57 protein-coding genes (2 of these 57 cut by a window edge) are annotated in these 55,168 nt (G+C 66.4%); 22 read left to right on the top strand and 35 right to left on the bottom strand.

Annotated elements, in window-relative coordinates; translation table 11 throughout:
• Positions 1-15: the 3' portion of a universal stress protein gene (locus tag ACR65K_RS12155; protein ID WP_142029470.1), read on the top strand. It extends 414 nt beyond the left edge of the window; 15 of the gene's 429 nt are visible here — the last part of the coding sequence; its start codon lies off the left edge, out of view; it ends in the stop codon at positions 13-15.
• A gap of 179 nt (positions 16-194) precedes the next feature.
• Positions 195-530, top strand: a complete 336-nt coding sequence (locus tag ACR65K_RS12150) for a hypothetical protein (RefSeq protein ID WP_082566808.1) — start codon at positions 195-197, stop codon at positions 528-530.
• A gap of 27 nt (positions 531-557) precedes the next feature.
• On the opposite strand, the gene ACR65K_RS12145 is transcribed toward ACR65K_RS12150, so the two are convergent.
• From ACR65K_RS12145 to ACR65K_RS12125, 5 genes are all read right to left on the bottom strand, one after another.
• Entirely contained in the window at positions 558-1,190 is a 633-nt protein-coding gene (locus ACR65K_RS12145) for a phosphatase PAP2 family protein (protein ID WP_440153087.1), read from the bottom strand.
• A gap of 14 nt (positions 1,191-1,204) precedes the next feature.
• The gene (locus tag ACR65K_RS12140) at positions 1,205-2,692 is read right to left on the bottom strand and encodes a 2-oxo acid dehydrogenase subunit E2 (RefSeq protein ID WP_440153035.1); all 1,488 of its coding nucleotides are present in this window, start codon (positions 2,690-2,692) and stop codon (positions 1,205-1,207) included.
• Between the two features lie 7 nt (positions 2,693-2,699).
• The gene (locus ACR65K_RS12135; RefSeq protein WP_440153034.1) at positions 2,700-3,680 is read right to left on the bottom strand and encodes an alpha-ketoacid dehydrogenase subunit beta; all 981 of its coding nucleotides are present in this window, start codon (positions 3,678-3,680) and stop codon (positions 2,700-2,702) included.
• Entirely contained in the window at positions 3,680-4,912 is a 1,233-nt protein-coding gene (pdhA, locus tag ACR65K_RS12130; protein WP_440153033.1) for a pyruvate dehydrogenase (acetyl-transferring) E1 component subunit alpha, read from the bottom strand. The genes ACR65K_RS12135 and pdhA overlap by 1 nt, the downstream gene beginning before the upstream one ends.
• A 150-nt stretch (positions 4,913-5,062) precedes the next feature.
• Entirely contained in the window at positions 5,063-6,181 is a 1,119-nt protein-coding gene (locus tag ACR65K_RS12125) for a histidinol-phosphate transaminase (RefSeq protein ID WP_440153032.1), read from the bottom strand.
• Positions 6,182-6,287: 106 nt separating this feature from the next.
• Here ACR65K_RS12125 and ACR65K_RS12120 point away from each other — a divergent pair, with 106 nt between their 5' ends.
• Both ACR65K_RS12120 and ACR65K_RS12115 read left to right on the top strand, forming a co-directional pair.
• Positions 6,288-6,713 carry a phage holin family protein gene (locus ACR65K_RS12120; RefSeq protein WP_056335712.1) on the top strand — a complete coding sequence of 142 codons (426 nt, stop codon included), beginning with the start codon at positions 6,288-6,290 and terminating at the stop codon, positions 6,711-6,713.
• Positions 6,714-6,907: 194 nt separating this feature from the next.
• Positions 6,908-7,819 (top strand): glycoside hydrolase family 25 domain-containing protein, encoded by a 912-nt coding sequence (locus tag ACR65K_RS12115; protein ID WP_440153031.1) that lies wholly within the window; start codon positions 6,908-6,910, stop codon positions 7,817-7,819.
• 60 nt (positions 7,820-7,879) lie between these two features.
• On the opposite strand, the gene ACR65K_RS12110 is transcribed toward ACR65K_RS12115, so the two are convergent.
• Together ACR65K_RS12110 and ACR65K_RS12105 are read right to left on the bottom strand one after the other, a co-directional pair.
• Entirely contained in the window at positions 7,880-9,226 is a 1,347-nt protein-coding gene (locus ACR65K_RS12110; RefSeq protein WP_440153029.1) for a hypothetical protein, read from the bottom strand.
• On the bottom strand, positions 9,226-9,528 hold the full coding sequence (locus ACR65K_RS12105) for a hypothetical protein (RefSeq protein WP_440153027.1): 303 nt from the start codon (positions 9,526-9,528) through the stop codon (positions 9,226-9,228). The genes ACR65K_RS12110 and ACR65K_RS12105 overlap by 1 nt, the downstream gene beginning before the upstream one ends.
• A gap of 166 nt (positions 9,529-9,694) precedes the next feature.
• Between ACR65K_RS12105 and purB the strand changes: the two genes are divergently transcribed.
• Positions 9,695-11,137, top strand: a complete 1,443-nt coding sequence (purB, locus tag ACR65K_RS12100) for an adenylosuccinate lyase (protein WP_440153026.1) — start codon at positions 9,695-9,697, stop codon at positions 11,135-11,137.
• A 130-nt stretch (positions 11,138-11,267) separates the two neighbouring features.
• Positions 11,268-11,945, top strand: coding sequence for a histidine phosphatase family protein (locus tag ACR65K_RS12095; RefSeq protein ID WP_440153025.1), 678 nt, complete (start codon positions 11,268-11,270; stop codon positions 11,943-11,945).
• Here ACR65K_RS12095 and ACR65K_RS12090 read toward each other — a convergent pair.
• The 3 genes from ACR65K_RS12090 to ACR65K_RS12080 all read right to left on the bottom strand — a co-directional run bounded on the left by ACR65K_RS12090 (position 11,942) and on the right by ACR65K_RS12080 (position 13,828).
• Positions 11,942-12,925: a serine/threonine-protein kinase gene (locus ACR65K_RS12090; RefSeq protein ID WP_440153024.1), complete on the bottom strand. Its 984-nt coding sequence runs from the start codon at positions 12,923-12,925 to the stop codon at positions 11,942-11,944. The two genes, ACR65K_RS12095 and ACR65K_RS12090, sit on opposite strands and share 4 nt — an antisense overlap.
• Positions 12,922-13,242 (bottom strand): hypothetical protein, encoded by a 321-nt coding sequence (locus ACR65K_RS12085; protein WP_235565190.1) that lies wholly within the window; start codon positions 13,240-13,242, stop codon positions 12,922-12,924. Before ACR65K_RS12085 ends, ACR65K_RS12090 begins: the two co-directional genes overlap by 4 nt.
• A gap of 70 nt (positions 13,243-13,312) precedes the next feature.
• Positions 13,313-13,828: a MarR family winged helix-turn-helix transcriptional regulator gene (locus ACR65K_RS12080; RefSeq protein WP_440153022.1), complete on the bottom strand. Its 516-nt coding sequence runs from the start codon at positions 13,826-13,828 to the stop codon at positions 13,313-13,315.
• A 157-nt stretch (positions 13,829-13,985) separates the two neighbouring features.
• On the opposite strand from ACR65K_RS12080, the gene ACR65K_RS12075 reads away from it, so the two are divergent.
• The 5 genes from ACR65K_RS12075 to ACR65K_RS12055 all read left to right on the top strand — a co-directional run bounded on the left by ACR65K_RS12075 (position 13,986) and on the right by ACR65K_RS12055 (position 19,192).
• Complete coding sequence (locus ACR65K_RS12075; protein WP_056335735.1) at positions 13,986-14,489, top strand: GNAT family N-acetyltransferase; 504 nt, start codon at positions 13,986-13,988, stop codon at positions 14,487-14,489.
• Positions 14,490-14,579: 90 nt separating this feature from the next.
• Positions 14,580-15,014 carry an acyl-CoA thioesterase gene (locus tag ACR65K_RS12070; protein ID WP_082566804.1) on the top strand — a complete coding sequence of 145 codons (435 nt, stop codon included), beginning with the start codon at positions 14,580-14,582 and terminating at the stop codon, positions 15,012-15,014.
• 168 nt (positions 15,015-15,182) lie between these two features.
• On the top strand, positions 15,183-16,259 hold the full coding sequence (locus ACR65K_RS12065; protein WP_056335738.1) for an extracellular solute-binding protein: 1,077 nt from the start codon (positions 15,183-15,185) through the stop codon (positions 16,257-16,259).
• Positions 16,260-16,307: 48 nt separating this feature from the next.
• Positions 16,308-17,372 (top strand): ABC transporter ATP-binding protein, encoded by a 1,065-nt coding sequence (locus ACR65K_RS12060; RefSeq protein WP_440153021.1) that lies wholly within the window; start codon positions 16,308-16,310, stop codon positions 17,370-17,372.
• Complete coding sequence (locus ACR65K_RS12055) at positions 17,369-19,192, top strand: ABC transporter permease (RefSeq protein ID WP_440153019.1); 1,824 nt, start codon at positions 17,369-17,371, stop codon at positions 19,190-19,192. The genes ACR65K_RS12060 and ACR65K_RS12055 overlap by 4 nt, the downstream gene beginning before the upstream one ends.
• Here the strand turns inward: ACR65K_RS12055 and ACR65K_RS12050 are convergent, their stop codons facing one another.
• From ACR65K_RS12050 to ACR65K_RS12035, 4 genes are all read right to left on the bottom strand, one after another.
• Entirely contained in the window at positions 19,193-20,248 is a 1,056-nt protein-coding gene (locus tag ACR65K_RS12050) for an FAD-dependent monooxygenase (RefSeq protein WP_440153018.1), read from the bottom strand.
• 60 nt (positions 20,249-20,308) lie between these two features.
• Entirely contained in the window at positions 20,309-21,496 is a 1,188-nt protein-coding gene (locus ACR65K_RS12045; RefSeq protein ID WP_440153016.1) for a 4-hydroxybenzoate 3-monooxygenase, read from the bottom strand.
• Between the two features lie 147 nt (positions 21,497-21,643).
• Complete coding sequence (locus ACR65K_RS12040) at positions 21,644-22,387, bottom strand: IclR family transcriptional regulator (protein ID WP_440153015.1); 744 nt, start codon at positions 22,385-22,387, stop codon at positions 21,644-21,646.
• Between the two features lie 72 nt (positions 22,388-22,459).
• Positions 22,460-23,542: an FUSC family protein gene (locus tag ACR65K_RS12035; RefSeq protein WP_440153013.1), complete on the bottom strand. Its 1,083-nt coding sequence runs from the start codon at positions 23,540-23,542 to the stop codon at positions 22,460-22,462.
• A gap of 161 nt (positions 23,543-23,703) precedes the next feature.
• Between ACR65K_RS12035 and ACR65K_RS12030 the strand changes: the two genes are divergently transcribed.
• On the top strand, positions 23,704-24,546 hold the full coding sequence (locus ACR65K_RS12030; protein ID WP_440153012.1) for an ACT domain-containing protein: 843 nt from the start codon (positions 23,704-23,706) through the stop codon (positions 24,544-24,546).
• Here the strand turns inward: ACR65K_RS12030 and ACR65K_RS12025 are convergent.
• Positions 24,506-25,039: an HPP family protein gene (locus tag ACR65K_RS12025; protein ID WP_440153011.1), complete on the bottom strand. Its 534-nt coding sequence runs from the start codon at positions 25,037-25,039 to the stop codon at positions 24,506-24,508. The genes ACR65K_RS12030 and ACR65K_RS12025 overlap by 41 nt on opposite strands.
• A 322-nt stretch (positions 25,040-25,361) precedes the next feature.
• Here ACR65K_RS12025 and ACR65K_RS12020 point away from each other — a divergent pair, with 322 nt between their 5' ends.
• The 5 genes from ACR65K_RS12020 (at position 25,362) to ACR65K_RS12000 (ending at position 30,459) form a co-directional block, all read left to right on the top strand.
• Positions 25,362-26,720 (top strand): MFS transporter, encoded by a 1,359-nt coding sequence (locus tag ACR65K_RS12020; protein WP_056335758.1) that lies wholly within the window; start codon positions 25,362-25,364, stop codon positions 26,718-26,720.
• A 78-nt stretch (positions 26,721-26,798) separates the two neighbouring features.
• Complete coding sequence (locus ACR65K_RS12015; RefSeq protein WP_056335762.1) at positions 26,799-27,482, top strand: GntR family transcriptional regulator; 684 nt, start codon at positions 26,799-26,801, stop codon at positions 27,480-27,482.
• Positions 27,479-28,267 carry an aspartate/glutamate racemase family protein gene (locus ACR65K_RS12010; protein WP_440153008.1) on the top strand — a complete coding sequence of 263 codons (789 nt, stop codon included), beginning with the start codon at positions 27,479-27,481 and terminating at the stop codon, positions 28,265-28,267. Before ACR65K_RS12015 ends, ACR65K_RS12010 begins: the two co-directional genes overlap by 4 nt.
• A gap of 30 nt (positions 28,268-28,297) precedes the next feature.
• Positions 28,298-29,725, top strand: a complete 1,428-nt coding sequence (locus tag ACR65K_RS12005) for an amidohydrolase family protein (RefSeq protein WP_440153006.1) — start codon at positions 28,298-28,300, stop codon at positions 29,723-29,725.
• An 8-nt stretch (positions 29,726-29,733) separates the two neighbouring features.
• The gene (locus ACR65K_RS12000) at positions 29,734-30,459 is read left to right on the top strand and encodes a maleate cis-trans isomerase family protein (protein ID WP_440153004.1); all 726 of its coding nucleotides are present in this window, start codon (positions 29,734-29,736) and stop codon (positions 30,457-30,459) included.
• 6 nt (positions 30,460-30,465) lie between these two features.
• Here ACR65K_RS12000 and ACR65K_RS11995 read toward each other — a convergent pair whose 3' ends face one another.
• The 16 genes from ACR65K_RS11995 to ACR65K_RS11920 all read right to left on the bottom strand — a co-directional run bounded on the left by ACR65K_RS11995 (position 30,466) and on the right by ACR65K_RS11920 (position 46,064).
• On the bottom strand, positions 30,466-31,386 hold the full coding sequence (locus ACR65K_RS11995; RefSeq protein WP_440153003.1) for a diacylglycerol/lipid kinase family protein: 921 nt from the start codon (positions 31,384-31,386) through the stop codon (positions 30,466-30,468).
• 72 nt (positions 31,387-31,458) lie between these two features.
• Positions 31,459-32,832, bottom strand: a complete 1,374-nt coding sequence (locus ACR65K_RS11990; RefSeq protein ID WP_056335772.1) for an NAD(P)(+) transhydrogenase (Re/Si-specific) subunit beta — start codon at positions 32,830-32,832, stop codon at positions 31,459-31,461.
• Positions 32,829-33,149, bottom strand: a complete 321-nt coding sequence (locus ACR65K_RS11985) for an NAD(P) transhydrogenase subunit alpha part 2 (RefSeq protein ID WP_056335774.1) — start codon at positions 33,147-33,149, stop codon at positions 32,829-32,831. The genes ACR65K_RS11990 and ACR65K_RS11985 overlap by 4 nt, the downstream gene beginning before the upstream one ends.
• Positions 33,149-34,357 carry a Re/Si-specific NAD(P)(+) transhydrogenase subunit alpha gene (locus tag ACR65K_RS11980; protein WP_440153002.1) on the bottom strand — a complete coding sequence of 403 codons (1,209 nt, stop codon included), beginning with the start codon at positions 34,355-34,357 and terminating at the stop codon, positions 33,149-33,151. The genes ACR65K_RS11985 and ACR65K_RS11980 overlap by 1 nt, the downstream gene beginning before the upstream one ends.
• 222 nt (positions 34,358-34,579) lie before the next feature.
• Positions 34,580-35,392, bottom strand: a complete 813-nt coding sequence (locus ACR65K_RS11975; protein WP_440153000.1) for an IclR family transcriptional regulator domain-containing protein — start codon at positions 35,390-35,392, stop codon at positions 34,580-34,582.
• 31 nt (positions 35,393-35,423) lie between these two features.
• Entirely contained in the window at positions 35,424-36,092 is a 669-nt protein-coding gene (locus ACR65K_RS11970; RefSeq protein WP_440152999.1) for a 3-oxoacid CoA-transferase subunit B, read from the bottom strand.
• 1 nt (position 36,093) lies between these two features.
• Positions 36,094-36,795, bottom strand: a complete 702-nt coding sequence (locus tag ACR65K_RS11965; protein WP_440152998.1) for a 3-oxoacid CoA-transferase subunit A — start codon at positions 36,793-36,795, stop codon at positions 36,094-36,096.
• The gene (locus ACR65K_RS11960) at positions 36,795-37,994 is read right to left on the bottom strand and encodes a thiolase family protein (protein ID WP_440152996.1); all 1,200 of its coding nucleotides are present in this window, start codon (positions 37,992-37,994) and stop codon (positions 36,795-36,797) included. The genes ACR65K_RS11965 and ACR65K_RS11960 overlap by 1 nt, the downstream gene beginning before the upstream one ends.
• 87 nt (positions 37,995-38,081) lie before the next feature.
• On the bottom strand, positions 38,082-38,528 hold the full coding sequence (gene pcaC / locus ACR65K_RS11955; RefSeq protein ID WP_440152994.1) for a 4-carboxymuconolactone decarboxylase: 447 nt from the start codon (positions 38,526-38,528) through the stop codon (positions 38,082-38,084).
• Positions 38,525-39,343, bottom strand: a complete 819-nt coding sequence (locus ACR65K_RS11950) for an alpha/beta fold hydrolase (RefSeq protein WP_440152993.1) — start codon at positions 39,341-39,343, stop codon at positions 38,525-38,527. The genes pcaC and ACR65K_RS11950 overlap by 4 nt, the downstream gene beginning before the upstream one ends.
• A complete protein-coding gene (locus ACR65K_RS11945) occupies positions 39,336-40,811 on the bottom strand; it encodes a lyase family protein (RefSeq protein WP_440152991.1) in 1,476 nt (491 codons plus the stop codon). The genes ACR65K_RS11950 and ACR65K_RS11945 overlap by 8 nt, the downstream gene beginning before the upstream one ends.
• Entirely contained in the window at positions 40,808-41,365 is a 558-nt protein-coding gene (gene pcaG / locus ACR65K_RS11940; RefSeq protein ID WP_440152990.1) for a protocatechuate 3,4-dioxygenase subunit alpha, read from the bottom strand. The genes ACR65K_RS11945 and pcaG overlap by 4 nt, the downstream gene beginning before the upstream one ends.
• Before the next feature lie 5 nt (positions 41,366-41,370).
• The gene (pcaH, locus tag ACR65K_RS11935; RefSeq protein ID WP_440152989.1) at positions 41,371-42,243 is read right to left on the bottom strand and encodes a protocatechuate 3,4-dioxygenase subunit beta; all 873 of its coding nucleotides are present in this window, start codon (positions 42,241-42,243) and stop codon (positions 41,371-41,373) included.
• A 52-nt stretch (positions 42,244-42,295) separates the two neighbouring features.
• Positions 42,296-44,164 carry a bifunctional sugar phosphate isomerase/epimerase/4-hydroxyphenylpyruvate dioxygenase family protein gene (locus ACR65K_RS11930; protein WP_440152988.1) on the bottom strand — a complete coding sequence of 623 codons (1,869 nt, stop codon included), beginning with the start codon at positions 44,162-44,164 and terminating at the stop codon, positions 42,296-42,298.
• Positions 44,164-45,045 carry a shikimate dehydrogenase gene (locus ACR65K_RS11925; protein WP_440152987.1) on the bottom strand — a complete coding sequence of 294 codons (882 nt, stop codon included), beginning with the start codon at positions 45,043-45,045 and terminating at the stop codon, positions 44,164-44,166. Before ACR65K_RS11925 ends, ACR65K_RS11930 begins: the two co-directional genes overlap by 1 nt.
• A 152-nt stretch (positions 45,046-45,197) precedes the next feature.
• Entirely contained in the window at positions 45,198-46,064 is an 867-nt protein-coding gene (locus ACR65K_RS11920) for an IclR family transcriptional regulator (RefSeq protein ID WP_440152985.1), read from the bottom strand.
• 235 nt (positions 46,065-46,299) lie between these two features.
• On the opposite strand from ACR65K_RS11920, the gene ACR65K_RS11915 reads away from it, so the two are divergent.
• Positions 46,300-47,619, top strand: coding sequence for an MFS transporter (locus ACR65K_RS11915; protein WP_056335816.1), 1,320 nt, complete (start codon positions 46,300-46,302; stop codon positions 47,617-47,619).
• Between the two features lie 163 nt (positions 47,620-47,782).
• Here ACR65K_RS11915 and ACR65K_RS11910 read toward each other — a convergent pair whose 3' ends face one another.
• Both ACR65K_RS11910 and ACR65K_RS11905 read right to left on the bottom strand, forming a co-directional pair.
• On the bottom strand, positions 47,783-48,871 hold the full coding sequence (locus ACR65K_RS11910; RefSeq protein WP_440152983.1) for an ATP-dependent DNA ligase: 1,089 nt from the start codon (positions 48,869-48,871) through the stop codon (positions 47,783-47,785).
• A 62-nt stretch (positions 48,872-48,933) separates the two neighbouring features.
• On the bottom strand, positions 48,934-49,857 hold the full coding sequence (locus ACR65K_RS11905) for an AEC family transporter (protein ID WP_440152981.1): 924 nt from the start codon (positions 49,855-49,857) through the stop codon (positions 48,934-48,936).
• 160 nt (positions 49,858-50,017) lie between these two features.
• On the opposite strand from ACR65K_RS11905, the gene ACR65K_RS11900 reads away from it, so the two are divergent.
• From ACR65K_RS11900 to ACR65K_RS11885, 4 genes are all read left to right on the top strand, one after another.
• Positions 50,018-51,046, top strand: coding sequence for a TIGR03885 family FMN-dependent LLM class oxidoreductase (locus ACR65K_RS11900; RefSeq protein WP_440152980.1), 1,029 nt, complete (start codon positions 50,018-50,020; stop codon positions 51,044-51,046).
• A complete protein-coding gene (locus ACR65K_RS11895; protein WP_440152978.1) occupies positions 51,043-52,737 on the top strand; it encodes an alpha-amylase family protein in 1,695 nt (564 codons plus the stop codon). The genes ACR65K_RS11900 and ACR65K_RS11895 overlap by 4 nt, the downstream gene beginning before the upstream one ends.
• A gap of 38 nt (positions 52,738-52,775) precedes the next feature.
• Positions 52,776-54,002 carry a pyridoxal phosphate-dependent aminotransferase gene (locus ACR65K_RS11890; RefSeq protein ID WP_440152977.1) on the top strand — a complete coding sequence of 409 codons (1,227 nt, stop codon included), beginning with the start codon at positions 52,776-52,778 and terminating at the stop codon, positions 54,000-54,002.
• A 137-nt stretch (positions 54,003-54,139) separates the two neighbouring features.
• Complete coding sequence (locus ACR65K_RS11885) at positions 54,140-54,376, top strand: hypothetical protein (RefSeq protein ID WP_018762891.1); 237 nt, start codon at positions 54,140-54,142, stop codon at positions 54,374-54,376.
• 73 nt (positions 54,377-54,449) lie between these two features.
• On the opposite strand, the gene ACR65K_RS11880 is transcribed toward ACR65K_RS11885, so the two are convergent.
• On the bottom strand, positions 54,450-54,770 hold the full coding sequence (locus ACR65K_RS11880; protein WP_440152975.1) for a MoaD/ThiS family protein: 321 nt from the start codon (positions 54,768-54,770) through the stop codon (positions 54,450-54,452).
• Positions 54,730-55,168: the final stretch of a WD40/YVTN/BNR-like repeat-containing protein gene (locus ACR65K_RS11875; protein WP_440152974.1), read on the bottom strand. Its footprint extends 671 nt past the window's final position; 439 of the gene's 1,110 nt are visible here — the last part of the coding sequence; the start codon falls outside the window, past its right edge; the stop codon is at positions 54,730-54,732. The genes ACR65K_RS11880 and ACR65K_RS11875 overlap by 41 nt, the downstream gene beginning before the upstream one ends.

Here is a 55,168-nt window from a genome sequence, read left to right as displayed (position 1 = left end):
TACGACGCCGACTAATCCCTCAGGACTGGCCGCCGGCGTAACGGCGGACACGCCCCGTGGTGGCGGATATCGCTGCGGGGGGTGTCCGTTCTCACCGCCATTTCACCGTTTCGGCTGCTGGCGCAAAGATAAAATTGGAGGAGGCCCCCAAAGGCGTGGACACTGACGAATCCACCCCCAGCGAAGGGCTCCCCTTGATCACCTTGCAGCGCCGCCAGCTCGTTGGCCACGACATCCTCCTGGCCCGCCACGGCAACCACATCTCCTCCATGCGGGTGGACCGCAGCAACGGCAGGGTTGTTGCACTCCTCGATGACGGCACCCTGGACAGCGCCCCCAACCTGATCGCGCCGGGGCTTGAGCTTCCCCAGACCGTGCGGAGCGTCCTGCGCGAGGACTGGAAGCTCCTAGGCGCCTGGGCCGGAATGGCGGCCCTGATGGGCGGCCTGATGACCGCAGCCGCTGTGGTTTTGGGGACCACTGCTGATCCTGCCCTGCTCGAGGCACTCACCGCCTACTCCGCGTACTAGGACGGGCGCCTCCCGGCACGGGTGCGTTCAGGCCACCAGCAAGCCCTGCAGCAGCCACCAGATGCCGGCCATCACCATCCCGCCAAAGAGCGAGCCGGCCACCACCTGCGCCGGCGTATGAGCCCGCAGGACCACACGTGACCAGCTGACCGCGGGAACCAGGAGCAGCAGCGGAGCCCAGGCGGGGCCGAGCATCAGCACCAATACGACGGCGGCGCAGGACATGGCAGCGGCATGGCCGCTCATTTTCCAGAACGGGCTGACGGCCGCCAGGACGGCAACTCCGCCCACCACCGCCAGGACCATTGCGGTCACACTCCGGGGCGCGTCCACGGCGTTCAGCACCAGCAAACCCACAGCAATGCAGCCCAGCGCCATCAGGAGCACAGGGGCGCGCTGCTTCCGGTCGCTCACGTGGTGGTCGGTGACCTTTCCCAGCCGGACCAGCACCAGCAACACCAGGAGTGGAACCACACATACAAAGAGGGCCGCCAGGGCACCGTAACCGATGGTTTCGGGGAATCCGGCCTCCGGCAGGGGGCTGACCAGCAGTTGGATGCTGACCACCACCGGCGGCTGGAAGACCTCCGTCAGCCACTTGGCGGCGTGGTTCCTGACCCGGATGGAGCCGCTGCTTACCGTCACTTCCTTGTCCAAGATCTGGCCCAAAGGCCCTAGTCCAGGAGGAGCGCGGGCTCTTCCAGGATGGCCGCGACGTCGGCCATGAACCGGGCCGACAGATCACCATCCACCACGCGGTGGTCGAAGGATCCTCCCAGCGTGGTGATCCAGCGGGGAATTACCTCACCGTCCAGGACCCAGGGCTTTTGCTTGATGGTTCCGAAGGCGACGATGGCCACCTCGCCCGGGTTGATGATGGGCGTGCCGGTGTCGATGCCCAGGGCGCCGATGTTGGTGATGGTGAGCGTGCCGCCCTGCATCTCGGCCGGCTGGGTCTTCCCGGCCCTGGCAGTGGTGGCCAGGTTGTTCAGCGCCAGGGCCAGCTCCTTCAGGGACAGGTCCTGGGCGTTCTTGATGTTGGGGACCATCAGTCCGCGCGGGGTTGCAGCGGCAATGCCCAGGTTCATGAAGTGCTTGACATGGATTTCAGCGGTGTCGGAGTCCTCGTTGTCCACCCATGAGGCATTCACGCTGGGGTTCCGGGCGGCCGCCCAGATGACGGCCTTGGCGAGGATGAGGAGCGGCGAGACCTTGATCCCCTCAAAGTCCCGGGAGGCCTTGAGCCGCTTGACGAATTCCATGGTGCGGCTGGCATCGACGTCCACGAAGATGCTGACATGCGGCGCGGCGAAGGCGGATTCCACCATCGCCTTTGCCGTGGCCTTGCGGACGCCCTTGACCGGGATGCGCTCCAAGCGCTGGTCCTGCGGCTTACCGGCCTTGCCCCAGAATCCGTCCGCCTTGTCCAGTTCGGCGTCGCGCTGCGCCTGGTAGCTGACCAGGTCCTCGCGCGTCACCTCGCCCCGTGAACCGGTGGCAACAACATCCGCGAGGTCGATGCCAAGGTCCCGGGCGATCTTGCGCACCGGCGGCTTGGCCAGCACCCGGTTGACCAAGCCCGTAATGGTGCCGCCAAAGGTGGGGCGGTTGTCGACGGCGGCGGGTTCGGTGGCGGTCACAGCAGCGGGCGTGTGCGGCTGGACGGGCTCGACCTGCGGGGCGTTGACGGTCACGGCGGCGGCCGGCGTGGTCTTCCGCGGGCGCCGCTTGACGGCATCGGCTTTGGGGCCGGAACCCACCAGCGGACCGGCGGCCGGGGCACTTCCGCCCGTGCCGCCATCGGCTGCTGTGTCCTCTGCCGCGTCCTCCGGAAGCTTGCCGTACAGCGGCTGCACCGGCGTCTCATGTTCAGCGGGCGTCTCCGGCGCCCGGACGTCTGCCGGCGTCGGATCGCCGGAGACATCGTCGCTGACGCTGATGATGGCGGTGCCGACGTCCACGGTCACCCCTTCGTCCACCAGCAGCTCGCTGACCGTCCCGGCAAACGGAGACGGCAGTTCCACAATGGACTTGGCGGTTTCAATCTCGCAAAGGACGTCATTGATGGCGACGGCGTCGCCCGGCTTGACCTTCCAGGAGACGATTTCCGCCTCGGTGAGGCCCTCGCCGACATCAGGCAGATTGAACTTGTTCAGGGTCATGGTGTCCTCAGTAGGAGAGGGCGCGGTCCAGCGCCTCCAGGATGCGGTCGATGTCCGGAAGGTAGTCTTCCTCCACCTTGGCAACGGGATAGGGCATGTGGAATCCGCCGACGCGGATCACCGGGGCCTCGAGCGAGTGGAACGCACGTTCACTGATGCGCGCGGCGATTTCACCGCCGATTCCACCGAACGTCGGTGCCTCATGCGCCACGATCAACCGGCCGGTCTTTTGAACGGACGCGGTGACGGTATCGAAGTCAATGGGGGAAATGGAGCGAAGGTCGATGACTTCCACGCTCCTGCCGTCCTCGGCCGCGGCGTTTGCGGCGGCAAGCGCCACGGGAACCAGGGGGCCGTAGGCAACCACGGTGGCATCGGTGCCTTCACGCAGCACGTGGGCCTTGAAGGGGTCTTCCGACGGGCCCGGCGCCTGGACGTCAACCTCGCCCTTGAGCCAGTAGCGGCGCTTGGGCTCGAAGATGATCACCGGGTCCTGGCACTCCACGGCCTGCTGGATCATCCAGTAGGCGTCGTGCGGGTTGGAGGGGGTGATGATGCGCAGGCCTGCCGTATGGGCGAACAATGCTTCGGGGGATTCGGAGTGGTGCTCCACGGAGCCGATGCCGCCGCCGTACGGGATGCGGATGACCACGGGAACCGTGAGGTTGCCGTGGCTGCGGGCGTGCATCTTGGCCAGCTGCGTGGTGATCTGGTTAAAGCCGGGGAAGACGAACCCGTCGAACTGGATCTCGCAGACCGGGCTGTACCCGCGCAGGGCAAGGCCAATGGCGGTGCCGATGATGCCGGATTCGGCCAGCGGCGTGTCCACCACCCGGTCCGGACCGAACTCGCCGATCAGGCCGTCCGTCACCCGGTAGACGCCGCCCAGGGGGCCAATGTCCTCGCCCATCAGCAGGGATTTGGGGTTGGCGGCCAGGGTGGCCCGGAGGCCTTCGTTAATGGCCTTGGCGATGGTCATGGTGGTCATCAGTGGCCTGCCTTTGCTGCCTGCCCGGCGGACTCTTCCTCGCCGGCGAATCCTGCACTGTACTCCTCGAACCACGCCAGCTCCTCGGCCACCAGCGGGTGCGCCTGGGCATAGACGTTGGCGAAGGCCTGCCGGATGTCCGGGTCTTCAAGGTCATGGGCGGTGCGCCGGACATACGCGGCCAGCTCATCGCCGTCGGCTTTGACCTTCGCGAAGAAGGCATCGTCCGCAAGATCCTGGGCACGCAGGTACTTCTCGAGCCGTGTTAGCGGATCCTTGGCCCGCCAGGCGTCTTCCTCGGTTGACGGGCGGTACTTGGTGGGGTCGTCGGCGGTGGTGTGGGCGCCCACGCGGTAGGTGAACGCCTCGATGAGGACGGGACCGTTGCCCTGGCGCGCGTGCTCCAGCGCCCACTCGGTGACTGCGTGCACGGCGATGACGTCATTGCCGTCCACACGGATCCCGGGGAAACCGTAGCCCTTGGCGCGGTTCGAGAGCGGCACCCGGGTCTGGACGTTGGTGGGTACCGAAATGGCCCAGTGGTTGTTCTGGCAGAAGAACACCACCGGCGCCTTGTAGGAGGAGGCAAACACCATGGACTCGTGCACATCGCCCTCGGAGCTGGCGCCGTCGCCGAAGTAGGCGATGACTGCAGCATCGGGCTGCTCTTTGGCCCCATCCGTTGCTGCGGCGAGCTTCTGGTCGCGCTGGATCCCCATGGCGTAACCCACCGCGTGCAGGGTCTGGGCAGCCAGGACCAAGGTGTAGAGGTGGAAGTTGGTGTCCTTGGGGTTCCAGCCGCCGTTGGAGACTCCCCGGAACTGGCGCAGGAGTTCGGCCAGGTCCACGTTGCGGGTCAGCGCGACACCGTGCTCGCGGTAGGTGGGGAAGATGTAGTCCTGCGGCTGGCTGGCCCTGCCCGAGCCGATCTGCGCTGCTTCCTGGCCGGTCAACGGTACCCACAGTGCCAGTTGGCCCTGGCGCTGAAGGGCGGTGGCTTCAACGTCGAACCGGCGGATCGCGGCCATGTCCGCGTACAGACCGCGCAGGTCCTCCTGGGTCAGTTTGTCCGCGTAGGCGCTGAAGACCGGATCGGCGCCCAGCTTCCCGTCCGGGCCGAGCAGTTGCACCATCTGGGCCGCGGGCTCGCCCATGACGGCCTCAGCATCGGCTTCCCGCTGGTCGTCTACCGCTGTTCCGTCGAACTCGGTGGAAGGCAGATGAGTGCCCATACCGTCTCCTTGCTTGCCGCATCCGGATGCAATGCAAATGTCGCTGGGATATATGCCTCATAAGGAATACATTCCCTTCACGGCATATACATTGGCTTACTGATCCTAACTTTATCTTCGGTAGGTAGCGGGAGGGCTACTTGTTAAGTGCTAGGAAGTTGCCGGTGCCTTTGTATAGTCGGCACACAACTGGAGGAACCGGGTGTTGGCCTCCGGTTCCCCGATGCTTACCCGCACACCCTCCCCGGGGAATGCCCGCACGGAGAGCGCGCGGGTACCTGCCAGCTCTGCGAAAGCGGCACTTTCGGCACCAAGGGCAAGCCATACGAAGTTGCCCTGGGCATCCGGAATATTCCATCCAAGCTCACGAAGACCCGCTGTTACCCGCGCCCGTTCATCCACCAGTTTTTGTACCCTTTCCACAACCTGGGGGTAATTCGCAAGGGAAACAATTGCGGCTTTTTCGGCTATTTGGGAGACGGCGAACGGGGTTGCGGCCACCCTGAGGTACTGGGTCAATTCCGGATGGGAGACGCTGTAGCCCACGCGCAGGCCGGCCAGGCCGTGTGCTTTGGAAAAGGTACGGAGCACTACTACGTTCGGGTATTTGCGGTAGAGGTCGATCCCGTCGACGGCGTCGGCGGCCCTGACAAACTCCTGGTAGGCCTCATCGATAACCACCACGACGTCGGTCGGCACGGACCGGATGAAAGCTTCGGTTTCAGCCGCGGCAAGGGCCGGCCCGGTGGGGTTGTTGGGCGTGCAGAGCAATATGACCTTGGTGCGGGCGGTCACGGCGGCCGCCATCGCCTCCAGGTCATGCCGCCCGTCCGCGGTCACAGGAATGCGAACGCTTTCGGCACCCGCAAGGCCCACGCTGATGGGGTACGCCTCAAAGGAGCGCCAGGCATAGATGACTTCGTCTGCCTTGCCGTCCTCGTTCTGGCCGGCAAAGGTGGCCAGGATCTGGTTCAAGGCGCCCAGGCTTCCGGCGCCGGCGACGATGTCTTCGGCGGGCACGCCAAGGAATTCTGCGAGGGCGGCCCGCAGTTTGCTGCTCAGCGGGTCCGGGTACCTGTTGAAGTCCGACTGGTTGGCGATCGCCTCGAGAACGGCCGGAATCGGCGGCAGCGGGTTTTCGTTCGATGACAGCTTGTAGCTGGCCAGTCCGCTGACGGCGGCCGGCGGCTTTCCTGCGGCATAGCGGGGCAGCCGGTCCAATACCGGGCGGGGTGCGATGCCGCCGGCCCTGGTCTTAGATGAAGTCATGGCTTCTAGCCTACTTCCAGGGTCCCAGGGAGATCAGGGAGCAAACCCCGTGAAATTGGGGCATGCTGCCAGCCGCACACCAGTACCCATGTGGAAGCATGGTGCCATGGGTTCACTTCTGCTCCGTGTCATCGTCAATGCCGCAGCTCTTTGGGTGGCCAGCTGGATCCTGCCGGGAATGGACATCTCAAGCACGGCGGCTTCGGATGCTGTGGCCAGGACCGGGATTTCGCAGGACACCGACACCATTGGGATCGTCCTGGCCTACCTCTTCATCGGCCTCATCTTTGGTGTGGTGAACGCCCTCGTGCGGCCACTGGTCAGGCTCCTGGCACTTCCCATCACCATCCTGACCCTCGGCCTGTTCGCCATCGTGATCAACGCCGCCATGCTGTACCTGACTGCCTGGATCAGCAGTTACACGCCCGTGCACCTCACCATCGATTCCTTCTTCTGGACCGCTGTCCTTGCGGCGATCGTCATCTCCCTGGTCTCACTGGTAGCGGGCTTGCTGCCGGGCGGCAGACGCTGACTCCCCAGCCCGCTTGGTTTCCGTAAGTAGGCAGGCGGCCGGAAACAGGTACCCACAGGTGGCATCCCTGTAGGCAACTCGCAAAACTTCAGTACCCGCCACCCATGACCCCCACGGTGCGGACCTCTTAGGCTGCCAATCGGGCCCCTCCGGAGGCCTGCTTGCTGCCAGTTCCGAAACACGGGGGCCCACGAATGAAGCCCATAATAATCCTGCTTGCCGCCTGCCTGCTTTTGGTTTGGCAGCCCGGTCCGGCACAGGCGGACGCCGAAACAGGGCCGGCACTGCAGGGCGCCGCCGCGCTTGGCAATGACATTTCGTGGCCCCAGTGCGGCGTCGACCTCCCGGCACCCCCGGCGTTCGCGGTGGTGGGTGTCAACGGCGGCAGGCCGGACACGGTCAACCCCTGCCTGGCGGGCCAACTGGGATGGGCGGACCAAACGTCAGAGGCAGCCGGAGGAACGCCTGCGGCTGTATACGTGAACACCGCGGCAACAGGACCTGTGGATTCACTGTGGTGGCCGGCAGGCAACACGTACCGCGGTATGGACATCAATAATCCCTACGGGATGTGTGATGGCAGTGAAACCCCTGCGTGCGCCTACGTTCACGGATACGCCATGGCCTCTAACGACGTGGAGATCCTGAAGGAGTCGGGCGACGCCGTGATGCGGCGCATGTGGTGGCTGGACGTGGAAACCGGCAACAGCTGGCTGTGGGACAAGGCCGTCAATGCTGCCGAACTGGAGGGCATGACCGCGTACCTGGAGAGCACCGGCGTGGAGGTGGGGATCTACTCCACCGGCTATCAATTCGGCGAAATCGTGGGCGAGGTGGGTCCAGGCAGCAACCTCTACCGGCTGCGAAACTGGCTGGCCGGCGCGGAATCCACATCATCTGCCCGGGAATACTGCGCAGCTTCCCCCCTCACGTCCGGCGGCAGCGTCACGCTGACCCAGTTCACTGACGGCGACCTCGACTACAACTACCGGTGCCCCGCCGCCGCCCCGGCACCGGCTCCCCACCCGGAGCCGCAGCCGGCTCCGCAACCCGAGAAGACGCGCAGCAGAGCGTACGCGGAATTGCACGCCGCCCAGATCTCTTAAACCCTGCTGACCTTAATGGCGGCAGGTTCCGCCTGGCACCCGCTCCTGGCTGGCACATTCCTATCTGGCGCCCGGCTGCGGCCGGCCCGAAAAGGGGTCCCTGCGTTCCCGGGGAAGGGCAGGCGGTGGCGGCTTGGTCAGGGAAAACCGGGTGGCTGTGGCAACGCCGCCCGCGCCCAGGACCCCGCCCAGCACGGCGGTGGACTGCATCAGGGAAGGGTCCTTGCTGCCCGCCACCAAGCGGGCTGCCTCCTGGTACCCGCCGAGATTGTGGCCCGGTCCCAGTCCGGCCTTTTCTCCACCGCGCACATAGAGGTCGTTGGTCACTGTCACGGTGACCTGGTTCCGGGCGTCCCGGTTGGCCACACCGTCGCTGCCTGGGACCCAGTCCGTGCGGTGTTCCAGGTGGAGGGTGCTGACGTCGGGGGGAGGGGTGATGCGTGAAATGGGCGATCCGGCAGTCAGGACGTACTTCACGTCGTACTCCTTCAGGAACTCCCGGTCTGCCGCCAGGTTCATGGCGTGGATGCCGCCCTGGCTGTAACCCACTGCCACCACGTCCGCTCCCGGCTGGGCACCGGCCGCCCGGAGCGCCTGGAGGACACCGGCATTCACCTGCCGGGAGCTGCTGCCCAGGGCATCGGCAATCCCGGCAAGATCGAAAGGATTGGTGCCTTCGTCTTCGTTATGCACCTGGGTTCCCGGTACTACCACCACATATGCCTTCGCACCTCTGTTGTCCACCTCGATGACTTCGATGTAGCCACTGCCGCGCTCCTCGACCAGCCTGACCCGTTCAAGCAGGCCGGCAGGAGTGGAGTCCAGGTCGATGGGCACCCGTTCTTCCTGCTTTGCCGTAACCGCTCCCGGACGCAGCGCGGGGTTGATTCCCTCAACCAAAGACTTCAGCAGCGGCAGGTTGGTGACTGCATTCGCCACCAGCATCTCCATGGCATCTCCATTGAGGAATCCTGTCCGCCAAAAGTCCACATGCTTCTGGAGTTCAACATCCGGATCCGACAGGCCCAGCATCCACTGCGTGTGGGCGGCCGATTCGGCGATGTCGTAGTCCCGCCTGCAGCTCCGCACCTGGCTGCTGATCCGGTGCAGCTCCAGCCGGACCCGGAGGACCGCGTCCCGCGCCTCCCCCACGGCAATGAGCGCGGCAGTCCCCGTGGTTCGGGGCTGGTTTTGGTACGAACCAAGGTCCTGCCACGTCCCGGAGAGTTCCGCCTCGATCGCGGCAAGGCGGCCGGCGAGGCTATCGAGCTTTCCGGCCCCCACATCCAGTTCCTCCAATTGGACGGTGATGCCACCCACGCCACCGGAAATTGTCAGGATGCCGTCCGGGGGCGGGGGTGAGACGTGGATGGGTCCTCCTGAGCCAGCGGGTGTTGAATCGGCCATCAGAAGCGGTTGCCAGGCGAACAATCGGCGGTCAACGCTGCCCGCGCGTGGGCGGCCACTGCGGCAGTGGCTTCCTGCAGCCGGTCCAGTGCCCTCCGGACCGCCACCGCCTGCAGGCTTACCGAATCGCGGTACGCCTGCCCGGCGGGCGATTCCCAGTTCGCCAATTGAATCTCGTGAAATCCTGCAAGTACCTCTTCCGTCCTGTCAGAGCATTGGGCCACCCTTCGGCCGAGCTCCTGGACTTCAAGGCTGACGCCCAGCCCGTGGCCCCATATTCCGTCCGTCAGATCGTTCCCCATGCCAGCTTCCTGTCGCCGCCTCCCGGGCACATGATTCGCCCTAACCTTGCTGATTCCAACGCTAGGGAGGCCCCCTTCCCGGGGTAAGCACCTCCGCCCGCTATGTGGATAAGTAACGTGGATATCCGGCTAAAGCCGCCGCGGCAGTTCATGAAAGAATCAGCACATGCCTGAAACCGCCGCCACAGCTGATACCCGTACGCCCTCAGGACGCCTGGCCCTCGCCGCGTCCCCGGAAAAAATCGCGCTCGGCCCGCTGGACGGCCGCTACCAGTCCGCCGTCGCGCCCCTCGTTGACTACCTGTCCGAGGCAGCCCTCAACCGCGACCGCGTGGCCGTGGAAGTCGAATGGCTTATCCACCTGACCAGCAACAACGTCCTTCCGGGCGCCGGTCCCCTGAGCCGGGAGCAGCAGGACCAGCTCCGCGCCATCGTCACCGAATTCGACGCCGCTTCCGTGGCCGAACTCGCAGAGATCGAGGCCGTCACAGTCCACGATGTCAAAGCCGTGGAGTACTACATCGGCCGCCGCCTGTCTACGATCGGCATCGAAAACCTGACCGCCATGGTGCACTTCGGCTGCACCTCAGAGGACATCAACAACCTGTCCTACGCGCTCGGGATCAAGGGAGCGGTGGAGGACGTGTGGCTGCCCGCAGCCCGCGCCCTGGTAGGACAGATCGGCAAAATGGCGGAAGACAACCGCGCCGTCCCCATGCTGTCCCGGACCCACGGGCAGCCGGCCACCCCCACCACGCTGGGCAAGGAGCTGGCCGTCGTCGCGCACCGGCTTACCCGCCAGCTGGACCGTATCGCCAAGACGGAGTACCTGGGCAAAATCAACGGTGCCACCGGCACGTACGCCGCCCATGTGGCCTCCGTACCGGGTGCCGACTGGCAGCAGGTGTCCAGGACGTTCGTGGAGGCACTGGGACTGACGTGGAACCCGTTGACCACGCAGATCGAGAGCCACGACTGGCAGGCAGAACTGTATGCCGACGTGGCGCGTTTCAACCGCATCCTCCACAACGTCTGCACGGACATCTGGAGCTACATCTCCATTGGTTACTTCGCGCAGATCCCTGTTGCCGGCGCCACGGGTTCGTCCACGATGCCGCACAAGGTCAACCCCATCCGCTTCGAAAACGCAGAAGCGAACCTGGAGATCTCCAACGGAGTGCTGGACACCCTGGGCGCAACACTGGTCACCTCCCGCTGGCAGCGCGACCTCACAGACTCCTCCAGCCAGCGCAACATCGGGGTGGCGTTCGGCCACTCGCTGCTCGCCATTTCCAACGTGGCCAAGGGCCTGGAGCGCCTGGACGTCGCTGAGGACGTGCTCGCGGCGGACCTCGACACCAACTGGGAAGTCCTGGGCGAGGCAATCCAGATGGTCATGCGTGCCGAGGCAATTGCCGGCGTCGAAAACATGGAGAACCCCTACGAGCGGCTCAAGGACCTTACGCGCGGCCAGCGCGTGGACGCTGCCCGCATGCAGGAATTCGTGCAGAGCCTTGGCCTGTCTGCCGACGCCGAGGCACGCCTCCTGGCCCTCACGCCCGGCAAGTACACGGGCATCGCTGACCAGTTGGTGGACCACCTGAAGTAAGCCCGCAGGAGGGCAGGAACGTACGACGGCGGCGCCGGGCTCACGAAGAGCCCGGCGCCTTTCTGCGCCCCCACCGGGAAAGCTCTTTCCGCCGTACCTCGGCAACCTTCCGGGGTGCGAAACTTGAATCATGAAGTTGCTCCTGATCCGCCACGGCGAAACCCCCGGCAACGTGCTGGGCCAGTTGGATACCGACCACCCTGGTCCCGGACTGACCGAACTGGGCGAACGCCAGGCGGAGGCCATGGCGCGCTCCCTTGCCAACGAACGCATCAACGCCCTCTATGCCTCCACGCTGATCAGGACCCAGATCACCGCTGCACCGCTGGCGCGGCTGCACACCCTTGATATCGAGGTACTGGACGGGCTGCACGAAATTGAGGCGGGGTCGCTGGAGAAACTTACCGACCACGAATCCCACAAGCGGTATATGGGGACGGTGATCTCCTGGGCCGCCGGAGACCTGGACCTGCGGATGCCTGCAGGACCGGACGGCCATGCCTTCTTCGAACGGTTTGACGCCGCCATCGCCGAGGTGGCGGAGCGGGCCGAAAGGCAACAGCATGACACGGTTGCCGTGGTCAGCCATGGTGCCGCCATCCGAACCTGGGCCGGACTCCGGGCGGACGGTGCCGACCACGAATTCGCCGCCCGCCACGTCCTGGCCAACACCGGGATCGTGGCCTTGGAGGGCGACCTGCGTGCGGGCTGGAACCTGATCCACTGGGACGGGAGCCCGGTGGGCGGCCTTGCCCTGGCAGACCCCACCGCTGAGGACCCTACGGGGCGGGACGTGTCCGCGCCCTAAACACGCTGGCGGTGGCGCCGGGGGGAAAATAAGCCCATTGCCCTGCACGGGACTGCGTCCGGCTGAACCGGCCGGGGGCCGTAGCTGCGCTGGCTGGCCTGGCTGCTTACTGCGGGCATTGGCACCACGGGAATCAGCCGCGCGGCCAAAGCCGCGGCGCCTGCCGCCGTCGGCCGTTCCGCGGGGTCCATGGCGGTGAGGGCACGCAGCAGGACAGCCCATTCACCGAGCTGGTCCGGAACGTCCGGGGACCGAAGGGTCCGCGCCACGAGGGATTCGATGGCGGTGCCCGGAAACGCCTTGGAGCCGGTGAGAAGCTCCAGCAGGACCAGCCCCATGGAGTACACATCCCAGGAGGGCTCCACCGGACCGCCGGATGCCTGCTCAGGGCTCATGTAATGCACGGTGCCGGAGGAAATTCCGGGCTCGGGCGCAGACCCCGCCGCGGCGGCGATGCCAAAATCAATGATCCTGACGGGACTTCTGCGCAGGCCGCTCAGCATCAGGTTGGCCGGCTTGATGTCACGGTGAACAAGTCCGTTGGAGTGGACGTGCGCCAGCGCAGCGAAAAAATTCCGCGCCCACAGCGCAACATCGGCCGGACCGGGGTTCTGTACCCGGATGGTTTCGGCCAGGCTCGTGCCAAAAGCCAGTTCCTCCACCAGAAAGGGGCGCCCGGAATAAGGCCCGCCCTCAGGCATGACGCCCTGGGCAAGAAGCCGCGCAATGGAGGGGTGGTTGAGCCTGGCCAGCATGTCGGCCTCATTGCGGAGCCGCTGGTGCTGCTTCCGGCCATTGGCTGAGGCGATCTTTACTGCGGCATCAGGACCGCCCTCCAGGTCAACCGCGCGAAATACCTCGGCAGCAGCCCCACGGCCCAAGCGTTCCCTGAGCTGGTAGCGCCCGGCAATACGACCGCCGGCCCCGGGTTTCATCGAGTCAAGCGGCAGTGCCGGCGCTGCTGTCGCCGCGATGCTCATGCGGAAAGGGCGACGGAGGCGCGCGGTGCGCTGACATCGGCGGCAGGCCAGGCGTCCAGCTGGAATCCGCAGGCGCAGCGCCATACTGGCGGAAGCTCAACGCTTCCCGTATCGGTTGGCCCGAACGTGTAGCTGGCGCCTTCCCATCCCACGGCCGGCGTCACCAAATGCATGGCGGCCCCGCAGTGAACCGCCGGCTCTCCCTGCGGCGCAATGGTGCCGTCCAGGGGAAACTGCAGCAGCCCGCCCGTCACGTACGTCACGGCAGCGCCGGGACTGGGCGGTGAAACTTCGGTGAAAGTAACCAACACACTCACGACTCCGTTGGGAAGCAACTTCGGGAAAAATCGTAAGCTTACATATAACTAGTTGATCTAGCTAGTCCACCTAGTGAATTTTATTGTTTCCGGCTTCAGGAGCTTGAAGGGCGTCGGTCATCCGCTGGAGGAAATCCACCACCACGCGCGCCTCGTCCGCTGTCAGGCCTTCGGCCACCTGCATCATCCGGCGATGCATTGCACCAAGCGTCTCCCGGACTTCCTTGTCCGATTCACCCGTGGGAATGACGACGACGGAACGGCGGTCGGTGGGGTGTGGCTCGCGCCGGACGTGTCCGCTGGCAACCAGACGGTCGATCAGGGAGGTAGTGGAAGCGCTAGTAATATTGAGGAACTGGCTCAGGTCCTTGGGGACAACCTGCTTGCCGGAGGCCTGGACACGCAGCAGGTACCGGAGTGCAAGAATGTCGGTCTCCCCCATGCCCATGGAGTCCCTGGTGGAGCGGCGGATTTCCGTCTCGGCTGCCCGATAGTCCCGCAGCGACTTCAATACCGCAGCACTATAGTCCAGCTGCCCGTCGGGTCCGTACCAGTAACCGGATCCCTCGTTGCCCATAGAAACCATGTACCTACTTTAGACCAACTGGTAACTAGGCTGCCGAGCAACCTTGAGAATGCCTTCCTGGTTGACGTTATCCAGGTGCTAACCGCCAGGAAACACCTCCGTAACTCCTCCCGCCTAGCCTTATCAGGCATACCCCCTCCGGCGAATCGAGGCAGATATGCAGACCAACCCAAGGCTGAACATCCGGCAGGTCTCCTGGTCCCACCCTGTTGGTGCCGACCTTCGCCGCGCCCAGCAGGCCGAACTTGACGCCCGCTTTGGCCGGCCTGACCACGAACCCGGCCAGCCGCCGTCGGGCGCCGACTGCGCTGTCTTCCTGGTGGCATACGACAAGGGCTCCGGTCAGCCCGTGGGCTGCGGGGGACTGCGGCTCCTCGATTCATCAACAGCCGAAATCAAGCGTCTCTACGTACTGCCCTATACCCGCGGGTCCGGCGTGGCCAGCTCCATCCTGGCAGCCCTGGAAGCAGAGGCACACAAGCAGGGGATCACCCGCATCAAGGCGGAGGCAGGGTCCGCCCAGCCGGACGGCCGGAACTTCTACCAGAACTCGGGGTTCGAGGCCATCCCGAACTTTGGCCCTTACGTCGGAGTGGAACACTCCTACTGCTACGCCAAGAGCATCAATGCCCGCAGCGCAGCGCAAACCGCCATGGCTTAGCACCGGACCCTGGCATTGCACGTTCCGCATGCCGTCACCTGGCACCGTCACACTGGGAGTGCGCGCAGCCGCGTCAGCTAATCTCAGCCTATGGAAACAGCGGACATCACCTTCCGGACCCGCAAGTGGGTCCGCCCCGAGGACCTCAACGCCAACGGGACGCTCTTTGGCGGCAGCCTGCTGAAGTGGATAGACGAAGAAGCCGCCATCTACGCCATCCTTCAGCTGGGAAACGGCCGTGCCGTCACCAAGTACATCTCGGAGATCAACTTCGTCAGCTCGGCAGTCCAGGGCGACCTCATCGAGATGGGCCTCACGGCCACCCGGTTCGGGCGGACCTCGCTGACCATGCGCGCGGAAGTCCGCAACATGATCACCCGGCAAAGTATCCTCACCATCGAGGAGATCGTGTTCGTGAACCTGAACCAGGACGGCAAGCCCGAACCGCACGGCTACACGGAAATTACCTACGACCGGGACCGGATCCCCACCCATCACCTGACAGGGACAGTCGCCAAGGACTAACGTTCGCCCCTGGTTCACACCCAGGGCCCCCACCGTTTCCCTGGCTGGACCAATGTGGGCAGCCGGGCTGTTTATCGAATCGATAGCTATAACAGCCCGGTTTTTGTCATGCCCGGCTATAGGCTGTGCGGACATGCTCCGATTCCAGTCCAGAAATGAGTCCTGATCGTGCGTAAATTGCAGACTTTGGTTGCCGCCGCCGTCGCCGTCACCCTCCTCGCCGGATGTGGTGGCGGTTCTACTCCACCAACGTCAACGGGGGAAGCAACCGGCGCTCCGGCAGGTGGGTCCGGGGACACTTTGGTTGTCTATACCAACTCCAACGGAGAGGGCCGGGGCGACTGGCTGGCCGGCAAGGCGGCCGAGGCCGGGTTCAAGATTGAGATCGTGGGGGCCGGCGGCGCCGATGCCACCAACAAACTCATTGCCGAGAAGAACAATCCCATTGCGGACGTGGCGTTCGGCCTGAACAACATGTACTTCTCTCAAATCAAGAACGAGGGAGCATTAGAGGCCTACCAGCCTGCCTGGGCCGGAGACGTGGACAAGGGACTTGCCGACGGGGAGACGTACTGGCCCCTGGTGAAGCAGGCCATCCTCCTCGGCTACAACTCTGACAAGTTCACCAAAGAAGCAGCACCGAAGGACTGGACCGACCTGTGGACCAAGGACGAGTTCAAGGACCGTTATGAAAGGGTCACGGGCCTGGGAACCGCCACAGCCCAGTTGGTCTTTGCCGGCATCCTCTCCCGGTACCGGGACGACTCCGGTGATTTGGGTATCTCGGATGACGGATGGAAGCAGGTTGAGCAGTACTTCAAGAACGGCAGTCCCGCCGTTGCGAAAACTGACCTGTTTGCCCGCATCGCGTCCGGCGAAGTGGACATGGGCCAGATGCCGTCCTCGATCATCGCGGAGCGCGAAAAGTCCTTCAAGGTGAACGTCGACACGGTCATCCCTACCGTTGGCGTCCCGCTGGCGGTGGAGCAGATCGCACTGGTGAAGGGCACCAAGAAGAAGGAGCAGGCGCAGAAATTCATCGACTGGTTCGGCAGCGCCGAGGTTCAGGGCGAGTTCGCCCAAAAGTTCAATTCCATGCCCGTCAACAAGGCGGCCCAGGCAAAAGCAAACCCTGACGTGGTGGGCTTCTTCGCCGACCTTAAGCAGCAGGATATCGACTGGGGCTTCGTCCAGAAGAACATGGGTGCCTGGGTGGAGAAGATCGAGCTCGAATACATGACGTAGCCTGCCCTGCCAGCCCGCCGTTTCCGCGTTCCATCAGACAGGTATGCCATGATCCGCTTGGAAAACATTGAAGTTACCTTTGGCGGTTTCACCGCCATTCCGCACCTGGACCTGCATGTCCGCCCCGGCGAGTTCTTCACCCTCCTGGGACCCTCCGGTTGCGGAAAGACGACGGCGCTGCGCACCCTGGCCGGCTTCATCCAGCCGTCCAGGGGTACGGTCCGTGTCGACGGCAAGGATGTGACCCGCCTTCCCAGCGATAAGCGGCAGGTGGGCATGGTGTTCCAGAACTATGCCCTGTTCCCGAGCATGAGTGTCTGGGAAAACATCGCCTTCGGACTCCGGGTCCGGAAGGAAAAACCGGCAGACAGCGACCGTCTTGTGCGGGACATCGCACGGCGTGTGGAACTCAGCGATGAACAGCTGGCGAAGAACGTGGCGGAGCTGTCCGGCGGCCAGCAGCAGCGGGTTGCCGTTGCGCGGGCCCTGGTGCTGCGGCCAAAAATCCTGCTGCTGGACGAGCCGCTGTCCAATCTTGACGCCAAGCTCCGCCACCAGCTGCGCCAGCAGCTCAAGGACCTGCAAAGCGAGTTCGGCATCACTACCGTCTACGTCACCCATGACCAGGACGAGGCACTTGCCATGAGCGACCGCGTCGCGGTCTTCAACAAGGGCGTCATAGAGCAAGTGGGGACGCCGCAGGAAATATACGACCATGCGGCCACTGAATTTGTCTGCAATTTCATCGGCGACAGCTCCGCGCTTACACCTGACTTTATCTCGGAGGTCAACAGGCTCTCAGGCGCCGCTCTCAGCGCCGATGCCAAATCGTACCTTCGTGTGGAAAAGGCCTCGCTTGACCGGCCCGCCGGCGGGGGCACCGCCGTCGGGCTTCCCGCCACCGTTGTTTCCCGCACCTATCACGGCCTGCACAGCCGGTATGTGGTCCACAGCCACGGCACGGACATCCGTCTCCTGGTCAGGGAAGACGGAAGCAGTCACCCTGACTCCGGCACGGAAACAATCGTCTACGTCCAGCCTGAGCACATCCTCCAATACCATCCAGGAAGTGGAGTCGCACTGCGCCAGGACCAGGCGGTTGCCCTGCCATGAGCACCAACACCACAGCGCGCAGCATGGGCCGGTCACCTTTCGTCCTGGTGGTGGGCGTTGTCCTCACCTGGTTCATTGCCGCGTTCCTGGTATGGCCCAACGTCAACATCCTGATTGCCACTTTCTTTCCTGACGGGAGCTTTTCGGGCCGGGCCGCGGAGAAACTGTTTTCCTCGCAGCGGGCCATGAAGGCATTGGGCAACAGCTTCCTCCTGGCCGTGGCGCTGTCCATCACCGTCAATCTGGTGGGCGTCTTCATTGTCCTGGTCACCCACTATTTCCGGATCAGGGGCTCGCGCATCCTCTTCCTGGGCTACGCCTCCACCTTCATCTACGGCGGCATAGTGTTGGCCGCCGGGTACAAATTCATTTACGGGGACAAGGGCATAGTCACCACACTGCTGATCAAGCTGATCCCCGGAATGGACCCGGCGTGGTTCTCCGGGTTTTTCGCCGTCCTGGTAGTCATGACCTTTGCCACCACCACCAACCACATGCTGTTCGTCGCGAACGCGCTCAAGGGCATCGACTACCAGACCGTCGAGGCCGCACGGAATCTTGGCGCTTCCACCTGGACCATCCTGCGGCGCATCGTCCTCCCCATGCTCAAGCCCACGCTGTTCGCCGTCACCATCCTGTCGTTCCTCACCGGCTTGGGCGCCTTGAGTGCCCCGCAGGTGCTGGGCGGCCGCGACTTCCAGACCATTACGCCGATGATCCTGACCTTCACCAACAGCCCCACCTCCAGGGACCTCGCGGCGCTGCTGGCGGTTATCCTGGGCGTAGCCACCATGCTGATGCTCGCCGTCATGTCCCGGCTGGAGAAGGGTGGCACCTACTTCTCGGTGTCCAAGGTGTCCTCAGAGCTGCAGAAGCAGGACATCACCAACCCCGCAGCCAATGTGGCCGTACATGCCGTGGCATATCTCCTGTTTGCCATTTACACGCTCCCTGTGGCTTTGATCGTGCTGTACTCGTTCGCCGACGGCGCGGCCATCCAAACGGGACAGCTCTCGCTGGCCAACCTGACGCTGGACAACTACGTCCGCGTCCTCACCCAGCAGTCCGGGCTCCGTCCCTTTATTGTCAGTGTTGTGTACAGCGCCCTGGCCGCCGTCATCGCCGTGGGCGGCCTGCTCTTCGTGGCCCGGCTGCTGCAGAAATACAAAAACTGGGTGGGCTCGGCCTTCGAGTACCTGCTGCACATCCCGTGGATCCTGCCGTCCGCGCTGCTGGCCCTGGGCCTGATTGTCAGCTACGACCACCCGAACCCCCTGGTGGGCGGAGCCGTACTCACCGGAACAACGGTGATCCTGCTCATCGCCTTCGTCACCGTGAAGATTCCATTCACCCTCCGGATGCTTAAAGCGTCCTTTGCCTCCGTGAATTCTTCGCTGGAGGAGGCTGCTGCCATCATGGGCGCCAAGACGCTGTACGTCTTTCGGCGAATCCTCCTGCCGCTGGTGCTCCCGGCCGCAGCAGCCATCACTGCCCTGAACTTCAACAGCCTCCTGGACGACTACGACACCGCCATCTTCCTGGCCCATCCGCTGGTACAGCCGCTGGGCCTGGTGATCAAGGCCAACACCGACGGCGCAGAAGGCACTGAGGGTATTGCGAACACGTTCGTTTACACCGTGCTCCTGATGATCATCACCGGCGTGACGATGTACCTGGTCTACGGCAGGTCAGGCCGGCGCAGGGCCAGAAAGCAGCTGCCCATGGAGTCTCCCGGCCCGCAGGCCTCCGGCCCGGTACTTCCCGGGACCCAGGCCCCGGGCGAGGACGACGCCACACGCCCGGCCGCTGCCGTCCGCTGACTACCTTCCCGCACCGCTGGCGACGCCGGCGCGTTCGTTCCGCCGCCGGGCCAGGTTAAGCAGGCCGTCACGCAGCGGCTGGGCGCGTTCCGCTAGGGCCACCCGCATCATTGCCGCCGACGCCAGGCTAAGGGCACGGGTCCGCAGCCGCCTTTGCCGGTTGTAGGCGGCGAGCGCCTTGTCCTGTGGCAGGCTGTTCAACAGATCCGCAAGGGTGACGGCATCCACCAGTGATTCACAGGCTCCCCGGCCGAGGTTGGGCGTCATGGCGTGGGCGGCATCGCCCACCAACACGGCGGTGCCGCGGACGTAGGAGCGCAACGGCGGGGTGGTCCAGATCCGCTGGGCCAGGGAAAGTTCGGGAACGGCGGCCGCGAGCACCTGCCGGATGGCGGGAGCGTGGCCCGCAAAACGCAGCCGGGCCTGGTCCAGGGCCTGCGCGACATCGATCCCTGTGGGACCAAGATCGGAACGCCAGCTCGCATACCAGTTGGTCCCGCCCGGTGAGGCGGCGATGCCAAACAGGTCCCCCCGCCCCCAGTACTCCCCCACCTCCTCGGGATTGACCGGTGCAGGGATAGTGCCACGGACTGCAATGCACGACTGGACACGGGCATTCGTGCCGGCACCCCAGACCTCACGGCGGACCATGCTGTGCACGCCATCGGCTCCAACCACCAGGCCATGATCGTCCGGCAGCGCCTGCAGGTGCACAGCGACTCGGCGGACAGCAGCAGGGACGGCCGAATCAAGAAGCCTCAGGAGGTCCACCCGCGACATTCCGAACAGCTCGCCCCCGTTGACCGTGGCCCACGGTTCACCTGCTGCATTGCGGATGGATCCGCTGCCAAGGACAGGGCTGACCGCCCGGGCCTGGCCAAGGATCCCCACCCGCGCCAGCGCTCTCTGGGCGTTCGGCCACATCGCGAGCACGGTGCCGACCATGGGCAATTCCGGCCGCTTTTCGTACACCGTCACCTCGAAGCGGTCCGGCTCCAGGCAGGCCGCCAAGGCCAGTCCGGCGATGCCGCCGCCAACGATCGAGACCGTTTCCATGGACATCATGTTATGCCTCACCCATAGGGCAGTGGACGCAGTCCGGCGGCTGCTGGGTCCTTAGGCGCCTGCGGGCCAGCCCGTGTAGGCCTCGGCGAGGTAGGCCATGCCGTGGCGGGATGAGACCACTGAATTGAGTTCGCCGAGCTGGCGGGCGCGGGAGAAGTCGTCCGCGCCGGCAGGGGTATGCAGCATGGTGGTCATCCAGTAGGAGAACTGCTGCGCCTTCCACACCCGGTCCAGGGCGCGGTCGCTGTAAGTCTCCAACAGCCGGTCGGAGCCGGCGTTGTAGTGGCTGTCCAGCCCCTCGAAGAGGACCTTGACGTCGTTGATGGCCAGGTTCAGGCCCTTGGCACCGGTGGGCGGCACGGTGTGTGCGGCGTCGCCGGCCAGGAAGAGGTTGCCGTGCCGCATGGGCGTGTGGACGAAGCTGCGGAAGGGAAGCACCATCTTCTCGATGACCGGCCCTTCATTAAGTTCAAAGCCATTGCCGTTGACCCGGCTGCGGAACTCGGCCCAGATCCTGTCGTCATCCCACTCCGCCACGTTTTCCTTGGGATCGCACTGGAAATACATCCGCTGCACAGTCTCGGTGCGCTGGCTGATCAGGGCGAAGCCGTTGGCGGAGTTGGCGTAGATCAGCTCGTCGGAGCTGCGCGGCGCTTCGGCCAGGATGCCGAACCAGGCGAAGGGGTATTCGTGGAAGTACCACTTGCGGAGGGCCTCGGGGATCTGGAACCGGCAGTGGCTGCGCGATCCGTCTGCGCCCACCAGGAAGTCTGCCTGGATCTCGAACTCAACGCCCTCGGAATCGGTGAACCAGACCTTCGGCCTGCCTTCCAGGTCATGGACGGAGGTGTCGCTGACGCTGTAGCGGACATCGCCGCCGTCGTCCTTCCTCCGTGCTGCGAGATCCAGGAAGACGTCCGTCTGCGGGTACAGCCACACGGACTCCCCCACAAGGTCCTTGAAGTCGATGCGGTGGCTCTCGCCGTTGAACCGCAGTTCGATGCCGTCATGCCGGTCCCCGTCGCGCAGCACCCGGTCCGAGACGCCGCTGTCCACCAGCAGATTGACGGTGCCGTGCTCCAGGATTCCGGCGCGGACGGTGTGGGAGATTTCCTGGTGGCTGCGGACCTCGACCACCGTGGATTCGATGCCTGCCTTCGCCAGGAGATGGGAGAGCATCAGCCCCGCCGGGCCGCCTCCCATGATGGCCACCTGGGTGGTGATGACTTTTCGTGCCATGGCTGCGTCTCGCTTCGTTGCGGGGCCCGGGAAGGGGCCGGAATGGTTGCCTGGCTTCAGTGTGCGGGAAGAAGGGTGACGGGCGTTACAGCACTTCCGTTGAACGGAAGCAGAAGCAGGGGCCGGGACTGCCCAACAGCGGATCAGTCAGGCCCCGGCCAAACCCCTGGCAATGCCGCGGGCGGCCGTTTGCAGTGCCGGCACCAGGGCCTGCAGGCGCATCTCCTGCAGGGGCACCACCACACCCAGTGAGGCCACAGCGCGCTGCCTGCGGTCCAGCACGGGCACCGCAATCCCCCAGGTATCCGGATCCACCACGCCCTTCAGCTGCGCGAAGCCCTGGTGGGAGGTTTCGGCCAGCAGCCCCCGGATGTCCGCCGCAACCAGCTTCCCGTCGGGGTCGGCGAACTGGCCCAGGTACTCCTGCTGCAGCGCTTTGTCCTGGTGGGCCATGAGCGCCAGTCCGGCGGACGAGATATGGATGGGCATCCGGCCCGCCACCTGGGCCCGGTTGGCCACCGAGCCCCGGCGGGACAGTCGCTCCACGAAGAGCGCTTCCCAGCCGTCCAGCACCGCGAGGTTCACATTCTGGTTCAGGACCTGCTGGATGTCCTCCATGAAGGGCATGGCCGCCTGCCGTAGCGCCAACGCCGGGGAGGCGCGGTTCACCAGTTCCCATAACCGGAGTCCGGGCCGGACCATGCCGCCGGGAGCGGTTTCCAGCAGCCCGTGGCCGGCGAGCTGCTGCACCAGCCGGTGGGTGGTGGTCAGCGGAATGCCCGCCCGGTCAGCCAGGTCGGACAACCGGAGGGCACCGACGTCCTGGGGGAAGGCGGAGATCACGCGCACGATCCGGTCCACCACCGAATCCCCCGAGCTTGAGTTCGCCACCGCCGTATCCCTTCCGTTCAATGGGACGTCCAGCGTACCCCCACGGCCGGAAACCTGGGGCGGATCAGGCGGTCAGGCCGCCGTCGTCCGCTGCTGGATACCGCGCCGCTGCCTGAGGCGGCGCCACGCACTGGGAGCCAGCACCACCGCGATGCCGACGGCGGCGCCGATCACCGTCTCGATGATGCGGTCCCGCAGCAGGATGGAGGGTGAGGCGGGAACCACCAGCAGTGTTGAGACCAGCGCGAGGGGTGTTACGAAGACCTGGGCCAGCAGGTACTGGCGGATGATGAACATCTCGGCGCCGAACTGGCACAGCGCCATCACCAGCACCGTCTGCCACGGCTGCAGCCCCACCAGCAGTACGGCTGCCAGGACCAGAAGGCCCAGGACTGTGCCGATGATCCTTTGGATGCCCCGGCGTACCCGGTGCCGCGTGGTATGGCCCACCAGCGGCACCACGGCAGCCACCATGGCCCAGTAGTTGTGCCCGAACCCCAGGAGCTCCCCGGCCCAGGTGGCCAGCGCGCCGGCAAGGCCGGCAGCCACCAGGTAGCCGAGCCCCTCAAGCCAGGCCGCGCGCTTCTCCGCGGGCGTGCGCCGGATCCGCGGAAGCGTGGTCCAGGGCGTGCGGTGGCTGGGAAGGATCCGGGACGAGAAGCCCACCAGCAGGGCGAACCCCGTGGTGAGGACGGCCACCAGCATGCCCTGCCAGAGCGGCGGCTGGTTGGGAATGGAGGCGATGGCGGCGAAGGCGAAGATATGGAACAGCGAGCCCGCCGGGCGCAGCCGAAGCCAGGAAATGGCAACGGAACAGGCTCCGGCCACCAGCGTGGTGGCCAGGACCAGCAGCCAGGTGTGGGTGGCGGCGTCCAGGTCCCAGGCGGGACCCATCCGGGCCGCGAGCGCCGCGAGGAGCATGACGAGCAGCATGAGCAGCCCGGCCCGCAGCTGCAGCACAAACCGGACCGCGTGGGGTTCGCCGCGGCCGTAGATCCCCGTGAAGGCGCCGAAGGACGCGAAGATTGCCAGGTCCAGCCTGCCGAGCAGCGCCAGCGTGATCAGGGGGACGAAGACGCCCACGGCGCACCTCAAGGCGGGGTGGTGGTCCTTGTTGCCGGGGCCAATGCTGAACATTTCGGCAAACATCTTCACGGGCAGCGCCTTCCTGGGGTTCCTGGGTGGATTCTCACGGGCGGCCGCGCTGACGTTCCTGGTAAATCCTACGGCGCTGGTCCCGGAAGTCCCCCGTCGCGTTCCCCTGAATGGAATGAGGAGGCAATGCGGCGGAAACAGCACCGGACGATGCTGGTGTCATGAAGCGCCCTGAACACAACACGCCAGCTGCCGAACTGCGCTGCGAGGTCTGCGGCCTGATGCCGGAACCGCCCAAGGCGCGTTTGACCCTGGCCAACGTCGCAGTAATGCTGCCCATCGAGTTGCTGGTCCACGCCCTGGTGGTGGAGACCCACCTCCCCTATGTGGCGAAAGTCCTGGTGCTGACCCTGACCGCCACAGTCCTGGTGATCTGGGTAGCCGAGCCCTCAGCGGCCCGGATGCTGCTGCGCTGGCTGCACGCCCCTGCCCTCCGGCAGCGGCGTCAGCTGGCGTCGGCCCCGTCCCTCTGGCGCGCGCGCACGCTGCTCCGGGACCAGCCGGGGTCGCTGCAGCGGATCACGGCGGCGCTGGCCCGGCTGGACACCAACATCCTGAGCATCCACGTCCACCCGGTCCCGGACGGGGTCCTGGATGAGTTTGTCCTCTCGGTCCCCGGGGAGGTGGGCGAGCACGAGCTGCTGGCGGCATTGCTCGACGGCGGCGGCAGCAGTCCGCACGTCTGGCCGACCACCGCCCTCGCCATGGCTGACGGGCAGACCAGGCCGCTCAGCCTGGGAGCGAGGATCGCTGCGGCCCCGGACGAACTGCCCCTGGCGGTGGCCGAGCTTTTGCACGCACGGATCGTGCCGCCGTCGGACGCCGGCTTAAAAATGCCCGACGACGGGACGCACCTTAAGATCCCCACCGCCTGGCATGGTCCCATCACCTTCGCCCGGCCGGGAGAACCCTTCACACCGGCCGAGTCCGCACGGGCCCATCGGCTGGCGGAACTGGCCGAGATCATGTCCTACCGGCCGGCCGGGTCCCCAACAGCGCGTTGAGCCCCCACCCCACAACGGTAACCAGGACGATGGCGCCGGCCATGGAAACCAGCTGCACCGGGGCGGACAGGATGCCAAGGCTGACAATCAGCGTGGTGGCGCCCGCAGGAGGGTGCGGCAGGCCCAGCCCGGTCAGGACAAGGGTGGTCAGCCCAACCGACAACACTCCGCTGAGGACATGCAGCGGAGTCAGTCCGCCCACCGCCGCGGAGGGCTGGTCCTGCAGGCCCAACACATACAGGCAGAGCGCCCCTGCGGCCAGCCCCACGCCGTGGCCAACCAAGGTGTTGATGGGCCTTGATGCCTTCTGTTCGGGCGATTCGAAGAACAGCATCACTGTGGGCCCGAGGCTTGGGAACAACCAGGGAAGGTGGAACAGGAGGCCTGCCAGGCCGCTGACGGCGAGGACCAAGATAGCCAGGACTCCGGCGTAGATGGCAGCGCCCAGCTTGTCCCAGCGTTGCTTTGCGCGGTCCAGAACTGCGGTTTTCATGGCGATTCCTCTCTGCGGGGCGACTGGCGGACGGCTGGCATCCCTGCCGCCCCCATTCGGACCCGTACCCCACGCCCGGCGGTCACAATCCGTCAGCAGGGCCGCAGCAGCGTCCGGGATGCAAAAACCCTTGACAGTGGCCGGAGTCACTTCTACCGTTGTTTTTGGGATCCCAAATTGGGATCCCAAAAGCTCACTTCCCGCTCTACGCTCCGGATCGTCCAGCGGAACTTCTTTCCCGTCGGCAGGCCAACGCCCTGCCAGGTAAGCACTCCACATGATTTGCATCCCCATCCGTAAACTTCCCCGTGAAGGAGAAGCTGTGTCCATCCCAAACACTGAAACAACGTCCACGTCCGACGAGGCCGCTGCCCGCACTGCCGAAAAGCCCGGAAAGGACGGCACGCAACGGCGCACCGCCGTCCGCTGGAAAATGTTCCTGCTCCTGCTCGTCCTGGTTGCCGTCAACTACATCGACCGCGGCTCCATTTCGGTCGCACTGCCCATCATCCAAAAGGAATTCAATCTCGCCCCGGAGCTTGTGGGCCTGCTGCTTTCCGCCTTCTTCTGGACCTACGCCCTCATGCAGATCCCCGTGGGCCTGCTCATCGACAAGTTCGGTCCCCGCAAGGTGATGACCGCCTCCTGCGTCGGCTGGGGCGCGGCAACTGCCGCGTCAGGGATGGCCGGAGGCTTCCTGAGCATGTTCATCGCTCGCCTCGGCATCGGCGTGACCGAAGCAGGTGTCATGCCGGCCGGCGGCAAGCTCAACGCCATCTGGATGCACAAGTCGGAGCGCGGCCGCGGAGCCACCATCCTGGACGCCGGCGCCCCGCTGGGTGCAGGCCTTGGCGGCATCCTCATCGCCGGCCTCATCGCCGCAACGGGCAGTTGGCGCAGTTCGTTCGTGATCGCCGGCGCCGCAACAGTCCTGATGGGCCTGGCCGTCTGGTGGTACGTCCGCGACAACCCGCGGCAGCATCGCGGTGTCAATGCCGCCGAAGCCGATTACATCGAAGCGTCGCACGCTGCCGAGGATGCCGAAGCCCAGCTCGACGGCAGCCAGGGCAAGCGCGCGCTGCTCCCCTACCTTAAGTTCCGCTCCTTCTGGGCGATGTGCTTCGGCTGGCTCGGCTTCAATGGAGTGTTCTATGGCCTGCTGACCTGGGGCCCGCTCTACCTCGCCCAGGCCAAGGGCTTCGACTTGAAGACCATCGGCTGGTCCACCTTCGTCATCTTCGGTGCCGGCTTCGTGGGTGAAATCCTGGGCGGCACCATTGCTGACAAGTGGCGTGCGTCCGGCGCCTCAGCCAACCGGGTGATGCGCACCCTCCTGGGCATCTCCAGCGCCGTGGTGATCGGCGGCCTGGTGGGCGTCACCGTGGTCCCGGACCCCACCACCGCGGTGGTCCTGCTCTCCCTCGTCATGTTCTTCCTGCGCTGGGTCGGCCTGTTCTGGAGCATCCCGTCCATCCTCGGCGGCCGCACCAACGCAGGCGTGCTGGGCGGTGCCATGAACTTCAGCGGCAACATCTCCGGGTTCGTCACTCCAATCGCCGTCGGCCTGATCGTGGGTGCCACCGGCTCCTACACGTGGGCGCTGCTGTACTTCGTGGGTTCGGCGGTGATCATGGGCGCATCAGTCCTCACCCTGAACTACAACAAGCGGCTTCCTGTCTAAGCTGACCCTCGCAGGGAAACTTGCAAACAATGCCCCGCAGCCGGGAGCAGTGCCGTACAAAAATCCGAATGGAGCACCATGCTGACCGCCGAAGAGACCCAGGACAAGGACCGCCCCCTCCGCGAAACCGTCCGGGACACCCTCCGCACCAGGATTTTTGAAGGACACTACGCTCCCGGCACGCGGCTGGTGGAGCGCGACCTGGCAGCCGAATTCTCCGTCTCCCGGCTGCCGGTCCGCGAGGCCCTGCGCATGCTCCGCCAGGAAGGCCTCATCAGCGACCGAGGCGCACGCGGGGCTGAAGTGAGCAGCCTCAGCCCCAAGGACGTGGAGGACCTCTTCGACGTCCGCCAGTCCCTGGAAGTCCTGGCCTGCCGGCTCGCCGCCAAGCGGGCCACCAAAGCGGACCTCGCCTACCTCAAGGGGCTGCTGGACAACGCGGAAGCCTTCCTGGCCAAGGGAGCGGTCATGGAGGCACACCGCTCCAACAGCGAGTTCCACGACGCCATCACGGCCATCGCGGACAACAACTTCCTCAAATCCGCCCTGGAACCCCTTCAGGGCCGGATGCACTGGCTGTTCCGGCACGTCAGCGACCTGCCCGAACTCATCCGCGAACACCGCGACCTGTACGCCGCCATTGCCAGCGGCGATCCGGACAAGGCAGCCGCCCAGTCCGCATCACACATTGGAAAGTACCGGGACCAGTTCCCCGAGGACTTCCAGAAGACCGAACCAGAATTCCACCGGAAGAGAAAATGAAACTCCTGGTCATCAACCCCAACATCAGCGCGGATGTCACGGCGCTGATTGAATCCGAGGCGCTCCGATCCGCCTCCCCCGGCACCGAACTGTTGGTCCGGACGGCCGGCCACGGCGTGGAATACATCGAGACCCGCTTCGAATCGCTGATCGCCGCCGGTGCTGTAGCCGAGATCATCGCCGAACACACCCGCCCCGGCGCAGCCCGGGTGGATGCCGTGGTGGTGGCCGCCTTCGGCGACCCCGGCATGCCGGCCCTGAAGGAACTGGCGGACGTGCCGGTCATCGGGATCACCGAGGCAGCACTGTGCGCAGCCGCACTGCAGGGCCACCGTTTCTCCATCATTGCCATCTCGGACCGGATCAAGCCCTGGTACCGGGAATGCGTGGAGCAGTTCGGCCTCGCCGGGCGGCTGGCCTCCATCCGTTCCATCAACGATTCCCTGAACAGCATCGCCTCCGTGCAACAGGACTTTCGGGAAACCCTGCTGGCACTCAGCCGGCAGGCCGTCGCTGAGGACGGCGCCGACGTCGTCATCCTTGCCGGCGCGCCGCTGGCCGGCCTTGCCCGGGAACTCAAGGGACAGATTCCCGTCCCTGTAGTGGACGGCATCTCCGCTGGCGTCCGCATGGCCGAAGCCGTCGCCGCACTCCAGTCCGGTCCGCACCGGGCCGGCGCCTTCGCCCCGCCCCCGGCAAAGGACCGCAAGGGCCTGTCAGGCAACCTGGACTCGGCCCTCGCCGCCCGCCAGGAGCATGCCGGCACTCCCACGCCCACCGCCTAGCCACAGCCCACCGACTTCAGGAGGACACCGATGTCCCGCCAGCCTCAACTCGTTATTGCCAACGCCACCGTGGTGAACAGCCACGGCCGCCAGGAAGCGCACATCGTGGTGCAGGACGGGCGCATTGCCCGACTCCTCGACGCCGCGCTGCCCGTCCCCGCGGCGGACCACACCATCGACGCCACGGGCAAGCTCGTAATCCCCGGCGGCGTGGACGGACACTGCCACGTCGCCCAGGTGACCGGGCGCTTCCGCACCCTGGACGACTACCGGACCACCTCCACCGCAGCCCTGTGGGGCGGGACCACCACCATCATCGATTTCGGCATTCCCCGCGACGCCCAGGAAACCCCGCTCGCCGCCGCCCTGCACAAAAAGGAACTCGCCACCCAATCCCGCTGCGATGTTGCCCTCCACGGTTCCGTGGTCAGCTGGGACGAAACAGTGCCCTGGCAGCTTGGGCAGCTTGCAGCGGAAGGCATCAGGTCGGTGAAGATGTACACCACCAACCGCGGCACCACCATGGCCGACGGCGACACCATCCTTAAGGTCATGCGGGAAATGGTGCGGCTGGACGGGTTGACCTACATCCATGCCGAGCACGATCCGATCATTGCCGACTGCACGGGGCAGCACGCCCAGGATGGCCGGATCGGCATCGAACACCTGCACCGGACCCGGCCGGAGCTGGCAGAGGAGATCTCGGTCAAGGAAACCCTGGCCATGGCCGAGTACACGGGCGCCCCGGTCTACTTCGTCCACCAGTCCACGCCCGGCGCCGTGGACCTGGTGAGCGAGGCCCGGGACCGCGGGCTGGAGGCGTACTCGGAAACCTGCCCGCATTATGTAATGCTGGACGACTCCGTCTACGGCTCGAAATTCCCCGAATGGTTCGCCTGCTGCCCGCCCATGCGCAGCGCCGAAACCGTGGCCGCCCTCAAGGATCGGCTGGTGGCCGGAGCCATCCACACCATGTCCTCCGACCATTCCTGCTACGACCTGTCCCAGAAACGCGAGCGCACCGGCGACGTGCGCGCCATGCCCCACGGCCTGCCCGGCGTGGAGACGCGGATGCCGGTCACGTTCACGGCCATGACGTCCGCCGGGGCAACCGTGGAGCAGTTCGTGGAGGCCTTCGCCGCGGCGCCTGCACGCATCAACGCCGTGCCCGGCAAGGGCCGCATCGCCGAGGGGTTCGACGCCGACCTGGTGGTTTTCGACCCCGCCGAGGAACGCACGGTGGACGGCTCAGCCCTGCACATGGGAACGGACTTCTCGCCCTTCGACGGGAAGGCACTCACGGGCTGGCCCGCCGTCGTTGTGTCCAACGGGCGGGTGGTCCTGGACGCCGACGGCTTCCACGACCCCGGCGCCGTGGGCCGCTTTATAACCCGCAACGGCTTCCGGGAGCACCAGTCCGCTGCCCCCGAAGCCTCCCAGCTCACCGCCGCCCTCTAGGAGCCACCATGCCCGCAACCACACGCCCACGCAGGATCGGCATGATCGTGCCGTCCTCCAACACCTGCCTGGAACCCCAGACCTACCGCATCCTGGGCAGCCGCACCGATGTCACCGTGCACTTCACCCGGATTCCCGTCACCCGCATCGCCCTGGACGATTCCTCCGACCGCCAGTTCGACCCCGCAGTCATGCAGGAGGCAGCCGGGCTGCTGGCGACGGCGGATGTGGACGTGATTGCCTGGAACGGCACCTCTGGCTCGTGGCTGGGCTCGGCGCACGACCGGGAGCTGGCGGCCGGCATCACCGGCGCCACCGGCATCCCCGCCACCACCTCCACGCTCGCGTACCTTGAGGCCTTCCGGACCTTCGGTACGGAGCGGATCGGCTTGTTCACGCCGTACACGGAGGACGTGAACCACCGGGTCATCGCGTCCTACGAGCGCGAGGGCATCAAGACCGTGGACCACCGGGCGCTGGGCCTCAGCGACAACGAGTCCTTCGCCCGGGTCACCGACGATGAAATGCGTCCCGGCTCCCGGGAGCTCGCTGCCGCGGCCCCCGACGCCCTGGTCTACCTGTGCACCAACCTTTACGGGGCCAACATCACCGCAGAGATCGAGGACGCCACGGGCGTTCCGGTGCTGGACTCCGTGGCCGTCACCCTCTGGCACGCCCTGAAACTGGCAGGCGCACCGCTGCTTGAGCCCCGGTGGGGGCGGCTGCTGGCGTAGCCGGCCTTACATCCGCAGGGTCAGGGCACCGGGCTCCATGGTCATGAGCACGTGCTTGCCCTCGCCGTCATGGTCCCCGTCCAGCTGGTAATCGTCCTTGTGTTCCAGCGTGATCTCCACGGTCTTGCCCTGGAAGTACTCCACGGCAGTGTCCTTGCCGCGGCCCTTGCCGATCATTCCCGCCACCACCGAGAGCCAGCCCAGCTTTCCGTGATGGGGCGCCAGGACCGCGATATCCAGCAGGCCGTCGTCCACTTTGGCATCAGGGAAAATCTCAAGGCCGCCCTGGACCTTGCCGCAGTTGCCCACCATCACGCTGCGGACCCCGCGGTGGACAGCCCTCTTGCCGTCAATCACCACGGTTGCCTTCACTGGTTTTCCGGGCAGGTTCCGGATCCCGGCGTCCACGTAGGCCAACCAGCCCACCTTGTGCTTCAGTTCCTGGTTGGTGTCCGCCATGATCGTGGCGTCATAGCCCATGCCGGCCATCACCAGGAACATTTGGTCCTTGTCCGGATCGCTGCGGCGGGCGCGGACCACGTCGATCTTCCTTTCCGTGCCCACCAGGGCACCGGACAGGGCGCCGTCATAGTCGGTGACGTCGATGCCCAGGTTGCGCGCCAGGAGGTTGCCCGTTCCCAGCGGCAGCAAACCCATGGGAATGTCCCCGCCGGCCAGGACCTCGGCGACACACCGTACTGTCCCGTCGCCGCCGGCTGCGATCACCAGGTCGGCGCCCTGGGCCAGGGCTTCCTTCGCCTGCCCCACGCCGGGATCCTCCTCCGTGGTCTCGAACCAGAGGGTTTCGCCCCAGCCGTTCTCCTCGCAGTGCTTGGCCATGAGCTCCCGCACGTCGATGTCCACCGTCTTTGCGGGGTTGATGACGACGGCGGCACGTTTGGGGGAAGGGGAATGGTGGTCAGTCATGGCGTCCTCTGGTGGCGGATGGAAAGCAAGCTTCTGAAAGAAGAGTAACCCGCGCCTGGTGCCTTTCCGTGCCTACAGCGCCTTGACCGCACCCAGCACCTGGGCCAGGGAGTCCTTGGCGTCGCCGAATAGCAGGGACGTCTGCGGCTGGTACAGCAGGTCGTTCTCGATGCCGGCGAACCCCGGGCGCATGGATCGCTTGAGGAACACCACCTGCCGCGCCTCCGCCACCTCCAGGATAGGCATCCCGTAAATTGGCGAGCCGGACGAGGTCTTGGCTGCCGGGTTCACCACATCGTTGGCGCCCACCACCAGGGCCACGTCCGTGGTCTTGAACTCCGGGTTGATCTCGCCCATCTCCTTCAGCGACTCGTATGGAACGTTGGCCTCGGCCAGGAGCACGTTCATGTGGCCCGGCATGCGGCCGGCCACCGGATGGATGGCGAAATCCACCTCGATGCCGCGGGCTTCCAGGGCCAGGGCCAGTTCGGCCGCCGTGTGCTGGCCCTGGGCCACGGCCAGGCCGTAGCCGGGGACGATGATCACCCGCTGGGCGTACCCCAAAAGAACAGCCACGTCCTCCGCCGACGACGAACGGACGGGACGCTCGCTGACGGCCGTTGACCCCGCCGTCGAACCTCCCCTGAAGGCCCCGAACAGGATGCCCGCCACGCTCCGGCCCATGGCGGCGGCCATGGCCCGGGTGAGGATGGTGCCCGAGGCCCCCACCAGGGTTCCTGCCACCACGAGCAGGACGTTGCCCAGCACCAGGCCGGACGCCGCGACAGCCAGGCCGGTGAAGGCGTTCAGCAGCGAGATGACGATGGGAACGTCTGCGCCGCCCACCGGCAGCACCAGCAGGACACCGGCGGCAAGGCCCAGGAGCAGCAACAGGACCGCAAGGGGCAGCGAACCGGTGACCACCACGGCCACGCCGGCGGCCACTGCGGCGAGCAGGACCACGGACATCACCACCGGCAGGCCCGGGAACACCACCGGCCGGGTGGTCATCAGTTCCTGCAGCTTGGCGAACGTGATGCCTGAACCCGCAAAGGAGACGGCACCCACCAGGAGCGTGAACACGATGGCCACCCGGACCCAGGGATCGTCCGAATGGGCCAGTTCCAGGAGGGCCACCAGTGCGGCCGCGCCGCCGCCCACCCCGTTGAACAGTGCCACCAGCTGCGGCATCTGCGTCATCTTCACGCGCCGGGCCACCGGTGCCGCCACCGCGCTGCCCACGGCGATGGCGCCCACAATCCAGGGAATGTTCTCCAGCCGGGCGGACAGGAACACGGTGGCGACGGCGATCAGCGCCCCGAGTGCGCCCACCAGGTTTCCCCGCCGGGCCGTCCGGGGGGAGCTGAGGCCGCGCAGGGCCAGGATGAAGCAGACCGCCGCGGCGAGGTAGAGCAGGGAGGTCCAGACGGGGTCGAGGAGGCTCATTTGCTGCCCGCCTTGGGTCCAGTGACGGTCCGGGCTGCGTCCTTCTTGGCGTGGAACATATGCAGCATCCGGTCCGTCACCACGAACCCGCCCACGAGGTTGGCGGTGGCAAGGACGACGGCGAGCAGCGCCACCGCCAGGACCCACGGGTCTGCTGCCTGGCCGGCCACAATGATGGCGCCGACCAGGATGATGCCGTGGATGGCATTGGCGCCGGACATCAGCGGCGTGTGCAGGGTGCTGGAGACCTTGGACACCACCTCGAAGCCGACGAATACCGCCAGTACCGTGATGGTCAGCAGGGCTGTTCCATCCATCAGAGCGCTCCTTCCTGCCGGACCGAGGCTGCGGCGGGCTCCGCGGCACTGCGTGCCCTGGCCGCCAGCAGCTCCGCCGTGGGCTGGTGCCGCACCACGCCATCGTGGGTGAGGCAGGCGCCGGCCACCACTTCGTCGTCGAAATCCAGGGTCAGGGTGCCGGCACCGTCATCGGCGCGGACCAGCAGGGCCAGCAGGTTGGCCACGTTCTTGGCGTAGAGGCGCGAAGCGTCCGAGGCCATGGCCGAAGCCGCGTCCTTGAGGCCCACCAGGGTGATCTGCCCGGTTCCGTCGGCGGTGGGGATCGGGATGTCCTGGCCCGGCACAGACCCTTCCACGTTGCCCCCGGATTCAGCGGCGAGGTCGATCACGACGGATCCCGGCCGCATGCCCTGCACCATCTCCCGCGTCACCAAAAGGGGCGCCGGCCGCCCGGGGACTGCCGCCGTCGTAATCAATACGTCCGATTGCGCCACGTGGGGCGCCAGCAACTGCCGCTGCCGGGTGCCGGCGTCGGAACTCAGCTGCCGGGCGTAGCCGCCGGCCGCCTCCGCCGTCTCGAGATCCAGGCGGATGAAGGTGCCGCCCATGGATGCGACCTCGTCCGCGGAGGCGGGGCGGATGTCGTTGGCGAAAACCCGGGCACCCAGGCGCTTGGCCGTGCCGATGGCCTGAAGTCCAGCCACTCCGGCCCCTAGCACCAGGACCCGGGCGGGCGGCACTGTCCCGGCGGCGGTCATGTACAGCGGGAAGAAGCGGGGCAGCCGGATGGCCGCCTCCAGCACGCAGCGGTACCCGGCCACCAGCGCCTGGGAGGTCAGGGCGTCCATGGACTGGGCGCGGGAAATGCGCGGCACCAGTTCCAGGGCGAAGGACGTCACCCCGTTGTCCGTAAGCGCCTGCACGGCCGGCAGCTCGGACGACGGCGACGCGAGCCCTACGGTGACGGTGCCCCTTTTCAGGGACGCGGCAGTGTGCGGGTCAAGGGGGCGGACGTGGGCAAGGATGTCGAGGGCGGCAATGTCCAGCTCCGGGACGACTGTGGCGCCGGCCTTTTGGTATTCCTGATCCGCGTGTCCGGCACCATCCCCTGCGCCGGTTTCCACCAGGACCTCCAGCCCCAAACCGGCCAGTTGCCTGACGGTGTCCGGAGTGGCGGCAACACGCCGCTCACCCTCCCGGCGTTCCCGCGGTATGCCCAGTTTCACCCGGCAGCCCCTCTTCCTCGCAAGCAGTGCAGCGACTCTGCTGCACGCAGTTGGCTAGAGTCTAGGGCCACTGCTGCCGGGAGGGGAGTGGGACGGCCGGCTTGGATGGCAAACAGTTATCTCCCGCCGTGTGCTGATGTGCGCAGCGAGGATCCGGCCGGCTGCGCAGGGGCAGTCCCTGCGCAGCGTAACCGGAGGTGGCTGCGCGGTGCGGCGTGCCTGCTATCCGCGCGCCGTGAGGTCAGCCGAGATGAGCTTCGCGGTGGCCATGATCTCCTGCGCCACTGATGCCAGGTAGGCGTCCCGGTCCGGCTTCGCCTCCACGGACTGGGCCTGCAGGGAGACGTTCACCGCGGCCACCACCTTGGATCCGTCGTAGACCGGCGCTGCTACGGACATCAGGCCCAGCTCCAGTTCCTGGTCCAGCAGGCACCAACCTTGTGCGCGGACGGTTTCCAGGACAGCCAGCAGCTCCTGGACAGATCCGAGGGCACGCGGCGTCAGCGGTTTGATGTCGGCAGCCGCAAGATACGCCTTGAGCTCTGCCGGCGGCAGGTAGGCGAGCAGCACCCGGCCCATCGATGTGGCGTAGGCCGGGAACCGCGTGCCTACGGTGATGCCGATGGTCATGATGCGGCGGGTTGTCACGCGGGCGATGTAGGCGATGTCCGTGCCGTCCAGCACGGCGGCGGAGGTGGACTCCCCCAGCTTGAGGGAGAGCTCCTCCAGGTGCGGCTGGGCCAGCTGCGGCAGGGACAGCCCCGAGAGGTACGCGTACCCCAGCTGGAGGACCTTGGCGGTCAGCGCGAACGTCTTGCCGTCCGTGCGGACATAGCCCAGCTCCACCAGGGTGTGCAGGAACCGGCGTGCGGTGGCCCGGGTCAGGCCGGTGCGGCCCGCCACCTCGGTAAGCGTCATGACCGGACGCTCGGCGTCGAAGGCACGGATCACGGCAAGGCCCCGCGCCAGCGACTGGACATACTGGTCGCTGGCCTGCGGGGCGGGCTGGGTATCGGTACCTGCGGCGTCGGTCATGGTTACCAATCCTAGGGCCGTCCTGCTGTCCTCAGGCAGCGGCCTTGAGGGGGACGGGAACCAGTTCCTGGAGTTCTTCGAGGGTGCAGCCGAACGTCTCGCGGACGGTCACGCCGTCCGGTCCGGTGAGGAACACCGCTTTGTCCGTGTAGACGCGGGTGACGCAGCCGACGCCGGTGATGGGATAGGTGCAGGACTCAACGATCTTGGACACGCCCTCGCGGGTGAGGAGGGTCATCATGACGAACACGTCCTTGGCGCCCGTGGCCAGGTCCATGGCACCGCCGACGGCGGGAATCGCCCCGGGTGCCCCGGTGTGCCAGTTGGCCAGGTCACCGGTGGCGGAGACCTGGAAGGCGCCCAGGACACAGATGTCCAGGTGCCCGCCGCGCATGATCGCGAATGAATCGGCGTGGTGGAAGTAGGACGCACCGGGGAGTTCGGTCACGGGGATCTTGCCGGCGTTGATGAGGTCGCCGTCGATCTGGTCCCCTTCAGCAGCAGGGCCCATGCCGAGCATCCCGTTCTCCGTGTGGAGGGTGATGTTCTGTTCGTCGGTGAGGTAGTTGGAGACCAGGGTGGGCTGCCCGATTCCAAGGTTCACGAAGGACCCCGGGGCGATGTCCTTGGCCACGAGCCGGGCCAGCTCGTCCCGTCCCAGCGGTGTGGTGGAGGTCTGGAGCGTTGTTGCGGTGCTCATCTCAGGCTGCCTTTTCGGTGGTGGTGGAGGTGCCTGCGCCGCTGCCGGCAACCTTGACGATGCTGTTGACGTAGATCCCCGGGGTGACGACATTCTCCGGGTCCAGCCCGCCCACTGGGACGATCTCCGAGACCTGGACGATGCTCTGCCTGGCGGCCGCGGCCATGATGGGCCCGAAGTTGCGGGCAGTCTTGCGGTAAACCAGGTTGCCCTTGCCGTCGGCCTTGAGGGCCTTGATCAGGGCCACGTCGGCGTGGATGGGGGTTTCGAAGACCTGGCCGCGGCCGTCGATGATCCGGGTTTCCTTGCCCTCGGCGAGCATGGTGCCGTACCCGGTGGGGGTGAAGAACCCGCCGATGCCGGCCCCGGCGGCGCGGATCCGTTCGGCCAGGTTGCCCTGCGGCACCAGCTCCAGCTCGATTTCGCCGGCCTTGTACTTGGCGTCGAAGTGCCAGGAGTCGGACTGCCGCGGGAAGGAGCAGATCATCTTCTTCACGCGGCCTTCCTTGATGAGCAGGGCCAGGCCCTGGTCGCCCTGGCCGGCGTTGTTGTTCACCACGGTCAGGTCCGTGGCACCGCATTCGAGCAGCGCGTCGATCAGTTCGAACGGCTGCCCGGCGTTGCCGAACCCGCCGATCATCACGGTGGAACCGTCCTTGATGCCGGCTACGGCTTCCTGGACGGAATCTACGAAGTTCAGCATTACTGGTCCTTTCCAGCGGTGACGTTTTCGAGCACGACGGCCAGGCCCTGGCCCACGCCGATGCAGATTGCCGCGACGCCCCAGCGTTCGCCGGAGGCCTGCAGGGACCGGGCCAGGGTGCCCAGGATCCGTGTTCCGGAAGCGCCGAGCGGGTGGCCCATGGCGATCGCCCCGCCGTGCCGGTTCACGATCGACGGGTCGATGCCCCAAGCGTTAATGCAGGCCAGGGACTGGGCGGCAAACGCTTCGTTAAGTTCGACGGCGCCTACCTGGTCCCAGCCGATGCCCGCCTTCACGAGGGCCTTGTTTGCCGCTTCCACAGGCGCGTAGCCGAAGTATTGCGGATCATTCGCGTGCGCCCCGCGCCCGGCGATCCGGGCCAGCGGCTCCAGCCCCAGCAGCCCGGCGGCAGCCTCAGACCCGATCCATGCCGCGGAGGCGCCGTCGGACAACGGCGAAGCATTCCCGGCGGTGACCGTGCCGCCCTCGGCCCGGAACACTGTCTTCAGGCCAGCCAGCTTCTCCGCCGACGAGCCTGCGCGGATGCCTTCGTCCCGGACCAGGTCGGTTCCCGGCACCGGAGCCACGAGATTGTCATAGAACCCCTCGTCCCAAGCCGCGGCGGAGAGGTTGTGCGAGGCGGCGGCGAACTCATCCTGCGCTTCGCGGGTGACGCCGTACTTCTCGCGCAAACGTTCCGTGGCCTCACCGAGCGAGATCGTCCACTCCTTCGGCATTGCCTTGTTCACCAGGCGCCAGCCCAGGGTGGTGGAGGCCAGGGTCATGTCACCGGCCGGGTACGGCTTCTCGGTCTTGGGCAGCACCCAGGGCGCACGGGACATCGACTCGGCCCCGCCCACCAGCATGAGGTCGGCGTCGCCGGCGTTGATCTGCCGGGAAGCGATGATCGCAGCATCCAGCGAGGACCCGCACAGCCGGTTGACCGTGGTACCGGGAATGGACACCGGCAGACCCGCCAACAGCGTGCCCATCCGGGCGATGTTCCGGTTCTCCTCACCCGCGCCGTTGGCGTTGCCGAACACCACCTCATCAATCCGCTCGGGATCGAGCCCGGGCGCGCGCTTCACGGACTCCTTGATCACGTGCGCGGCAAGGTCATCCGGGCGGACGGCAGCGAGGCCGGAGCCGAACTTCCCGAACGGGGTGCGCACGGCGTCGTACACAAAAGCCTGGTTCATTACTTGTTCCTCTGGTTTGCGTCTGGGATTCCCAACTGGGTAGCAGTTAATGTCGTTTTGGGGGGTCAAAACGACACTTCGCGCTACCTAGTTGGGCTGGGGTTCGTCGGCGTGGGTGCTGTCCATTTCACGGAACACCTGCTGTGCCGTCTTGAACGCGGTGTTGGCGGACGGGACGCCGCAGTAGATGGCGGTCTGCAGCAGAATTTCCTTGATCTCGTCCCTGCTAAGGCCGTTCCGGAGGGCGGCGCGAATGTGCATGGCCAGCTCCTCCCAGTGCCCGTGGGCCACCATGGCGGTGATGGTCACGGCGGAGCGCATCTGGCGCGGAAGCCCGGGCCTGGTCCAGATTCCACCCCACGCGATGCGGGTGATCATGTCCTGGAAGTCCTCGGTGAACCCGTCCTTGTTGGCGTTGGCCCGGTCCACGTGCGCGTCCCCAAGGACTTCGCGCCGGACCAACATGCCGCCGTCGTAAATCTCCTGGCTGGTGGCTCCGGGCTGGACCACCCCGTGCCGCTCGGCGCCGCTCATTTGGCTGTTCCGTGTGATTCGGCCCAGCTGATCAGGCTGCGCATCAGATCGGCCACGTGTGCGGGCGCCTCGGCGGGTGCCAGGTGCGCCACGCCCTCAAGCGTCACGGCGGTGGCGGTGCCGCCCGCTGCGGTGATGCCTGCCGCGACTTCGTCCGCCATGGCCGGTGTGGCGACGCCGTCCAGTGCCCCGGCGATAACCTGTGTGGGGACGCGGATGCTGCCCAGCTCGCTGCGGACGTCGAAGGAGGCCAGGGCCTCGCAGCAGAAGGCGTAGCTGAAGCGGTCGGCGTCGCGTAGGGCGTGCAGGAGCCGGCTGCTGAACTCGGGTTCCCGGTCCATGAAGCCTGGTGCGAACCACCGCTGGGCGGATCCCTGGATCATCACGGGCGTGCCCTGGGTGCGGACAGTTTCGGCGCGCTCCAGCCAGCCCTCCGGCGTGCCGATTTTGGCACCGCTGTTCTGCACGGACAGGCTCTTCAGCCGCTCCCCGTGCTTGATGCCGAGCTGCAGGCCCACCGCACCGCCCAAGGAGACACCGGCGTAGTGGAAGTTCTCACCGGGGGCGATGGAATCAACCAGGTCCACGACGGCGTCCGCGAGCGCTGCGACGTCGAAGGTTTCGGTGGCGGCGGGCGAGACGCCGTGGCCGGGAAGGTCCCAGGCCACCACGTCGAAGTCATTGCCGAGCAGGGTGGCCACACGGTTCCACAGGATGGAGGAGGTGCCCAGGGAGGGACTCGCCACCAGCAGGGGGTGGTCGCCCAGGGGTCGCTGGGGTGACAGCAGCGCTGCCTTGAGGGCCGGTTTAGCCACGGGAAGCTCCGTTCGCGTCGGTGGTGGGGGAAACAAAGTCGGGGAAGGCCGCCAGGATGCGGCGGGAAATCTCTGCCGCCTGGCCAAGGTAGCTGCCGGGGTCCAGGAGTTTCTCCAGCCGTGCGTCCGGGACGACGGCGGCGGGGACAGCTTCGCGGAGCAGCTTGCGGTAGGTGCCGGCTTGCTCCGCCGGGGGCGCCTGCAGGGTCTGGTCCACCACGTCCTGCAGCTGCTGCTTGCCGCTGCGGCCGTCCTTCTCCTCAAGCAATGGAGCAATCGCGGCGTTCACGCCTTCGGCCAGCAGCAGCGGGCCGGCCAGGTCCAGGTTGCGGCGCATCGCATCAGGGAACACGCGCAGCCCTTCGGCCAGCTCCCGGATATGTCCTGCGGCGCCTAGGGCCAGCGCCAGGAGTTGCCGGAGGGCGGGCCACTCGATGTGCCAGGCCCCGTCCGGGCGTTCGTCATTGAAGGTGGCGGCGGCGAGGTGCAGCTGGGCAGCCAGCCCTGGTGCCTGCAGTGCGGCGCTCCGGACCAGGACAGACAGGACGGGGTTCTGCTTCTGCGGCATGGCGGAGGACACCCCGCGTCCGGCGGCGCGCGGCTCGGCCAGCTCGGCCACCTCCGGGCGGCTCAGGAACAGGACGTCCGCGGCGATCTTGCCGAACGCGTCCAGGACCGACGCCAGCGCATGCCCAAGGGATGTCACGGGCAGGCGGTTGGTGTGCCAGGGAGCCGCTGCGGGGGCCAGGCCCAGCTGGGCTGCCAGGGCGTCGGCCAGGGTGAAGGGGGTGGCAGAGGAGCCATCCGTCAGCACCGTTCCGGCCGCGAGCGTTCCCGCGGCCCCGCCGAACTGGGCCGGGAACTCCAGGCCTTCCAGCTGCCGGCCGGCGGCGGCCACGCCCTGGAACCACTGCGCAGCCCGCAACCCGAAGGTATAGGGAAGCGAATGCTGGGTCAGGCTCCTGCCCACGCACAGTGTGCCCTCATGCTGCCCGGCCAAAGCAGCCAGCGCCGTGGTGGTGGCTTTCAGATCGGCCACCACGGCGTGCACGGTGTTGCGGGCCACCAGCATCAGGGCGGTGTCCAGCACGTCCTGGCTGGTCAGGGAGGTGTGCACGGCCTTTCCCGCGCCGACACCGGCGCTATCCAACGCAGCCACGTTCTTCCGGAGGTCCGCCAGCAGCGGAATCACCGGGTTGCCGCCGCCTTGGGCACGGAGCGCAATATCGGCCAGGTCGTAGCGGCCCGCTTCGGCAGCGGAGGCCACGACGGCGGCCGAACCGGCAGGTGCCAGGCCGGCCCGTTGCAGCACGGCTGCCCAGCCGGATTCGACGGCGAGGATCGCCGCCAGGACCGCCCGGTCACCCGTCAGCGCCGCCACGAGCGGTGACGCTGATACGGGACTGAGCAGGCCGGCGTCGGCCTCTTCCGCAAAGGCGCGCAGATCTCCCAGGGCGGCGTTGGTCACTGGAAGTCCAGGAAGACCGTCTCGCCCTCACCCTGCAGGCGGATGTCCCAGGTGAGGCCGCCATCGGGATCGCGGCGGGCGATCAGCGTCCTGCGGCGTTCCTGGTCCAGCGAGCTCAGCAGCGGATCGTTGGCCAGCGCCTCAGTGTCCTCCGGCAGGTAAATCCGGGTGAACAGGCGGTTGGTCAGCCCGCGGGCGAAAAGCGCCACGGAGATGAACGCGGCGGCACCCGGCTTGGTGGGGCCGGGGTTGACGGTGGTGAAGGTGAAGACGCCGGAGTTGCCCACGGCGCCGCGGCCCCACCCGGTGAAGGTGTAACCGTCACGGACCAGGGAGCCGGTCCGCTGGACAACCTTGCCCTCGGCGTCCGGCTGCCAGATTTCCAGGATGGCGTCCGGGATGGTGTGGCCGGCGCCGTCGTAAACGGTGCCCTGCAGGCGGATGCTGCCGGGCGAACCCGGTGCCAGCAGCTCATTGTCCTTCTCGAACGGGAGCGCGTAGCCGTAGAAGGGGCCAACGGTCTGGCCCGGGGTGGGAACAAGTTTGGTGCTCATCTGTCCTATTCCTCATCACCTTCTGCGCCGAGCGCCTCGTTTTCGGTCCAGGTCCGCTTGGGACCTGTCAGGACGATGTCCCAGTTGTAGCCCAGGGCCCACTCGGGCTCGGTGAGGCTGTGGTCGTACGTGGCCACCAGCCGGTCGCGGGCGTCCTGGTCCACGATGGTCTGGTAGATCGGGTCCAGCGGGAAAAGCTGGTCGCCGGGGAAGTACATCTGGGTAATGATGCGCTGGGTGAACTCGGAGCCGAACAGCGAGAAGTGGATGTGCGCAGGGCGCCACGCGTTCAGGTGGTTCTTCCACGGGTAGGCGCCGGGCTTGATGGTGGTGAACCGGTACGAGCCGTCCGGTCCCGTGATGCAACGTCCGATGCCCGTGAAGTTGGCATCGATGGGGGCCGGGTGCTGGTCGCGCTTGTGGATGTAGCGGCCGGACGAGTTGGCCTGCCAAATCTCCACGAGCTGGCCCGCAACCGGGCGGCCGTCGCCGTCCAGGACCTTGCCGGAAACGATGATCCGCTCACCCAGCGGTTCGCCGTTGTGCTGGATGGTGAGATCCGATTCCAGGGCGTGCACGTCCTGGTGGCCGAAGGCCGGCGAGTACAGCTCGATGGTTTCCGGGTCAGCGTGCTGCAGGCTCTTGGTGGGGTGGCGCAGGATGCTGCTGCGGTACGGCGGGTAATCCAGGCGCGGCTGGGTGTCCGGCTGGGCACCATCCTTGAGCGCCCGCTGGTAGGCCTCGCCGATGGCGTTGATCTCTGCGCTGAGGTCCGCCTGCGACTCGATGGCCTTGTCCAGGGGCTGGTGGGCAGCCTTCGGTTCAGCCGGAGGCACAAGTTCCTCCGACTCCAGCTCCGCGGTGATGTCTTCGGGCATTGCTGGCTCCTTTCCGGTTGGTTGTTCTCTTAAAGGTCTGGGCGTGGATGGTTCAGGTGCGGTGCAGGGAGTCGTACTGGACTGCATGGCGCACCGGGGCATTGGGGGCCCCGTAGCCGTCGTACTTGCCGCGGCGTTCCACCATTTCGAAGAAGACGCTGCCCACGGTGGCTGTATAGAAGTGCAGGAACTCGCCGTCGGCATCCCGGTCGAACAGCAGGTTGAGCTCCTGCAGGGTGGCCAGGAAACCGGGCTCGAGGTCGAACCGGGCATCCAGGTCCTCGTAGTAGTTGGCCGGGATCTGCAGGAATTCCAGGCCCCGATCCCGGGCGGCCTTGGCGGTTGCCACGAGATCGTCCACGGCGAAGGCGATGTGTTCCTGGTAGGTCTTGCGGGCTTCGTTCTGCGCCTGCTGCACCGGTGCCAGGTTCAGCACCAGGCGTACGTCGCCGTTCGAGGCCTGCATGACCTGGGAGCGCACCAGCCCGCTGGGGCTGGGCACCTCCGCGAACGGCTGCGGCTCCAGGGCCAGCGCGCTGGTGTAGAAGAGGACAGCTTCGTCGAAGTGCTGCCACGGCTGGGCAAGGTTGACGTGGTCGATCACCGCGCTGGCTCCGGCGGACGGGTGTTCCAGCCCTTCCCCGAACTCATGCGTCCAGGCCGCGGTTCCGTCAGGGCTGCCCTGGCAGAGGAAGATCTCGGTGGAGTCAGGGGCGGAGATGCCCTGGAACACTTCCTCGTCCGCCTGCACCTTGCGGGCCACCACGGGGGCCTTGAGCTGCTGGGCCCGGGCGGAGGCAATCACGGGGGAATCGACGTCGAACCCCAGCGCGGCGATGGCTGGCTCGGCATGCCGGGCCGCCTGTTCGTTGATGATCACCCGGGCCTGGCCCATGGTCCACAGCTGGACGTCCTTGGTGCGGTGCCGGCCTTCGAACGCAAACCCCAGCTGGCCCAGGAGTTTCTCGAGCTGCGCGGTGTTGTCCGCCTTGACCTCGGCGAAGTTGAAGCCGGCGGGTTGGTTCACCTTGGGCAGGGTGGCCAGTTCCATGGGATAACGACGGCGGAGCGCGGCGCCGTTATCCGGCGCGCCTTCGGTGCCGGCCAGCCATTTGGCGCTTTGCTCTTCAAGCCAGATCAGCGAACGCATGGCGTCCACGGCCGTGCGCTCCACATCGGACTGGCGGAAGACGTCGTTGAAGACCTCCAGCGAAACAGGTCCGGTGTAGCCGGCACGGACCACGTGGCCCATGAACTTGGCCAGTTCAAACTGCCCTTCGCCCGGGAACACCCGGTAGTGGCGGCTCCAGGAGAGGACGTCCATGGAGAGCTTGGGGGCGTCCGCAACCTGGACGAAGAAGATCTTGTCCGGGTTGAACGCCTCGATGTGGGAGGTTTCCCAGTCCCGGGAGAGGATGTGGAACGAGTCCAGGCAGGTGCCGAGGTTGGGGTGGTCCACCATGTCCACCAGCCGGTAGGCGTGCTCGTAGTCGTTGACGTACTTGCCCCAGGCCAGCGCTTCGTAGGCCACCTTGACGCCGTGGTCGCCAGCCAGGTTGGCAAGCTGTGCCAGCTGTTCGGCGCGGAGGGCGTCGTCGTCGATGCTGGCGGTGGCCACGTTGGAGCAGACCAGGATGGTGTCCATGCCCAGCCGGGCCATGAGCCTGAACTTGGCCTCAGCCCTGCGGAGGTTGGCCTTGAGCAGGTCCGGGGTGACGCCGTCGAAGTCGCGGAACGGCTGGTAAAGGTCAAGGCCAAGGCCCAGGTCCGCGGCCATCTTCCGCACGTCCTCGGGACTGAGCGGGGAGGTGACGAGGTCCTGTTCGAAGATTTCGATGCCGTCGAAGCCGGCGATGGCGCACGCCTGCATTTTCTCTTTGAGGGTGCCGGACAGGCAGACGGTGGCGATTCCGGTGCGCATCAGGCGTTCACCTCCTCGGCGGCCACAAGCTCCAGGAAGTGGCTGCGCATGCGGTCCGGATCAGCATCCAGGCCAGTGAAGATCCGGAACGCGTCCGCGGCCTGGCCAACGGCCATCCGCCCGCCGTCCAGGACGTCGCAGCCCTTGGCCCGGGCACCCCGGACCAGTTCGGTGTCGATGGGGCGGTAGACGATGTCCGCCACCCAGTGCCGGGATTCCAGCAGGTCCAGGTCCAGCGGGACACCGGGGTGGGCGGCCATGCCCACGGGGGTGCATTGCACCAGGCCGTCGGCCAGGCGCATCAGCTGCGGCAGCTCCGCCGTCGTGCCTGCCGTCACGGTACTGTCCGGGAAAAAGCCTGCCAGTTCGGCAGCCCGGGCCTGGGCGCGCAGCGGGTCCACGTCCACCAGGTGCAGCGTGCGGACGCCGGCCGTCAGCAGGGCGTAGGCGACGGCGGACCCTGCACCGCCGGCACCCAGCTGCACCACGCGGTCCAGCCGGGCTCCGGGGAGGCCGGACGACAAAGCGGCGGCGAAGCCGGAGAAGTCAGTGTTGTGGCCGATGAAGCGGCCGTCGCGGATCACCACGGTGTTCACGGCGCCCAGGCGGCGGGCGTCCGGGCTCACCTCGTCCAGGTGCTGCAGGACCAGCTGCTTGCAGGGGTGGGTGATGTTCAGGCCGTTGAAGCCAAGGGTCCTGGCGCTGTGCAGGATGGCGCCCACCGACTCTCCGGCCAGGCCCAGCTCCAGCAGGTCGATGGGGCGGTACAGGTAACGCAGGCCCTGCACGTCACCTTCCCGTTCGTGCATGGGCGGCGTGAGCGATGGCGTGACGCCATCACCAACCAGTCCCACCAGGTAGGACTCAGTTCGATTGCTCATGCGTGCAGCTCCTTTGGTACGGCACCGGGCAGGCGCGGAAGTTGGGCCGCGCTACGGGGTGACAGGGATTACGGTACATCATTTGTTCACTTATCGCACTCTTGTTCTACATGCGAACAAGGAGGCTTGAAACGAGGGGATTTCTTTGGCTGCTAGCGCTGCGGCAGCCTGGCGGCGAGCTCCGCGGCAGCTTCCTGCAGCAACGGAACGTGGGCCTTCAGCTCCTCGAGGCCCAGGCGGAACACCGGTACCGCGGTTGCCAGGGACGCGAAGGCATGCCCTTGGCTGTTGAGCAGCGGGACGGCCACGGCGCGCATGCCGGCCTCGTTTTCCTCATCCATGACGGCGTAGCCCTGCCGGCGCACCTGCTCTATTTCGGCGCGGAAGGCATCCCGGTCGGTGATGGACTTTTCGGTGAGCGCTTCCAGCGGCAACTCCGCCAGGAGCCTTTCCCGCTCCGCATCCTCGGCGAAGGCCACCAGGGCTTTCCCGACGGCGGTGGTGGACAGGGAGCCCAGGTGGCCGGGGTCGCTGGTCACCCGGAACATCTGGGGACCGTCCACCTTGCTGACCGTCAGGTGATGGTGGCCGTCGCGGACGCTGAGGATGGTTGCCTCGCCTGTCTCGGCGGTAACCCGGCGCAGGACCGGCGTGGCAGTACCCGCGAAACCATGATGATTGGACACACGCTGGCCCAGCTGGAAGATGCGCAGGCCCAGGTGGTAGCGGCGCCCGTCCGGCTCGTAGTCCACAAAGCCGTCACGGGTCAGGGATCCAAGCAGGCGATAGGTGGTGCTGAACGGCAGTTCCGCCCGGCGGGAAATCTCCGCGGCACTGGCACCGCGCGGCTCGTCCCCCAGCAGGACCAGCAGGCCCAGGGCTTTGCCCACCATGTCCGTGCGGTCCGCAGGGCGGCCGCCAACCTTGGCTTCCGGGGGCATGGCGTTCACGGGCTCTGCGGCGGCGGGGACGGCAGCAGCGGATTCTTCATTGACCGCTGTGGTTTGGTTCACACTCATAACTCGATGTTCCCACAATGTGAGAGCTATTTCTAGATGGTGAGTATTTTCTTGACAGGTGACTGCCCTCACAGTCATAGTTTCTATATCGCACAAGTAGCTCCCACCATGTGGCTACGAATGCTTGGGTCTTTTCCGGACTCCAGCCGCATCGCGCCCCGCCCGCACCAAGGCAGCGGCGGCTGCGACCCCCAGATCCACATCCGCGACAATGTCGTCACACCAAAGGAACACCATGAGCCAGACACTTCCGTCCGCCGGGGCGGGTGCCCTCACCTCCGCCGGGACGCCCAAGAAGGCCGCCCTCGCCAGCTTCCTGGGCAGCGCCGTCGAATACTATGACTTCTTCATCTTCGGATCCGCTGCGGCGCTGATCTTCCCCAAGGTCTTTTTCCCCGACGCAGACACCAACGCTGCCATCATGTCCTTCGCCACCTTCGGGTTCGCCTATGTGGCCCGTCCCGTGGGCGCCATCATCCTGGGCCACTTCGGTGACCGGGTGGGCCGCCGGAAGGTCCTGATGTTCACGCTGCTGCTCATGGGCGCATCGACGTTCGTGATCGGCTGCCTCCCCGACTTCCGGACTGTCGGCTGGTGGGCTCCGGCCCTCCTGGTGATCGCCCGCCTCTGCCAGGGCCTCTCTGCCGCCGGTGAGCAGGCCGGCGCCTCCTCAATGACCCTCGAGCACGCCCCGGACAACCAGCGGTCCTTCTTTACCTCCTGGACCCTCACCGGTACGCAGGGCGGCCAGATCCTCGCCGCCCTGGTCTTCATCCCCGTCCTGGCCCTGCCGGATGAGATCAAGTACGGCATCGGCTGGCGCATCCCGTTCTGGCTCAGCGCCGTGGTGGTCGTCGTTGCCTTCTTCATCCGCCGCACGCTGCACGAACCGCCGGCCTTCGAGGAAGCCCAGAAGAACGCCCAGATCTCCAAGCTCCCCGTCGCCGACCTCCTCAAGGGCCACTGGCGCGACGTCCTGCGTGTTGTCGCGTGCGCCTTCATCGCCGCTGTCTCCACCGTGTTCGGCACGCTTGCCATCAGCTACGCCAAGACCGTCGCCGGAGTGGACGGCACCACCACCCTCTGGCTCGTCGTCGGCGCCAACCTGGTGGCCCTGGGCACCCAGCCGCTCTTCGGGAAGCTCGCGGACAGGATCGGCCGCAAGCCCGTCTTCATCTACGGCGCCGTGGCCAGCGCAATCCTGACCCCGCTGTTCCTGCTCAGTCTGGAATCCGGCAGCGTTCCGCTGATGTTCGTGGCCGCCATCGGTTTCTTCTCCTTCGGCTACGCCGCCTCCAACGCCGTCTGGCCGTCCTTCTACGCCGAGATGTTCAGCACCAAGGTCCGCTTCTCCGGCCTGGCCATCGGCACCCAGCTGGGCTTCCTGATGGCAGGCTTCGCACCGGCCATCGTGGCTGCCATGGGTGGCATCAAGCCCGGCGGCTGGGTGCAGATCAGCATCTTCACCGCCATCATCTGCGCCATCGCAGCAGTCTCCGCACTGACCGCCAAGGAGTCCTTCCGGACCCCCACCAAGCTGCTGGGCCTGAAGTAGGAGCCGGAGCGCGAACGTTCCTGCCCGGTTACTGATTAGTCAAAGCCCGCCACCTCCTGGAAGAGCCAGGGGTGGCGGGCTTTTTCGTGCGATCGGCACCGGCGCGGTGACGTAACTGGGCAGGAACACACGACGGCGGGCCTGGCTAAAGTGCGCCCCGGGGCTACTCCCGGCCGGTCTCCAGCACCGAGGCCAGGTCAAAGTTGACCGGTTCCTCCAGCTGTTCGTAGGTGCAGGATTCCGGGTCCCGGTCCGGCCGCCAGCGGTTGAACTGGGCTGTATGGCGGAACCTGTCGCCCTCCATATGGTCATAGCGGACCTCCACCACCAGTTCGGGCCGCAGCGGCACGAAGGACAGGTCCTTCCCGGCACTCCACCGGCTGCCTTCGGCGTTCCGCGGCGTCCGTTCCCCTTCCTCCTGCTTGGCCCACGCCCAGGGGTGGTTGTCGAAGTCCGTCACCAGCGGTTGGAGCTGCTCGAACAGTTCCTGCCGCTTCTTCATGGGGAAGGCACCAATCACGCCCACGCTGGCCAGGCCGCCGTCGTCCTTGTACAGGCCCAGCAGCAGGGAGCCAATGGCGTCCGGGCCGCTCTTGTGGAGCCGGTAGCCTGCCACCACGCAGTCCGCGGTGCGCTCGTGCTTGACCTTGAACATCACCCGCTTGTCCGGCTCGTACCGGCCGTCCAGCCGCTTGGCCACGATGCCGTCCAGCCCGGCCCCCTCGAACTGCTCGAACCACTGGGCGGCGGTGTCCTTGTCCGTGGTGGCCGCCGTGAGGTGGACCGGTGCGCTGCTGGCCGCGAGCGCCTTCTCCAGCGCCGCCCGCCGCTCGGAAAAGGGCCTGCCGGTGTAGTCGTCGCCATCCAGCGCAAGGAGGTCGAACGCCACGAAACTCGCCGGCGTTTGCTGGGCCAGCAGCTTCACCCGGCTGGCGGCGGGGTGGATGCGCTGCTGCAGGGCGTCGAAATCCAGCCGGTCGCCGGAGGCGCCCACCAGGATGATCTCGCCGTCCACCACGCAGCGCTGCGGCAGGTTTTCCTTGAGCGCGGCCACGAGCTCCGGGAAGTAGCGGGTCATGGGCTTTTCATTGCGGCTGCCGATCTCCAGCTCGTCCCCGTCGCGGAAGATGATGGACCTGAAGCCGTCCCATTTGGGCTCGTAGCTGAGGTCCCCGCTGCCTGGGATGCCGTCGATGCCGCTGACGGCCTTGGCAAGCATGGGCGGGACGGGCGGCATCACGGGAAGTTCCATAGTGCCCATTCTTGCCCGGCCCGTGCCCTGGACGGTAGGGCGGCACGGCGCCGGGAGGGATTTCAGCCGGCCAGCAGCCAGACCACCAGGACCAGCACGGGCGCCGCCGCGGCCGTGGAGAGCAGGATGGTTTCCCGGGCCACGGCCACGCCCTTCCCGTATTTGCTGGCAAACAGGAACACATTCTGGGCGGAGGGAAGCGCCGCCATGAGCACCACGCCCAGCAGCATGCGGTGGTCCAGGTCAAAGAGGAAGCGGCCGACGACGAACGCCACCGCCGGCATCACCGCGGACTTGAGTGCCGTGGCGGTGAGGATTTCGGCCGTGTGGCCGCCGCTTCGGAGCATTTTGGTTCCGTGCAGCGACATTCCGAATGCCAGCAGCACCACCGGGACGGCCGCGCCGCCCAGGAGCGTCAGCGGCGCCATCACCGGGGCCGGGAGCTGCACGTGGAACGCGGCCAGGACCACGCCCAGGAGCGAGGCGATGATCATGGGGTTCCGGAAGGGCTGGGTCAGCATGAGCCGGGGCGAGAACCGGCCGGCTTCGGAGAGGTCCAGCAGGGTCAGGACCAGCGGGGCGAACAGGAGCAGCTGGACCAGCAGGACGGGCGCCACGGGGGTGGCGTCCCCCAGGGCGTACAGGGTGATGGGGATGCCGATGTTGTTGGCGTTGACGTAGGAGCCGGCCATGGCGCCGACGGCCGTTTCGGCCAGCGGCCTCCGGAACCAGATCCTGCTGGCGGCCACATAAAGAAGCGCCGTGACGGCCGCCGTGATCAGCGCGAGCGGAACATAGGCGGAAAAGACCACGGAGAGGTCCGATTTCAGCACCACCGTGAAGAGCAGCACGGGGTTGGTGATGAAGAAGGCGGTGCGGGTCAGTGCCGAGATGGTGGGTTCGTCACCCAACCCGCACCGTGCAGCGATATAGCCCACGGCGATGACCACGCCGATCACCGCCAGTCCAATGAGCACACCGCCCACGTGGGGTACTTCCTTCCGGTTCCGCCGCACCCTGCGCCCGGAAGGGCACAGTATTACAAGTCTTAAACTTATCGGACAAGTGCCCCTGCTTTCGGTACCTGGCCATCCCACAGCCCAGGTACCCCTCGACAGGCCGCCGCCGGGACGGTACAGCTTAACGATGGTTACCGTCGGCTTCCACGCATCCCACGAACAAATCAGTCCCGGCCAGTTGCTCAAGGACGTCCAGCACGCTGAACGCGCCGGCTTTGACGCGGCCATGTGCTCCGACCACATCGAGCCGTGGTCAGCCCGGCAGGGGCACTCCGGCTTCGCATGGTCCTGGCTGGGTGCTGCGATGGCCACCACCAGCCTGCGGTTCGGCGTGGTGACCGCACCCGGCCAGCGCTACCACCCGGCCATCATCGCCCACGCCTCCGCAACCCTGGCCTGCATGTTCCCCGGCAGGTTCTGGTTCGCCCCCGGCAGCGGCGAAAACATGAACGAGCACATCACTGGCGACGCCTGGCCGGCCAAAGACATCCGGCAACGCCGGCTCGAAGAATGCGTGGACGTGATCCGCCGCCTGCACCGCGGGGAGGAGGTCAGCCACCGCGGGCTGGTCACCGTGGAGCAGGCCCGGATCTGGGATGTCCCCGACACCCCGCCCCCGCTCATCGCCCCCGCCATCAGCGTGGACACGGCCCGCCGCGCGGCAGCCTGGGCGGACGGCCTGGTCACCGTCAACCAGCCGGCGCCGAAGCTGCGGGACATGCTCGCCGCCTACCGCGACAGCGGGGGCAAAGGCAAGGCGGTGCTGCAGGTGCACCTGTCCTGGGCCGGCACCGAGCAGGAAGCGGCGGCCGTCGCCCTGGACCAGTGGCGGACCAACACGTTCGCACCGCCCATTCCCTGGGACCTGCCCTCCGCGGGCCATTTCGACGGCGTGGGCGAGCACGTGGGCGAGGAACAGGTCCGCAGCGCGGTCAATGTTTCCGCCAGCCTTGGCCGGCACGTGGACTGGCTGGCCGGGTATGCGGAGCTGGGCTTCGATGAGCTGTACCTGCACTTCGTGGGGCAGCAGCAGGAGGCCTTTATCGACGCCTTCGCCGCTGAGGTGCTTCCGCAGGTGCGCACCCCTCACCCGGCCGGCACGGAACCGCAGCTTGCGGCGGCAACCGCCAGCCCGGCGTCGGACACTCCGGCATGAGGATCGCCGAGACCTCGGACCTGTGGTGGAAGAACGCGGTGGTCTACTGCCTGGACGTGGAGACGTTCTTCGACGACGACGGCGACGGCACGGGCGATTTCGCCGGCCTCACCCAGCGGGTGGACTACCTCGCTGCGCTGGGCGTGACCTGCATCTGGCTGATGCCGTTCTACCCGTCCCCGGACCGCGATGACGGCTATGACGTCACCGACTTCTTCGGCGTGGACCGCCGCCTTGGCACGTTGGGCGACCTGGTGGAATTCATCCGCGCCGCGAAGGACCGGGGCATGCGGGTCATCGCCGACTTCGTGGTGAACCATACCTCGGACCAGCACCCCTGGTTCGTGGAAGCCCGGAAATCCACTGACAACCCGTTCCGCGACTTTTATGTGTGGCGGAAGGACACTCCCCCGGACACGTCCTCGGAGGTGGTGTTCCCCGGGGAGGAGAACTCGCTGTGGACCCTTGATGAAGCCACCGGCGAGTGGTACCTGCACATGTTCGCCAAATACCAGCCGGACCTCAACGTCACCAATGCCGGCGTGCGGGACCAGATCGCCAAGGCCATGGGACTGTGGCTGGAACTGGGGCTTGACGGCTTCAGGCTGGACGCCGTGCCGTTCTTCCTGGAGACGCGGGGCCAGCCCAAGGACGAGGTCGCCAACATCGACCCGCACGGCTACCTCCGCGCGCTGCGCAGCTTCATCAACCGGCGCAACGGCAGCGCCGTGCTGCTGGGGGAGGTGAACCTGCCCTACAAGGAGCAGCTGGAGTACTACGGCGGCCCCGAGGGCAATGAACTGAACATGCAGTTCGACTTCCTGGCCATGCAGCACATCTATTTGTCCCTCGCCAGGCAGGACGCGCGCCCGCTGGCCGAGACGCTCAAGAGCAGGCCGCCGATCAACCCGGACAACCAATGGGCCATGTTCGTGCGCAACCATGACGAACTGACCCTGGACAAGCTCAGCGACGGCGAGCGGCAGGAAGTGTTCGCCGCATTCGGGCCGGACAAGAACATGCAGATCTACGGCCGCGGCCTCCGGCGCCGGCTGCCTCCCATGCTCGGTGGAGACCAGGAGCGGATCCGCATGGTGTATTCCCTGATGTTCTCTCTGCCCGGCACCCCGGTGCTGTTCTACGGCGAGGAGATCGGCATGGGTGAGGACCTCCGGCAAAAGAGCCGCGCCGCAGTACGCACGCCCATGCAGTGGAACACTGAGAAGAACGGCGGCTTCTCCAATGCCAAGGCATCGGAGCTGGTAGCCCCGCTGGTGCGCGGCGACTATGGGCCGGAGAACGTCAACGCCGCTGCGGCCAAGCGGGACCCGGAATCGCTGTTCAACTTCATGGCAACGCTGATCGCGCGCTACCGCGAGGCACCGGAACTGGGGTGGGGCTCGTTCGGGATCATCGAGCAGCCGGAACCTGCGGTCTTTGCCCACACCTGCAGTTCCGACGGCGGGACGCTGGTGCTGCTGCACAACTTCGGCGAAGAGCCGGTGTTGGTCAGTGGACGCGTGGGACCGGAGCATGGCCCCCGCCAGGCATACCGGGACGCCATGCTGCTGGACCTGTTCGACGGCGGGAACGCCCCCTTGGAGCCCGACGGCAGTTTCACGGTGGAACTGGGACGCTACGGCTACCGCTGGTTCCGGGTGCACCGCAAAGGCGACCGGCTGGCACCGTAACCCGCCGCCCGCCGTCGTGCTTTGTGAAAAGATTAACCATGCACGCAATGCAGCACTCCAGCAAGCTTGAAAACGTCCGGTACGAACTCCGGGGCCCGGTCCTGCAGGCTGCCAAGAACATGGAGGCTGAGGGGCACCGGATCCTCAAGATGAACCTCGGGGACACGGCACCGTTCGGCCTCGAGGCGCCGGAATCCGTGGTGGTGGACATGATCCACCACCTCCGCGGCGCCCAGGGCTACAGCGACTCAAAAGGCATCTTCACCGCTCGGACCGCCATCTCGCAGTACTACCAGACACGTGGCCTGATGAACATCGGGGTCGAGGACATCGTGATCGGCAACGGCGTCAGCGAACTGATCTCCATGAGCCTGCAGGCGTTCATGGAAAACGGCGACCAAATCCTGGTCCCGGCCCCCGACTACCCCTTGTGGACCGCCGCCGTGACCCTGACCGGCGGCAAGCCGGTGCACTACCTCTGCGACGAGGCGGAGAACTGGTGGCCGGACATGGCCGATGTCGAAGCAAAGATCACCAGCCGCACCAAGGGCATCGTGATCATCAACCCGAACAACCCCACCGGCGCCGTCTACCCCCGGCAAATCCTGGAACAGTTCGCGGCGCTGGCCCGGAAGCACAACCTGGTCCTGTTCTCTGACGAGATCTACGAGAAGGTGCTCTACGAAGACGCAACGCATATCCACACCGCCTCTGTGGCCGAGGACGTGTGCTGCCTGACCTTCAGCGGCCTGTCCAAGGCCTACCGGATGCCGGGCTACCGGGCAGGATGGGTGGCCATCACCGGGCCGCTTGCCGCTACCGCCGCCTACCGTGAAGGCCTTGAACTGCTGGCCTCGCTGCGCCTGTGCGCCAACGTTCCTGCCCAGCACGCCATCCAAACCTGCCTGGGCGGCTACCAGAGCATTGAGGCCCTGGTGCAGCCCGGCGGGCGGCTGCGCGAGCAGCGGGACCTTGCCCACCAGCTCCTTAGTGCCATTCCCGGCGTAACGTGCGTGCCGGCGTCGGGCGCCATGTATCTGTTCCCCCGCCTGGACCCGGAACTCTACCCCATCGCCAATGACGAGAAATTCGTCCTGGACCTGCTCCGGGACCAAAAGATCCTGATTTCACACGGCTCGGCCTTCAACTGGCCCGCCCCGGACCACTTCCGGTTCGTCATCCTGCCCTCGGTGCTGGACATCGAGGAAGCTGTCCGGCGGATTTCCGCCTTCCTTGCCGCCTACCGCAACGGCAGCGACGCCTGAAGGCGACAGACATGAAACCGGTGCGGCGCGAAGAACTAACCGCACGCTAACCGCGGGGAAACCGCTGCGCAACATTCGCGGCCCACACTGGGTAGTGCAGGCAAGAGCCGGCACCAGCTCCAGCCAGGAGGCCCCCGATGTTGAAGAAAGCGACCACGCATGTAACCAGAGTCCGCGCACTGGATCAGCTCCACCGCGGTGACGAAATCGAAGCCCGCCTCTCCGTGGGTCCTTCCTACGACGACGTGGTGATCCGCCGCGGCAGCGTGCAGGAAACGGCGCCCGGCATCGGAGTGGTGTGGATCCTGGACCGGATCACGGGGGTCCGGAAGGCAATCAATACGGACGAGTGCAGCGTTTGGCGCGTGGCATAACGAACTGGACGTGGGGCTGCGGGCGTAGCCAGTAAGGGCTGCCCGCCGCCTTACCCGTCTCTATGTCAGACGGTCAGCCGCCCGCGACAGACTGGATCACCAGGACCTCCTGGCCCGGCGCCACCTCGGTATCCAGGCCGTGCAACCGCCGCACCTCGTCACCGTTGACGTAAATGTTCACGAACCGCCGTAGCGCGCCGGTTTCGTCACGAAGCCGCCGGCCCAGCACCGCATAGTCGGAGGCCACCGCATCAAGCAGGCTTCCTACCGTCACCGGCCCGTCCGCGGGTGCAGTCAGCACCGACTGCCCGCCAGCCAGGGGCTGCAGGACGCTGGGCAGCAGCAGCGAAATCTCAGGCACCTGCCACCACGGCTGCCCTGACGCACAGCACATCCGGCAGGTGGGACGCCACCTCCCTGAAGGTCTCCCCTTCATCCGCACTCGCATAGACGGCCCCGCCGCGCGTACCGAAGTACACCCCGGCGGGATCCGCGGTGTCCACGGCCGCTGCGTCCCGGAGCACGCTGTTGTATTCGTGCTCCGGAAGCCCGGTATTGAGGCGCTTCCAGGTGTTCCCGGCGTCGTCCGTGCGGTGGACGGCGAGCTTTCCGTCGGGAGGGATGCGTTCGCCGTCAGCCTTCAGCGGAATAACCCAGGCGGTGCCGTCCCGGCGCGGATGCGTGAGCATTACGAACCCGAAGTCGGCAGGCAGGCCCTCGGCGATGGAACTCCAACTGTCTGCGTTGTCGTCCGTCCGGTAGACCCCGTGGTGGTTCTGGGCGTACAGGCGC

The sequence above is a fragment of the Arthrobacter sp. SAFR-179 genome, assembly GCF_059414945.1.
This window is presented reverse-complemented; position numbering and strand designations above follow the sequence as displayed.

What these genes read in the sequence shown, in the direction of transcription:
- ACR65K_RS12140 (WP_440153035.1), bottom strand. Translation starts at nt 2,692, where the DNA reads ATGACCCTGAACAAGTTCAATCTGCCTGATGTCGGCGAGGGCCTCACC.
- ACR65K_RS12135 (WP_440153034.1), bottom strand. Translation starts at nt 3,680, where the DNA reads ATGACCACCATGACCATCGCCAAGGCCATTAACGAAGGCCTCCGGGCC.
- pdhA (WP_440153033.1), bottom strand. Translation starts at nt 4,912, where the DNA reads ATGGGCACTCATCTGCCTTCCACCGAGTTCGACGGAACAGCGGTAGAC.
- ACR65K_RS12125 (WP_440153032.1), bottom strand. Translation starts at nt 6,181, where the DNA reads ATGACTTCATCTAAGACCAGGGCCGGCGGCATCGCACCCCGCCCGGTA.
- ACR65K_RS12120 (WP_056335712.1), top strand. Translation starts at nt 6,288, where the DNA reads ATGGGTTCACTTCTGCTCCGTGTCATCGTCAATGCCGCAGCTCTTTGG.
- ACR65K_RS12115 (WP_440153031.1), top strand. Translation starts at nt 6,908, where the DNA reads ATGAAGCCCATAATAATCCTGCTTGCCGCCTGCCTGCTTTTGGTTTGG.
- ACR65K_RS12110 (WP_440153029.1), bottom strand. Translation starts at nt 9,226, where the DNA reads ATGGCCGATTCAACACCCGCTGGCTCAGGAGGACCCATCCACGTCTCA.
- ACR65K_RS12105 (WP_440153027.1), bottom strand. Translation starts at nt 9,528, where the DNA reads ATGGGGAACGATCTGACGGACGGAATATGGGGCCACGGGCTGGGCGTC.
- purB (WP_440153026.1), top strand. Translation starts at nt 9,695, where the DNA reads ATGCCTGAAACCGCCGCCACAGCTGATACCCGTACGCCCTCAGGACGC.
- ACR65K_RS12095 (WP_440153025.1), top strand. Translation starts at nt 11,268, where the DNA reads ATGAAGTTGCTCCTGATCCGCCACGGCGAAACCCCCGGCAACGTGCTG.
- ACR65K_RS12090 (WP_440153024.1), bottom strand. Translation starts at nt 12,925, where the DNA reads ATGAGCATCGCGGCGACAGCAGCGCCGGCACTGCCGCTTGACTCGATG.
- ACR65K_RS12080 (WP_440153022.1), bottom strand. Translation starts at nt 13,828, where the DNA reads ATGGTTTCTATGGGCAACGAGGGATCCGGTTACTGGTACGGACCCGAC.
- ACR65K_RS12075 (WP_056335735.1), top strand. Translation starts at nt 13,986, where the DNA reads ATGCAGACCAACCCAAGGCTGAACATCCGGCAGGTCTCCTGGTCCCAC.
- ACR65K_RS12070 (WP_082566804.1), top strand. Translation starts at nt 14,580, where the DNA reads ATGGAAACAGCGGACATCACCTTCCGGACCCGCAAGTGGGTCCGCCCC.
- ACR65K_RS12060 (WP_440153021.1), top strand. Translation starts at nt 16,308, where the DNA reads ATGATCCGCTTGGAAAACATTGAAGTTACCTTTGGCGGTTTCACCGCC.
- ACR65K_RS12055 (WP_440153019.1), top strand. Translation starts at nt 17,369, where the DNA reads ATGAGCACCAACACCACAGCGCGCAGCATGGGCCGGTCACCTTTCGTC.
- ACR65K_RS12050 (WP_440153018.1), bottom strand. Translation starts at nt 20,248, where the DNA reads ATGGAAACGGTCTCGATCGTTGGCGGCGGCATCGCCGGACTGGCCTTG.
- ACR65K_RS12045 (WP_440153016.1), bottom strand. Translation starts at nt 21,496, where the DNA reads ATGGCACGAAAAGTCATCACCACCCAGGTGGCCATCATGGGAGGCGGC.
- ACR65K_RS12030 (WP_440153012.1), top strand. Translation starts at nt 23,704, where the DNA reads ATGAAGCGCCCTGAACACAACACGCCAGCTGCCGAACTGCGCTGCGAG.
- ACR65K_RS12025 (WP_440153011.1), bottom strand. Translation starts at nt 25,039, where the DNA reads ATGAAAACCGCAGTTCTGGACCGCGCAAAGCAACGCTGGGACAAGCTG.
- ACR65K_RS12015 (WP_056335762.1), top strand. Translation starts at nt 26,799, where the DNA reads ATGCTGACCGCCGAAGAGACCCAGGACAAGGACCGCCCCCTCCGCGAA.
- ACR65K_RS12010 (WP_440153008.1), top strand. Translation starts at nt 27,479, where the DNA reads ATGAAACTCCTGGTCATCAACCCCAACATCAGCGCGGATGTCACGGCG.
- ACR65K_RS12005 (WP_440153006.1), top strand. Translation starts at nt 28,298, where the DNA reads ATGTCCCGCCAGCCTCAACTCGTTATTGCCAACGCCACCGTGGTGAAC.
- ACR65K_RS12000 (WP_440153004.1), top strand. Translation starts at nt 29,734, where the DNA reads ATGCCCGCAACCACACGCCCACGCAGGATCGGCATGATCGTGCCGTCC.
- ACR65K_RS11995 (WP_440153003.1), bottom strand. Translation starts at nt 31,386, where the DNA reads ATGACTGACCACCATTCCCCTTCCCCCAAACGTGCCGCCGTCGTCATC.
- ACR65K_RS11990 (WP_056335772.1), bottom strand. Translation starts at nt 32,832, where the DNA reads ATGAGCCTCCTCGACCCCGTCTGGACCTCCCTGCTCTACCTCGCCGCG.
- ACR65K_RS11985 (WP_056335774.1), bottom strand. Translation starts at nt 33,149, where the DNA reads ATGGATGGAACAGCCCTGCTGACCATCACGGTACTGGCGGTATTCGTC.
- ACR65K_RS11975 (WP_440153000.1), bottom strand. Translation starts at nt 35,392, where the DNA reads ATGACCGACGCCGCAGGTACCGATACCCAGCCCGCCCCGCAGGCCAGC.
- ACR65K_RS11970 (WP_440152999.1), bottom strand. Translation starts at nt 36,092, where the DNA reads ATGAGCACCGCAACAACGCTCCAGACCTCCACCACACCGCTGGGACGG.
- ACR65K_RS11965 (WP_440152998.1), bottom strand. Translation starts at nt 36,795, where the DNA reads ATGCTGAACTTCGTAGATTCCGTCCAGGAAGCCGTAGCCGGCATCAAG.
- ACR65K_RS11960 (WP_440152996.1), bottom strand. Translation starts at nt 37,994, where the DNA reads ATGAACCAGGCTTTTGTGTACGACGCCGTGCGCACCCCGTTCGGGAAG.
- pcaC (WP_440152994.1), bottom strand. Translation starts at nt 38,528, where the DNA reads ATGAGCGGCGCCGAGCGGCACGGGGTGGTCCAGCCCGGAGCCACCAGC.
- pcaG (WP_440152990.1), bottom strand. Translation starts at nt 41,365, where the DNA reads ATGAGCACCAAACTTGTTCCCACCCCGGGCCAGACCGTTGGCCCCTTC.
- pcaH (WP_440152989.1), bottom strand. Translation starts at nt 42,243, where the DNA reads ATGCCCGAAGACATCACCGCGGAGCTGGAGTCGGAGGAACTTGTGCCT.
- ACR65K_RS11930 (WP_440152988.1), bottom strand. Translation starts at nt 44,164, where the DNA reads ATGCGCACCGGAATCGCCACCGTCTGCCTGTCCGGCACCCTCAAAGAG.
- ACR65K_RS11925 (WP_440152987.1), bottom strand. Translation starts at nt 45,045, where the DNA reads ATGAGCAATCGAACTGAGTCCTACCTGGTGGGACTGGTTGGTGATGGC.
- ACR65K_RS11920 (WP_440152985.1), bottom strand. Translation starts at nt 46,064, where the DNA reads ATGAGTGTGAACCAAACCACAGCGGTCAATGAAGAATCCGCTGCTGCC.
- ACR65K_RS11915 (WP_056335816.1), top strand. Translation starts at nt 46,300, where the DNA reads ATGAGCCAGACACTTCCGTCCGCCGGGGCGGGTGCCCTCACCTCCGCC.
- ACR65K_RS11910 (WP_440152983.1), bottom strand. Translation starts at nt 48,871, where the DNA reads ATGGAACTTCCCGTGATGCCGCCCGTCCCGCCCATGCTTGCCAAGGCC.
- ACR65K_RS11900 (WP_440152980.1), top strand. Translation starts at nt 50,018, where the DNA reads ATGGTTACCGTCGGCTTCCACGCATCCCACGAACAAATCAGTCCCGGC.
- ACR65K_RS11895 (WP_440152978.1), top strand. Translation starts at nt 51,043, where the DNA reads ATGAGGATCGCCGAGACCTCGGACCTGTGGTGGAAGAACGCGGTGGTC.
- ACR65K_RS11890 (WP_440152977.1), top strand. Translation starts at nt 52,776, where the DNA reads ATGCACGCAATGCAGCACTCCAGCAAGCTTGAAAACGTCCGGTACGAA.
- ACR65K_RS11885 (WP_018762891.1), top strand. Translation starts at nt 54,140, where the DNA reads ATGTTGAAGAAAGCGACCACGCATGTAACCAGAGTCCGCGCACTGGAT.
- ACR65K_RS11880 (WP_440152975.1), bottom strand. Translation starts at nt 54,770, where the DNA reads ATGTGCTGTGCGTCAGGGCAGCCGTGGTGGCAGGTGCCTGAGATTTCG.